This window comes from Streptomyces sp. NPDC001204, assembly GCF_053598035.1.
Genome location: NZ_JBSFJL010000035.1, coordinates 26,013 through 83,683, shown reverse-complemented (window position 1 = coordinate 83,683; position 57,671 = coordinate 26,013). Strand labels below are relative to the sequence as shown.

Here is a 57,671-nt window from a genome sequence, read left to right as displayed (position 1 = left end):
GCAGCCTGCCCCAGTGGATGGTCCTGTCCCAGTCGTACATCGCGGTCAGGGAGGCGATGTAGGCGAAGGGCAGCGCGAAGATCGAGTGCTCGATCATCACCAGGCGCAGGAAGGCCTTGGTGCGTCCCGGCTGAGGGATCGCGGCAGACGCCGAGCTCACAGGCCGTACTCCTTCCAACGGCGGTCCACCAGGGCGGCCGTGTCGGGGTCCGAGAGGACCATCTCCGGCCACCCGCCGTCCCGCGTGTAGCCCTCCTCGGGCAGCTTCTTCGTCGCGTCGATGCCCGCCTTGCCGCCCCAGAACTGCTGGTAGGAGGCGTGGTCGAGGTGGTCGACGGGGCCTTCCACGACCGTGAGGTCGCGGGCGTAGTCCGTGTTGCCGAGGGCCCGCCAGGCGACCTCGTGCAGATCGTGCACGTCGCAGTCGGAGTCGACGACCACGATCAGCTTGGTCAGCGACATCATGTGTGCCCCCCAGATGGCGTGCATCACCTTCTGGGCGTGCTTGGGGTACTTCTTGTCGATCGAGACGATCGCGCAGTTGTGGAAGCCGCCCGCCTCGGGCAGGTGGTAGTCCACGATGTCCGGGACGATGATCTTCAGCAGGGGCAGGAAGAAGCGCTCGGTGGCACGGCCGAGCGGACCGTCCTCCGTCGGGGGGCGGCCCACGACGATCGACTGGAGCAGGGGCCGCTTGCGCATCGTCACGCAGTCGATGGTCAGCGCCGGGAAGGGCTCCTGCGGGGTGTAGAAGCCGGTGTGGTCGCCGAACGGCCCCTCGGGCAGCATCTCGCCCGGCTCCAGCCAGCCCTCCAGGACGACCTCGGCGTTCGCCGGGACCTGGAGCGGGACGGTCTTGCAGTCGACCATCTCGATCCGCCTGCCCGCGATGAACCCGGCGAACAGGTACTCGTCGATGTCGCCGGGAAGGGGCGCGGTCGACGCGTACGTCACGGCCGGGGGGCAGCCGAAGGCGATCGCCACCGGCAGCCGCTCCCCGCGCCGGGCGGCGACCTGGTAGTGGTTGCGGCTGTCCTTGTGGATCTGCCAGTGCATGCCGATGGTGCGCTTGTCGTGGCGCTGGAGGCGGTACAGCCCGAGGTTGCGGACGCCGCTCTCCGGGTCCTTGGTGTGAGTGAGTCCCAGGTTGAAGAAGGAGCCGCCGTCCTGGGGCCAGGTGAAGAGGGCAGGCAGGGCGTCGAGGTCGACGTCGTCGCCGTGCAGGACCACCTCCTGCACGGGGGCGTTGTCCGACTTCACCTTCTTCGGCGGCACGTGCGTCATCGCGCCGAGCTTGCCGAACGCCTCGCGCACGCCCACGAAGCCGTGCGGCAGCTCGGGCCGCAGCAGCCCGCCGATCCTGTCGGAGATCTCGCCGTACGACTTCAGGCCGAGGGCCTTCAGCAGCCGCCGGTCGGTCCCGAAGACGTTCATGGCCAGGGGCATCGCGGAGCCGCGCACGTTCTCGAAGAGCAGTGCGGGGCCGCCCGACTTCTGTACCCGGTCGACGATCTCACCGACCTCCAGATACGGGTCGACCTCGGCCTTGATGCGCTTGAGGTCTCCCTCGCGCTCCAGCGCCCTGAGCAGGGAACGAAGATCGTCGTACGCCATGGGGTCCAGTATCCCCGAGCGGCTACCCTGGCCCCGTCACGGGGCCGGTGCTGGGCCCCTCCACCGCTTTCCAGGGGGCTTTCCGACATGCTCAGGGTGCTGCTGTACTACGTCGTGCCGCTGGCGCTGATGATCTTCGCGTTCATCGACTGCCTGAACACCCCCGAGGACGAGGCGAAGCACCTTCCCAAGGTCGCCTGGGTCTTCATCATCCTGCTCTTCCCGATCGTCGGCTCGATCGTCTGGCTCGCCGCGGGCAAGGACCGCCGCCCTCCGGCGAACGGCCGCACGCCCTCGGAGTGGCACCGCAACCAGCGGCTCGACTACGTCGCCCCGGACGACAACCCCGCGTTCCTGAAGTCCCTCGCCGAGGAGAACAAGAAGGACGAGGACCTGCTCAAGAACTGGGAGGCCGATCTGCGCCGCCGCGAGGAGGAACTGCGCCGCAAGGAAAACGGCGAGGAGCCGCAGAGCAGCTGAGGCGCCGCCGGGGCGACGAGCCGTCCCAGTTCGCCAACTCTCCACATACGCCACACAGTTGACGGTCAATACCGGCTTGCACCCAGGACACGGTACGGAGTTAATGGTCCTCACTCAGTAACGGGGCACCAGCCGTACTCCAGGGGGACCGATGGACAGAGCCGAACCGCCGGGGCACTTCGACATCCCGCCGCCGCCCGCCGTCCCGCCCTCTCTGCGGGCCATCGAACTGCGGGTCGGCAAAAGGCTGCTGTGGGTGGGCGGAGCGGCCTATCCGCTGCGGAACATCACACGGGTGCACACCCTGACCATCACGCCCAGGCGCAAGGACGCCACGCTGCTCTTCCTCAAGCGCCTGGCGATCATCCTGTCGGTGGCGTTCGCCCTCACGATCCTGGGCGGCATCACGAGCATCGCCAGCCAGGACGCGGCCGGCGGGATCGTCATGTTCGTCTGGATCGGTGCCGCGGCCGCACTCGTCGTCAGCGCGGTGGAGCTGCTGTCCGTCCTGTCGGCGACCGACCAGTACGTCCTGGCCGTCGAGACGTCCGGCCCGTCCGTCGCGGTGGTGACCAGCGGCCAACGGGAGCAACTGGACGGGCTCGTCGGCAGCATCGTCCACGCGATCGAGAATCCCGAGACGGAGTTCCAGGTGCGGGTGGACAGCCTCATGGTCAATCCCAGGAGCTACTACTTCGGCGACAACGTGAACATGTTCGGCGGCACCGGCAACGTGGGGATCAGCACATGAGCGGGGACAACTACTACTTCGGCGACAACGTGAACATGCACGGGGGCCAGGGCAACACCGGCATCGTCAAGAACCAGGCGCCGCTCGCCGGCGCGACGGCCGCGTCCTCCGAACTCGAAACGGCGGTGCGGGAGCTGCTCCAGCACCTGGCGGAGCTGCGCGAGAGCGTGCCGTCGGCCAGCGCCCGGACCATCGACGACTCCGTACCGGACATCACCGCCGATCCCGCCGCGCCGCCGCAGGAGCGGCACCGGGCGCTGATGGCCGTCGCCGGCATCGCCGCGACGGTCGGGACCGTGGGCCGGCCTGTGGTCGAGGCGGTCAACCGCATCCTGGGGCTGCTGGGCGCGTAGCGCCCCGGAGCGCCGGTGTGCCGGCACACGTCCGCGGTCTCCCGGGGCGGCCGGCCCGAGGGACGGACCGGGGTGGTGCATGACGGACCAGAACGGTCCCGGCGGGCTCCGGGTCGGGCTCGCCGGTACGCTGCTCGCCGCCTGATCGGGGCCAGAGTGACCGTGACCGAGGCGCTGATGGGCCCGGCGGCCGGTTCCGGCGGCGGCGCGGCCGGTCCCGGGCCGGGCTCCTCGACCGCCGCGTCCGGCACGGACGCCGTGCCACCCGGCGGCCGGTTCCGGCGGTACATCGCCGCCCGCCTCCTCCACACCGGCGGACACACCGTCGCCCACCTCGCACGACCCCTCGCCCGGCCCGCCGGAGAAGCCGCGTACGTGGTCGGCGCCGCCGCCCGCGCCCCGGGTCCGGGCCCGTCGGCACGGCCCCCTCGTGCCCGTCGCCCGGCGGGGTCCCGGTCCACCGACGTGTAGCCGGTGCGCCGCGCTCCTCGGCAGCGAAGCGCGTCCAGGCTGACGGCGACCGCCGATTTCCTGTGCCTCGGTCCGCCGGACAGGCCTAGGTCCTGTCGTCAAATTCCCGCCTGCCCCGCGACGCCTGGCACGCACTCCCGCCACACCGGGCGAAAGCCCAAGTACGTCCAGTACGAGGACTTCCGCCCGGCACGCCGAGAGCACGCACCAGACGCCGCGGAGCCGCCCTTCGCGCGACGACGGGAATTTGACGACGGGACCTAGCGCAGCCGGGACGACGACAGGATCGACAGCAGGTGGGCCGGGACCATCACCCAGGTGATGGCGGCGAGGGCGATCAGCGCCCAGCGGGTGACGTCGGCGCCGCCGGTGACGGTGTCGCCGACGGCCGCGGCCAGCAGGAGCAGGGACGCCTCGATGCCGTTGGTCACCCGGTGGATCTTGAACGCGGCGGCCAGCCGGCGCACGGTGGCCACGCCCTGCGAGCGCGGCCGGGTCGACTCGTCGTCGGCGACGGCCAGTCCGCGCCGGGCCCGGGCCACGTCGACCAGGTCGGTGGAGGCCTTCAGCAGGACCACGCCGAGGGCGGTCGCCAGGCCCAGCGACACCCAGCCGCCGAAGCCGGACCGGGCCGCGTGGAAGCCGGCGCCCACCATCAGGGCGGCGTCCGCGAGGTAGGCGCCGAGCCGGTCGACGTAGATGCCGGCCGCGCTGTTCTGGCCCTTCCAGCGGGCGACCTCGCCGTCCACGCAGTCGAAGAGGAGGAACAGCTGCATCAGCACGACGGCCAGGACGGCCCCGGTCAGGCCCGGGATCAGCAGCGCGGCGCCGGAGGCCGTCCCGCACACCACCATGGTCCAGGTCAGCTGGTCCGGGGTCACCGGGGTGCGCACCAGCTGCCGGGTGAACCGCAGCGAGATCCTCCGCATGTACAGGCGGCCCGCCCAGTGCTCGCCGTTGCGGCTCGCCAGTTTCGCCTGCGGCTGGCAGACGTCCCGCAGCTCCTCCAGAACCGGAGCAGCGACCATGACCGTTCCCTCCCACCCACCGGGGCCAACTGCCGCGCGTGCGGCGATGATCGAGTCAGGGTACAGAGTGCGGCGCGCGCGGTTTCCGGGGGCGGGCGCCGGCCGTTGCCGTACGGCGCGCGCGTCAGCACAGTGAGGGCATGGATCAGGAACAGGCACGCTCATGGCTCGCCACCGCCCTCGCCGAGGCCCGCGCCGGGCTGGCGGAAGGGGGCATCCCCATCGGAGCCGCGCTCTACGGAGCCGACGGCACCCTGCTCGGCCGCGGCCGCAACCGTCGCGTCCAGGACGACGATCCCTCGATGCACGCGGAGACGGCCGCGTTCCGCGCCGCGGGACGGCAGCGCTCGTACCGCGGTACGACGATGGTGACGACCCTCTCGCCCTGCTGGTACTGCAGCGGCCTGGTCCGTCAGTTCGGCATCTCGCGGGTGGTGGTCGGTGAGGCGGCCACGTTCCGGGGCGGGCACGGCTGGCTCGCGGAGCACGGTGTGGAGATCGTGGTCCTGGACGACGCGGAGTGCGTCGCGTTGATGCGGGACTTCACCGGGAGGCATCCGGATCTGTGGAGCGAGGACATTGGCGAGTAACCACTTCGATCAGGTGTTCGAAGCGGGCCCGCCAGCGCGGCTCCGACTCCGTCTCGCCCCGGAACTCGTGGGTGAAGCGGAGCACGGAGCCGTCCGCGCCGTCGCGCTCCAGGTGGAAGCGGATGCGGCCGCCGCCCTCCACGGTGTACTCGGCGACCCGGTCCACGTCCCACGCGGTGATCCGCCCGCTGCCGAGACCGCGCAGGCTCACCGCGCCGCCGAGCCGGGGCTCCAGCTCGTCGGCGCCGGTGAACCAGCGCGCGAGGCCCTCCGGTGTGGTCAGCTCCGGCCAGACCTGCTCCATGGGTCTGGGGAGCCGCACCAGGAAGGTGAGGAGGTGCGTGTTCCCGTGGATCCGGCTGGTGCCCTGTTCGATGGAACCGGTCATGACACCAGTGTCGCCGAGGGGCCGGTCAGACGCCCGAGTACGAGTGCTTGCCGCTGACGAAGATGTTCACGCCGTAGTAGTTGAAGAGCCAGCAGCCGAACGCGATCAGCGCGATGTAGGCGGCCTTGCGGCCCTTCCAGCCGGCCGTGGAGCGGGCGTGCAGGTAGCAGGCGTAGGCGACCCAGGTGATGAAGGACCAGGTCTCCTTGGGGTCCCAGCCCCAGTAGCGGCCCCAGGCGGACTCGGCCCAGATCGCGCCCGCGATGATCGTGAACGTCCACAGCGGGAAGACGGCGGCGTTGATGCGGTAGGAGAACTTGTCCAGGGACGCCGAGGCCGGCAGCCGCTCCAGGACGGAGGTCGCGAAGCGGCCGGGCTTCCCGCCGGAGGCCAGCTTGTTCTCGTAGGAGTCCTTGAACAGGTACAGCAGGGTGCCGACCGCGCCGACGTAGAAGACCGCGCCGCAGAAGATCGCGGTGGAGACGTGGATGTACAGCCAGTACGAGTGCAGGGCCGGGACCAGCTGGTCGCTCGCCGTGTAGAGCACGGTGACCGCGAGGCCGAGGTCGAGCAGGACGGTGGTGGTCAGGAACAGGCCGAGCCAGCGCACGTTCTTCTTCAGCGCGAGCAGCAGCAGGTAGACGCCGACCGCGACCGTGGAGAAGGTGATGTTGAACTCGTACATGTTGCCCCACGGCGCCCGCTGCACGGAGGCCGCGCGGGCGATCACGCCACCGAGCGCGAGGAGGAAGCCGAGGACGCTGAGGGACACCGCGATCCGGCCGTACAGGTCGCCCTTCTCGTCCCCGCCGTGCGCGCCGGGCCCGTCGGGCACGTCGCGGGCGCCGGCGGCGGACCGTACGACCACCTTGGGGCGCTCCAGCACGGCGGTGCCCCCGGCGGACTTCACGGTCACCGCCGGGCCCTGCGCCTTGGCCGCGCCGTCCTTGGCGGTCAGCGCGGCGGCCGTGCGCGCCACCTTGCTGCGGCTGCCGAAGAGCCACTCGGTGATGTACGCGAAGAAGGCCAGGGTGTAGACGGCCATCGCGGAGTAGATCAGCGTGTTGCTGATGTTGGCCAGGTTCTCGTTGGTCGCCGTGGCGAGCTCTGTTGCGGCGGCGAGAGTCACTTCTCCTCAGCCCCTTCGGCGGGTACGGGGGTGCCGGCGTCCGGCTCCCGGTCGGGGTCGGCGTCGGCCTGCGCGGGCGCCTTGTCGTGGACGAGGACGGCCAGGTCGCCGAGCTCCTCGGGGAGTTTCGCGGACTCGCTGCGGCCCAGGCCCGCCATCTCGACGACGGTCACGCCGTCAGCGCCCCGCACGGCGCGCACCCAGACGCGGCGGCGCTGGATGAACAGGGAGCCGGCCAGTCCGGCGATGGCGGCGAGCGCGCCGGTGAGCGCCCAGCCGGTGCCGGGCTGCTGCACGATCTGGAAGCCGGCCCACTCCTTGATGTCCTTGTCGAAGGTGATGGAGCCGGCGCCGTTCGGCAGCGTCATGGTCTCGCCGGGCAGCAGCCGGGCGGCCACGGGGTTGCCCTTGGCGTCCTTGAACTGCTTGAGGTTCGGGTTCTTGGTGTCGAGCTGGTAGACGTTCTGCGGGACACCCGCGTCGACGCCCAGGTCGCCGTGGTAGCCGGTCAGCGCGAGGACGGGGAAGTCCAGCGCCGGGAACTGGGAGAACATCGTGCCCTTGCCGGCACCGGCGAAGGTCGGCACGAAGAACGCGGAGAAGCCGAGCTGCTCAGTCTTGCCCTGGGCGTTCTTGTAGCCGTCGAGCACCTTGATCGCGCCCTGCGAGGTGACGTTGGAGTCCACCGGCAGCAGCGGCACGGCCTGGTGGTAGACCACGTGGCCCTTGCCGTCCCGGACGGTGACGGTGGGGGCGTAGCCGTGGCTGACGAGGTAGACCCGGGCGTCGTCGACGCTCAGCGGGTGGTTGGGCGAGACGCCGGCCTTCTGCTCCTTGCCGTGGGCGCCCACGCTGTAGGTGATGTCCGCCCGGTACACGCGCGGCGTGCCCTTCTGCGGGCCGGTGCGCTCGTAGGTGCCGGTGAACTTCTTCAGGTTGAAGCTGAAGGGCACCAGGTCGTCGTCGTTGAAGAGGTTGCCGGACTTGAAGTCGTCGTACTGGGTGAGGGTGTTGGCGAAGCCGTCGCCCTCGACGATCAGCTTGTTGCCCTCGGTCTTGTACAACTGGCCCCAGGCGAAGGCGATCAGCATCACGATCAGCGCGATGTGGAAGACGAGGTTGCCGGCCTCGCGCAGGTAGCCCTTCTCGGCGGCGACGGCGTCACCGTCGGAAAGGGCGCGGAAGCGGCGCTGCTTGAGGATCTTCAGCGCGGCCCCGCGGACCTCCTCGGGGGCGGCGGCGGTGCGCCAGGTGGTGTACGCGGGCAGCCGGTCCAGCCGCTTGGGGGCGCCCGGCGGGCGGCCGCGCAGCTGGCCCACGAACTGCCAGGTGCGGGGCACGATGCAGCCGATGAGGGAGACGAACAGCAGGATGTAGATCGCGGAGAACCACACCGAGCTGTAGACGTGGAACAGGCCGAGCTTGTCGTAGACGGGTGCGAGCGTCGTGTGCGCCTGCCTGAAGTTCTCGACCTTCAGCGCGTCGGTGCCGCTCTGCGGGATCAGCGAGCCGGGGACGGCGCCGAGGGAGAGCAGGAACAGCAGCATCAGCGCGACGCGCATGGAGGTGAGCTGCCGCCAGAACCAGCGGGCCCAGCCGACGGTCTCCCGCCAGGTCCAGGCGAGCCGGCCGGCCAGTCCGGGCGCCCGGTTGCCGCCGAAGGAGCCGGGGACGGACGTCTCGGCGGGGGCGGTGGACAGCTGGGACCCGGCGGCGCCGAGGTCGTCGTCGCCGGGCGGCACCACCACCGGGGTCTCGTCGTCCGTCGTACTGGTTGGCGTCTTGCTCATGGATCAGATCCCCACAGTGAAGCCGGTGGACCACGTCTGCATTTCCTGCACCAGCCGGTCCCAGGCGCCGGTCAGCAGCAGAACGCCGGTCACGATCATCATCGTGCCGCCGACGCGCATCACCCAGACATAGTGGCGCTTGACCCAGCCGAAGGCTCCCAGCGCCTTGCGGAAGGCGATCGCGGTGAGCACGAACGGGATGCCGAGGCCCGCGCAGTAGGCGACGGTCAGCAGGGCGCCGCGCCCGGCGCTGGCCTGGGCGGAGGAGAGCGCCACCACGGAGGCGAGGGTCGGGCCGATGCACGGGGTCCAGCCGACTCCGAACAGGGCCCCGAGCACGGGTGCGCCCAGCAGGCCCGTGGTGGGGCGCATGTGGAAGCGGAACTCACGCTGGGTCAGCCAGGGCATCAGGCCCATGAAGAAGACGCCCATGAGGATCATGAGCACGCCCAGCACCTTGGACAGGGCGCCCTTGTAGTCCTGGAGGGTCTGCCCGAAGAACCCGAACAGCGCCCCGCCGGAGACGAAGACCACGGTGAAGCCGAGCACGAAGAGGGCGGCGCCGACGGCCATCCGCCCGCGCCGGGCCTCGGCCAGGTCCGTGCCGGTGACCCCGGTCACATAGGAGAGGTAACCGGGGACGAGCGGCAGGACACAGGGGGAGAAGAACGAGACGAGTCCGCCGAGTACGGCGACGGGCAGCGCGAGCAGGAGGGCTCCGCTGAACACCGTCTGATTGGGATCAGTGGCTGCGGCCAGTAGCACGACGGCTCACTTCTCCGCGACGACCGGGTCGAGCATCTTGCGCAGCTTGTCCTCGCTGAGTGCCTGGAGGGCGCGCGCGGCGATCTTCCCGTCCCGGTCGACGATGATCGTGGTGGGGATCATCTGCGGGTTCAGGGTGCCCTTCTGGAAGCGGAGCATGAGCTTGCCGGTCGGGTCGTACAGGCTCGGGTACGACACGTCGAACTGCTTCTCGAACGCCAGGGCCGGCTGGGTGCTGGTGTCGCGCGTGTTGATGCCGACGAACTGCACGCCCTTGCCGGCGGTGTCCTTGGCCACCTTCGCCAGGTTGGGCGCCTCGGCGCGGCACGGCGAGCACCAGGAGCCCCAGACGTTCAGGACGACGACCTTGCCCTTGTAGGCGCCCATGTCGAGCTGCTTGCCCTCGAGGGTCTTGCCGGACAGGTCGGGGGCGGGCTTGCGGTCGCCCTTCGGCACGGTCGCGATGCCGTCGGCGCCGGTGATGAAGTTGGTGTTGCCCGAGCCTCCGGAGGTGCCGCCGGAGCCGCAGGCGGACAGGGCGAATGCCAGTGCGGCGCCCCCGGCGGCGAGCAGGGCGGCGCGGCCACGGACACGGCTCGAACGCGTGCGGTGCGGACGGGGCGTGCGGTTCGCCCGGTTCGAGCACTGGGGGGCACGACTGACGGCACTCATGTGAAAAGTTTCGCATGCCCCTTCCGGGGATCTTGCGCACCCCCCTCACGGCCGGAAAAGTGCATTTCAGGCCGCCTTCGAGGGGCCGTCCGCGCTCGGCGCGCCGGCGCCTGCGGCGTCCCCGAGGAACTCCTTCCAGCCACCGGCCGGCCGCTGCCCGACGTCGAGGGTGCGCAGCTTGGCCAGCACTTCCGGCTTCTGCACGTCCATCCAGTCGACGAACTGCCGGAAGGAGACCATGCGCACGTCGGCGCCCTTCTCCTTCTCCCGCGCGATGTGCTTGAAGGCCTCCTCGACGGAGTCCATGTAGATGCCGCCGTTCCACTGTTCGAAGTGGTTGCCTATGAAGTAAGGCGCCCGGTTTGTCTCGTATGCCCGCCTGAAGCCCTGGATGTAGGCCTGCGTGGACTGCCTGCGCCAGCCAGGGTGGTTGTGGGCGGGAGCGTTGGTGGAGTTGACGGACTGGTTCGCGAGCATGTTGTAGTCCATCGAGAGGACCTCGAACCGGCGTCCGGGGAACGGTATCTGCTGCAACGGCAGGTCCCAGATGCCCAGCCGCTTGTCCGGCCAGACCTGGCGGCCGCCGGGCGAGGAGGCGTCGTAGCGCCAGCCGAGCTCGCGCGCGGTGGGCAGCAGCTGGTTCTGGCCGAGCAGGCAGGGGGTGCGGCCGCCGACGAGTTCCTTGTCGTAGTCGAAGGGCAGGGCGGGCAGATCGGTCCAGCCGGTGTTGGTCCGCCACTCCTTCACGAACGCCTTGGCCTGGTCGATCTCGCTGCGCCACTGCTTGGGCGTCCAGCCCCCGACCGAGCCGTGGCCGGAGCAGAAGTGGCCGTTGAAGTGGGTGCCGATCTCGTGGCCCTCGAGCCAGGCGCGGCGGACGTTGGTGAGCGTGGCCTTGACGTGGTCGTCGGTCAGATAGCCGATGTCGGAGGCGCCGCGCGGATTGTTCGGCGGGTCGTACAGACGCTTCTTCGACTCCGGCAGCAGGTAGAGCCCGGACAGGAAGAAGGTCATGTGGGCCTCGTGCTGCCTGGCCAGGTCCAGGAAGCGCGGGAACAGCCCGTTGCCCACTTCGCCGGCCCCGTCCCAGGAGAAGACGACGAACTGCGGCGGGGTCTCGCCCGGCTCCAGCGGGACCGGCGCGGCCGGCTGGTGCGGCTGCTTGCCGGTGAACGAGGTCGAGCCGTCGCCGATGAGGCGCGCGGGGGCTGTCGTACGCGCACGCGGGCTGGGCGTGCGCGCGCTGGGGGAAGCTCCGGTGCGGCCCGGGTCCGAGGACTTGACGCTGCCGCAGCCCGTGAGCCCGACGGCGGCCGCGGCCCCCGCGCCGAGTCCGAGTAGTCCCCTTCGGGAGAAGGTGCGCATGAGATCCCCGATTCGTCACTGCCGCTGGTGGTCACTCACTCAGAGGCGGCGACGAACACGGGGGTTCCGCGAGCCGATATGAATTCCACAACAAACACAAAGGACGGGAAGGGCACGGGCGGGGACCACAGGGTCCCCGCCCGTGCCCTTCCCGTCCTTACGCGCGCTTCTTCACGCGCCGAACGCCTTGCCCTGCCCCTTCACCGGCTTGGCGCCCGCGAGGAGATGGGCCGGCACCAGATCGCGGGCCGGCTCGGTGTAGCCGACGGAGACGATCCGGTCGCCCCGGTAGGTGAACGTCGTCAGCGAGGCGAGCGTGCACTGCCGCTTGCGCGGGTCGTGCCACAGCCGGCGCCGCTCGACGTAGGAGCGCACGATCCAGATCGGCAGCTGGTGGCTGACGAGTACCGCCTCGTGTCCGCGCGCCTTGTCCTTCGCCGCGTTCAGCGCGCCCATCATGCGCACCACCTGGTCGATGTACGGCTCGCCCCAGGACGGCTTGAACGGGTTGACCACGTGCTTCCAGTTGGCGGGCCGGCGCAGCGCGCCGTCGCCCACGCCGAAGGTCTTGCCCTGGAAGACGTTGGCCGCCTCGATCAGCCGCTCGTCGGTGGCGAGGTCGAGTCCGTGCGCCTTCGCTATCGGCGTCGCCGTCTCCTGCGCCCGCTCCAGCGGGGAGGCGACGACGTAGGTGATGTCGCGGGGGGCGAGGTGCTCGGCGACCCGCTCGGCCATCTTCCGCCCGAGCTCGGACAGGTGGTAGCCGGGCAGCCGCCCGTACAGGATCCCGTCCGGGTTCTCGACCTCGCCGTGCCGCATGAGGTGGACGACGGTGATGTCGTCCCGGCCGTTCTTCTCGGGGGCGTCGCTCATGCCGTCGCCTCCGCCACCGCACGGGCCGCCGCCGGAAGGGCGTCGGCGATCCGCTGGAGTGCCGTCTCGTCGTGCGCGGTGGAGACGAACCAGGACTCGAAGGACGAGGGCGGCAGGTAGACGCCGTTCGCCAGCATCGCGTGGAAGAACGCGGTGAAGCGGTACGACTCCTGCGCCTTGGCGTCCTCGTAGTCGCGCACCGGGCGGTCCGTGAAGAACACGGAGAACATGTTGGAGGCGTTCTGCAGGGTGTGCGCCACACCCTCCTTGGTCAGCGCCTCGGAGACCATGGCCTGGATCTGCTGCGAGACGGAGTCGACCTTGGTGTACGCCGCGTCGTCGAGCAGGCGCAGCTGGGCGAGCCCGGCGGCGGTGGCGATGGGGTTCCCGGAGAGGGTGCCGGCCTGGTAGACGGGCCCGGCGGGGGCGAGGTGCGCCATGACGTCGGCGCGCCCGCCGAACGCGGCGGCCGGGAATCCGCCGCCCATCACCTTGCCGAAGGTCATCAGGTCGGGCTCGACCCCGTCGACGCCGAACCACCCGGCCCGGCTGGTGCGGAAGCCCGTCATGACCTCGTCGGAGATGTACAGGGCGCCGTTCTCGCCGCAGAGGTCCTTGAGTCCCTGGTTGAACCCGGGCAGCGGCGGCACCACGCCCATGTTGCCCGGCGAGGCCTCGGTGATCACACAGGCGATCTCGCCCGGGTGCGCGGCGAAGGCGGCGCGCACGGCGTCGAGGTCGTTGTACGGCAGCACGATCGTGTCGCCGGCCTGGGCGCCGGTGACGCCGGGGGTGTCGGGAAGGGCGAAGGTGGCGACCCCCGACCCGGCCGCGGCGAGGAGGGAGTCGACGTGCCCGTGGTAGCACCCGGCGAACTTGATCACCTTGGACCGCCGGGTGAACCCGCGGGCGAGCCGGATCGCGGACATGGTGGCCTCGGTCCCGCTGGAGACCAGCCGCACCCGCTCCAGCGGGCCGACCCGGTTCACCATCTCCTCGGCGAGGGCGACCTCGCCCTCACCGGGCGTCCCGAAGGACGTGCCGTGCGCGACCGCCTCCTGCACGGCGGCGATCACCTCGGGGTGCGCGTGCCCGAGGATCATCGGACCCCAGGAGCACACGAGGTCGACGTACTCCCGCCCGTCGGCGTCCTTCAGGTAGGGTCCGCTGCCGGAGACCATGAACCGGGGCGTGCCGCCCACGGCGCGGAAGGCGCGCACCGGCGAGTTCACGCCGCCGGGCGTGACGGCCGCCGCACGGTCGAACAGCGCCTGCGAGACAGGGGCTTCGTAGGGATATGGCAGTTCGCTCATGACCTGCGACTTCTCCGACTTCTCGGGGGTTCTCCGAATACGGTGGGCAGTGACCTGTTCAGGGTAGGCCAGTGACGGCGGCGGACCCGGGGCGGAGCGGCCGGGTCCGGCCGGATCCGACTGCGCCGAGCGGCGGATTCGAGGATTCGGAGCGGCCCATCTGCGAAACTGGGCTCCGCGTACGTATGAACAAGCGAAGGGTCGTGTCGGGGACCGCCCGATCCCGTGGTCAGAAGTTTCGGCGCACGTTTCGGCGGGCGGCCGCGGGGGAGGTCACTGACACGATGATCGGGTTGCGCGGCGGGGGCCACGCGTCCTAGAAAAGCAGTCGGGTGGAGATATGCATCGCGGTGGCGGACTGGGCGAGGGGACTGACGGCCTGGGTCCTCGACGTGCCCGGCGGGGAAGGCACCGGCGCGACGCTGAGGAAGCGAGCGAAGCCCGCCAGGCACGGGATGTACCGAGTGAGTCCGAGCGGACCGACCGGCGAGGCGAGGGCCGGGCCGAGCTGCTGGGAGCAGGGAGCAGGAATGGTGGTCGGGTGGGGGTGACGTACAAGTACTTCGGCGCGCCCGACGGCGCGACGGCGGCCCGCGTCCCGATCTCGATGCGCCCCGAGGAACTCGGCGGCGACGAGCTCGGCATGGGCGGCATGTTCACCAAGATCAAGCCGGAGACGATGGCCGCCATGGTGCTGACCGGCATCGAGGGCGTGCCCCTGCACAAGGTGCCGCCGCTCGAACTGGTCGTCCTGCACCCCGACTACGCGGTCGTGAAGCTCCCGACGACCGCGGTCGACCCCCTGCGCGACATCGGCGAGGAAGCGGTCGGCGCGGCCGCCTTCATCTGGTCCACGGTCCCGGACCGCGGCGGTCCGCGGGACGCGTTCAACGTGTACCAGCTGCTGCACGAGTGGCAGGACTTCTCGCACCGCTTGCACGAGGCGGGGCATCAGCCGTATTGCCTGGTGTGGCCCTGAGCCGGGGTTTCGCAGGGCTCGGGCGCACGCGTCCGGAGGGTACGCATGCGATCGGCGCGCGCAGCCGCGACCGGTCGCCCGGTTCGGACGCGGCCGCGAACGTCGTCCCTCATGCCGTACCAGGTACTCCGCACTAGTGCCGTGGCAGGCAAAGTTTGCCCGTCAAGGAGCGGCGTCCGGTGCGTGCTCCCGGTGTGCCGGCCGGAAGTCCTCGTACTGGATGTACTTGGGCTTTCGGGCGGTGCGGCGAGAGTGCGTGCCGGGCGTCGCGACGGGGCGAACGTTGCCTGTCGGGGCACTAGGTGGCGGAGCCACGGCGGTCGGAACCACGGCCGCCCGCGCCGGAAGAGCCACGACCGCCCGTGCTGGAGGAGCCGCGTGTGGCTCCTCCGGACGCCGGGCGGCGGCCCGGGACACGGGCCGACTTGCCGGAGGCGGCGCCGGTCGCGGACCGGCGGTCGGAACCGCGGCCGCCCGTGCCGGCACCGGCAGCACCGCCCTTGGCCCCGCCGGATCCCGACCGGCCGGCGGCACCGGTCCCGCCTGCTCCCGCCCGGCTCACCGCACCGGCCGCACCTGATCCCGACCGGCGGGCGGAACCGCGGCCGCCGGAGGCGGAGGTGCCGGCAGCCGTACCGGCGGCTGCCGTCCCGGCGGGGGCACGGCGGTTGCGGGCGCCCGGGTCGGTGGCGGCGCCGGTCGCCGGGCCGGTTCCGCCGCTGTTGCGGCGTCGGCGGCCGGAGCGCCGGCCGGGCTCGGTGCCGGTCTTGCGGGCCGGGCGGGACGCCGTCGGTGGCGTGGGCTGGGGTACCTCGATGGTGACGGCCACGCCGGAGGGCTCGCGGGCCCCGGTGAGGGTGGCGAGTTCCTCGTCGTCCGACTTGACGCTCGCCGTCCGGGGACGGATGCCCGCGTCCGACATGAGCCGGGTGACGTCCCGCCTCTGGTCGGGCAGGACCAGCGTGACCACGCTGCCGGAGCCGCCGGCGCGAGCCGTGCGGCCGCCCCGGTGGAGGTAGTCCTTGTGGTCGGTGGGGGGATCGACGTTCACCACGAGGTCGAGGTCGTCGACGTGTATGCCCCGGGCCGCGACGTTCGTCGCCACCAACGCGGTGACCTGGCCGTTCTTGAACTGTTCCAGGGTGCGGTTGCGCTGCGGCTGCGAGCGGCCCCCGTGCAGCGCCGCCGCGCGGACACCGACGGCGAGGAGACGCTTGGCGAGCCGGTCGGCGGACCTCTTGGTGTCGAGGAAGAGGATGACGCGGCCGTCACGCGCCGCGATGCGCGTGGTGACCGCCTTCTTGTCGGTCTCGTCCTGGACGTGGAGCACGTGGTGCTCCATGGTGGTCACCGCTCCCGCGGACGGGTCCACGGAGTGCACCACCGGGTCGGTCAGGAACCGCTGCACCAGGCGGTCGATGTTGCGGTCCAGGGTGGCCGAGAAGAGCATGCGCTGTCCGTCGGGCCGCACCTGCTGGATCACCTTGGTGATCTGCGGCAGGAAGCCCATGTCGGTCATCTGGTCGGCTTCGTCCAGCACCGTGATGCGTACGCCGTCGAGCACGCAGTCCCCGCGTTCCACGAGGTCGTTGAGCCTGCCGGGGGTCGCCACGAGTACCTCGGCGCCGCGCCGGAGCGCACCGGCCTGCTTGGTGATGGACAGCCCGCCGACCACGGTGGCCAGCCGGAGGTTCACCGCCGTCGCGTACGGGGTCAGCGCGTCCGCCACCTGCTGGGCGAGTTCACGGGTGGGCACCAGCACGAGGGCGAGGGGCGCCTTGGGCTCCGCGCGCAGTCCGGCCGTGCGGGCCAGGAGCGCCAGCCCGAACGCGAGGGTCTTGCCGGAGCCGGTGCGACCCCGTCCCAGCAGGTCACGACCGGCAAGGGAGTTGGGGAGCGTGGCGGCCTGGATGGGGAAGGGCGCGGTCACGCCCTGCGCGGTGAGGGTGTTCAGCAGCCCCGCGGGCATGTCCAGACCGGCGAAGTCCTCGACGGGGGGAAGAGCGGGCGTCGTACTTTCCGGCAGCCGGAATTCCCTCGGCGACGACGGCGACGAGGACGACGGGCGGGACGAGGCGCGCCGGTTGTTCGGCTTCTGGGGTCTGCGTGACATGCGGTGGGTGGTCTGCCTTCCTCGAAACAGCACAAACCGGGGTCCGCACCATGTCGGTGCCGACCCCGGTGAGCAGATACGCGCCCGGCGATCAGGCGGGGACGATGTTCTCCGCCTGCGGGCCCTTCTGGCCCTGCGTGACGTCGAAGGAGACCCGCTGGCCCTCCTGGAGCTCACGGAAGCCCTGGGTCGCGATGTTCGAGTAGTGGGCGAAGACGTCCGGGCCGCCGCCGTCCTGCTGAATGAAGCCGAAACCCTTTTCGGCGTTGAACCACTTCACGGTTCCCTGTGCCATGACTTTCTCCTTCTGTAGGCAGAGGCCCCATCCGGAGATGCCGGAAAACAAATAATGCGCCTGTAGGAGAAACATTCCCGTCAGGCGCACATAGGTTCATGGGTACCACAACTGCAACGCCAACACTTTAGCACAGTCCGGCGCGTCGGTGCCGGATCGGCAAGGCACGCCGAAGGGGTGCCGGGGTGTGGTGCGGGCAGGAGACGGTTGACGGGTCCGGGTGTGCGCCCCCTTGTGACGCCGCGCGCCCGCCCGTGAACCGATGATTCGCCCAAGGCACAACCGGTAAAGCTCCGGGATACGCATGACCCGTGTACCGGGCGCATGCGCTTCGTACGCTGGTTCACAGGTGGGCGCCGTCCGGTACGACGGCCGCACGCGGGGGAAGGGACGTGGCAGTGGTCAACGGGGAGATGACGGGCGCGTCGCCCTTGGGGCGGGTACGCGTTCTGTCGGCGCGCGGGTCCGTGCACGGGGCCGGGGTTCTGGTACGGCCGGGCACCGTGCTGACCTGCGCGCACGTGGTGACGTCGGCCCTCGGGGCGGCAGGCGGGCAGGCCGGGGGCGCGCCTCGGGGGTCCGTCGTCGTGGACGCTCCGGGGCGGCCGGACGTCGAGGCCGGTGAGGCCGCCGTCGTGCCGGACGGCTGGTTTCCCGGTCCGCTGGCCGGCGGGTCGGACGGGGATCTCGCCGTCCTGAGCACCGACTGGTCGCCGCCCGCCGACGTGCTTCCGGCGCGGCTCGGCCCGTGCGGGGAGCCCGACCGGCGAGAGGTCGGCGTGTACGGCCACCCGGCCGGGGCGCCCGACGGCCTGTGGTCCTCCGCCCGTCTGACCGGGCGTGGCGGGCCGCACCGGGACTGGGTCCAGCTGGAGGGACTCGGCACGACGGGCGTCCCGGTGGAACGCGGGTTCAGCGGAGCCGGCGTGTGGGATCCGGCGGCGCGGCGGGTCGTCGGCCTGGTCACCGCCGCCTACACCGACCGGCGGGCCAAGGTGGCCTGGATGCTCCCGCTGGAGTCGGCGGCCCGCCTGTGGCCGGCGCTCGCCCCGGCCCTCGTGCCGCCCCGGCCGCCCGCACCGCGGAGGTCCCCCGAACCGCCGTCCGACAGGAGCCAGTTCGCCCTGGCCGACGCCCTGCTGAACGTGCCTCAGGTCGAGGACGACGACGCGGCGGCGCTGCGCCGCCTGCTGCCGGCCCCCATCCGCCGCGCCGTCCGCACCAGCCCGCGCCCCCGGCTCCAGCTCTTCTACGTCGTCCAGGCCTGCGCCGACCACCGCGACGGCAGGCAGGCCCTGATCGACGCCCTGCGGCTGCTGGACGACGACTCGGCGCCCGCGGGGGCCGTGCTGGAACTCATCGACGAACTGTGGCCCACCACCGCGGGGGGCGAGGCTCCGTGACGCTCACCAAGGGGGCCTGGGGGCCGCCCAAAGTGCTGCTCGACGCGCTGGACGCCGTCCCGTGCTTCGAGGAGTCCGGACTGCTGCAGGAGTGCGCCCGCCAGGTGGGCCGCGCGCTGGGGGTCACGATCGCCCTGCCCGACAGCAGCCGGCGGCGGTTCTCGCTGCTGGTCCTGCTCAGGGAGGTGATGCCGTATCCGGACGGCATCCAGGTTCTGGGCAGCGTGGTCTCGACGCTGGAGGGCGAGACCCGGCACATGGGCCGGGTGCGCACCGCCATCGCGCTCGCGGAGGTGCCGCTCTTCCCGCCGCAGAGCTGGGAACGGCTGATGTCGCTGCTCGGCGGTCTGGAGGTGCTGGACGTCCCGGGCGTCTTCCGGGAGGCCCTCGGGCGCCCGGATCCGCTGCCGGTCCACTGCGCGGAGCCGTGGTCGGCGGTGCTGCACGCGGCGACGTTCAACGCCCGCCCCGGCGAACCGCTGCCCTGCGTCCTGCTGGTCGAGCACCTCGCGCACTACGCCAAGGGCCAACAGCAGCAGGACCTGTTCGAGTGGGTGGAGGAGCACCTGATCCGCCCCGACATGTATCCCGGTGCGCCGGCCGCGCACCCGGTCGGGGCCGGCACGCAGACCACGGCCGCCTCCCCCGCCCCGGCCAGGGCGAGTGCCGCCGCGGTGCCCGTCGCCGCCCGGGTCGGCGGCGATCTGCCGGCCTCCGGCGCGGGCAGCGCCCCCGTGGCCACGCACGTGACCACCCGCCCCGCCGGCGTGCCGGCCGCCGCCTCCGTCCCGCTGCCGGAGGACGACGCCGCGGACGCCGTCTGGGCGCCCGGCGCCTGCCTGCTGGTCCGGCTGCGCCCCCTGCCCGACCCCGATCACAGCGGGGAGCGGCTCCTGTCGTACTGGTGGCAGATCGACGGACCGGAGCCGTACCCGGTGCGCGGCGGGGACGTGCGCGTCGATCTGGCCGATCTGCCCGAGCGGGTGAAGACGCTGGTGGAGGAGGCGGAGACGGGCTGGGCCTACTTCTGGAAGGAGGACCTGACCCTGGAGTTCCTGCTGCCCAGGGACCTGCTGGACCTGCCGGTCGAGAGATGGGCGAAACAGGGCTTCCACGGCGCGGACGGCGCCCTGGGAGAGGACCACCCGGTGGTACTGCGCAGCCTCGAAAGGATGGAACGCGCGGACACGCATGGACGCTGGGCCAAACGCTGGGACGCCCTGGTGACCGCCTGCGGAGGGCCCGTCCACTGGTTCCCCGACGAGGGCCGCGCCCATCTGCTCACCGAGCCGCAGCCGGTGATGGTGGTCCTCAGCGAACCGCCCGGGGGCGGCGGCGACGGGGGCCCCGGGGTCGATGAGCTGGGTGAGTCCCTGCGGGCGGGTGTGCCGATCGTCGTCTGGGACCGGCGCGGGGGAGTCGATCCAGCCTTTCGGGACGAATTGCGGGAACTCTCCTCCCGCAAGGGCATACACCGACTACCCGACGCTCTCAGGTCGTTGCGCATAGAGGCCGGGGGCGAGGATCCTGCTGGGGGCGGCTCCTCTACGCTCGGTCGCCACGCAGCTTTGCTCTGGGACGACCCGTACCGCCTACCGAGCGGTCGGTCAGACGCGGCGGATTCATCCGCGCAGGGGGGAGGGTAGGACGAGATGCTTCCCGAGGACGGCGCATCCGGGGGGACGCGTCCGAACGGCGACCGGGTGGCGGGGGGTTCACCGCGGCCGCACGCGAACGGCACCGCGGGCTCCATGCCCGACGGTGCGGTGCGGGGCGCCGCCGACCAGCGGTGGTGGATCTACCGCGGTACGGGTCAGCCCCTGTACGACACAAGCCTCGACGAACTCCTGCCGCCCCCGCCGCCCTGGCGCCGGTTCACCGGCGGTCCCGTGGTCGACCCGCCCCCGGCGGACGACGAGGAGATCGAGCGCCGGCTGGGCCGCGTCTCGGCGTTATCCACGGGTTCCGACCAGCTCAGGCGCGAGGCCGACATGGTCAACGCGGCCCTGCTGCTGCGCCGGCCGCTGCTCGTCACCGGCCGTCCCGGCACGGGGAAGTCGTCCCTCGCCTACCGCATCAGCCGGGAGCTGAAGCTGGGCCGCGTACTGCGCTGGCACATCACCAGCCGCACCACGCTGCGCTCCGGGCTCTACGAGTACGACGCGATCGGCCGGGTCCAGGACTCGGCGGCGTTACGCGCCGCGCACCGGCCGTACGACACGGACGGCGCGACCGCCGCGGACGGCGCGGGCCACGGCGCTGCGCAGGGCCGCACGCCGGGCGAGGAAGGCCTTCCCGGGATCGGCGACTACCTCCAACTCGGCCCGCTCGGAACGGCGTTGCTCCCCTACGAGCTGCCCCGGGTGCTCTTGATCGACGAGTTGGACAAGAGCGACCAGGATCTGGCCAACGACCTGCTCGGCGTCTTCGAGGAAGGCCAGTACCCCGTCACCGAACTGGTCCGGGCCCGGCGCCTGCACCCCAGGGTGACGGTGATGACCGACGATCCGCACCGCAGCGCCGAGATCGCCGACGGCGTCGTCAAGTGCCGGGCGTTCCCGATCGTGGTGATCACCTCCAACGGCGAGCGCGAGTTCCCGCCCGCCTTCCTCCGCCGCTGTCTGCGGCTCCGGATGCCGGACCCGGACCGTTCGCAGCTGGTCGACATGATCACGGCCCATCTGAGGGAGGCGGCGCAGGGGTCGGCGAACTCCGCCCGGGCGGGCGAGCTGGTCGACCGGTTCCTGCGCAACAGCCGGGAGCGGGGCGGTCTCGCCGTCGACCAGCTGCTCAACGCCGTGTTCCTGGCCACCTCGGGCCGTTTCCCCGGCGAGGACGAGGAGTCGCTGGAACACCTCGTGGACGCGCTGTGGCACCGGCTCGACGGAGCGGGGGCGGAAACGAGGGCCGGATGACGGCGTCCCCCGGAACCCCCGCCCCACCCGACCGGCCGGAGGGGGGAAGCCGGGCTGCCCTGGACCGCGAGCTGCCGACCTGGACGGAACTGGCCGACGCGTTGTACCTGGCGGCCTGTCAGGACGCGGCCGTACCGCTCTTCGACGTGCCCGGCCGCGAGGCGCGGGAGCGCGGCGAGCGGTCCCGCCGGGAGAACCGTCCCAGCGAACGGCCGCCCCCGTGGGACCGCCACGGCTCCCCCGGGCCCGTCGCCTCCCGCCCGCCCGGGGACCCCGGCGGCGACCCGGCCGCGGGATCCGCCACGCCCGAGGACCGGGACGGCACGCCCCCGGACCCCGAGGGCGGCACGGGCGACCGTCACCCGGCCGGCGAGACCCCGGCTCCGGGCGACTCCCGCACCCCTGACGACGACTCCCGCACCGCCGACCACGATTCCCGCCCGCCCGGCGACGATTCCCGCCCGCCCGAGGCGCAGGACGACGGCCACGGCCTCGGGTCCGACGACGAACTGCTCCTGCTGGAAGAGGGGCTGACCACCCTGACGGACGCGGCCCGCCCGCTCTTCGCCGCGCTCCCCGCGGCGAGGCCGGCCGGTCCGCGGACCCGCCCCGCACCGCACTCGGACGAGTGGCCCACCGAGCAGGCCGGCTGGCCCGCGTCCCCCCGGCTGGCCGACTCCCTGGCCCTGGGCCGATCGCTGCGCCCGCTGCGCCTGTTCCTCGCCTCGCCCCACGAGCTGGAGCTGGACGAGGAGGCGACCGCCGAGCAGGCGGCGCTGGCCGGGGTGTGGACGCCGGTGTGCCGGCCGGTCCCGGAGCGGCGGCTGGACCTGCTGCTGCTGGTGGACGACAGTCCCTCGATGGCCCTGTGGTCGCACACGGCACGGCAGATCGCCGAGCTGATGGAGCAGACGGCGGCCTTCCGCACCGTACGGCGGGTCCGCTGGGACCCGGACGGCGGCGACGCGGCGACGGCGGGCCTCACGGCGGCCGGACTCCACTCCGGCGACCGGCAGTTGGTGCTGGCGGTCACCGACGGCGGCCACAGCGCCTGGCGCACCGGCCGGGCGGCCGCGCTGCTGAACCGGCTGGGCCGGCACTCCCCCGTCGCCGTACTGAGCCTGCTGCCCCAGCACCTGTGGGACCTGACGCTGCCCACGGTCACCAGGACCCGGCTGCGGGCACCCGCCCCCGCCGCGCCCAACCGCTCCTACGAAGCGGAGTGGAAGCACCCGCACGCGGACCCGCTGGGCCCCGAGCCGGAGTTCGCACCGCACCCCGGCCTGGGGACCGCGATCCCGGTGCCGGTCGTCGAGCTGCGGCCGGCGTCGCTGGCCCGCTGGGCCCGGCTGGTGGCCGCGGCGGGCAGCGGCGAATGGCACGGGCTGGCCGCGCTGTGGACCGCGCCGGACCGGGACCTGCGCTCGGAGGTGATCGGCCCGGTCCCCGAGCGGCTCGCCACCATCGTGGCGGAGCCCGCGCACCCCGGACATCAGCGGACGGCGCCGCACCGCACGGACCCGCCCCGGCCCACGGAACCGCGGCGTGCCGGCGCGACCGCGGACGAGTCGCCCGCGGTCCGGCGGGCCAGGCGGGCCGCCACCACGGTGCGCCGGTTCCGCGCCACCGCCTCCCCGGCCGCGTACGCCCTCGCCCAGCGCCTGGCCGCGGCCCCCCTCAACCTCCCAGTGATGCGGCTGCTCCAACAGGCCCAGCCCGGCGCGAGATTCTGGAACCTGGCCGAAATCGTGCTGCTGGGCCTGGTGCGCCGCACCGACGACACCGCGGACGTCGAGGACCCCCACCGGGTGTCCTTCGACTTCGCGGAAGGTGTACGGGAGGAACTGCTCGCCCTCGGCAGCCGGGCCGGGACGATCCGGGCGCTGGACGAGGTCCGGCGCCATCTCGGACCGGTGCTGGAGGAAGTGTGGGGGGACGGCGCGAGCGCGCTGGTCGCCCCGGAGGGGGATCCGGCGGACCCCCCGATGACGGAGCAGACCCGCCCGTTCGTCAACCACCTGTACACGGCGCTGTGCGCGGTGTCCGGGCCCTACCTCGCTCGCGCCAACCACCTGGGCCGGCTGCTCCAGCGCACGGCCGTCCCCCACCAGGCCGGAAAGGCCGCCGCCGGCACAGCGCCCGCATCAGGGCACAAGCGGCCATCAGGGTATTCATCCGTAGAAATGCGATCAGAATTGAACATTGCGCCCACCGACGCGCTACATTACGGGCCGCGAACGCCTCAAGCCCCGCAACCGAACGCCCCGCAACCGGCGGGGAATTCACCCGCGGAACCGTCGTCCGCACCCGTTCCGCCCACCCAGCCCAGCTCCTCCCCCACCCCCTCCCCCGCGCCCGCGTCCGCGCCCGCGCGTCCACGACAAGGAGGCATCGCCGTGACTGCCGGTCTGCCCGTTGCCACGGGCCCGCGAAGCCCGCACGACCCGCCCCGCATCTGGGGGAACGTACCGCAGCGGAACCGGAACTTCACGGGGCGCGAGACGCTGCTCGAACGGCTCCAGGAACGGCTGAGCAGCGGTGTCACCGCGGTCCTGCCGGAGGCCCTGCACGGCATGGGCGGTGTCGGCAAGTCGCAGATCGCCATCGAGTACGTCTACCGGCACAGCCGGGACTACCGGCTCATCTGGTGGATCCCGTCCGAGCAGGAGAACCAGATCGTCCAGTCGCTGATCGAACTGGGCGAGCAGATGGGCCTCCAGGCGGGTTCCGAGATGAGCGCGGTGCCCGCGGTGCTCGACGCCCTGCGCCGGGGCGAGCCGTACCGCGACTGGCTGCTGGTGTTCGACAACGCGGAGAACCCCAAGGAGGCGCGCAAGTACTTCCCCAGCGACGGGCCCGGACGCATCGTCGTGACCTCGCGGAACTTCCAGTGGTCCACCGACGCCAGCTCGCTGGAGGTCGACGTGTTCGCACGCGACGAGAGCGTCGCCCTGCTGCGCCGCCGCAGCACCCAGCTGCCCGACGACGCCGTGGACCACCTCGCCGCCGCCCTCGGCGACCTGCCGCTCGCGGTGGAACAGGCCGCGGTGTGGCTGGCCGAGACCGGTATGCCGGTGCAGCAGTACCTCGAGGTCTACGAGCGCAACTTCACCGAGCTGATGCAGTCGGAGCCGCCCGGCGACTACCCGCTGTCGGTGGCGGCCGCCTGGAACGTCTCCCTCGGCCGGCTGCGCGAGACCCGCCCCGACGCCCTCCAGCTCCTCCAGGTCTGCGCCTTCTTCGCTCCCGAGCCCATCGAGTGGGACCTGTTCTCCGCGGTGCGCGGCGTCTCCGTCCCGCAGGAACTCCAGGCCGCCCTGGACGACCCGGTCAAACTGGGCCGGGCGGTCCGCGAGATCGGCCGGTACGCGCTGGCGCGGATCGACCACCGGCAGAACACGGTTCAGCTGCACCGACTGGTCCAGCGCGTGCTCGTCGAGCAGATGAACACGCAGGAGCGCGCGACGATGCGGCACGCGGCCCACCAGCTGCTGGCGCACGCCGACCCCAGGAACCCGCAGCGTGCCAGCTACTGGCCGCGTTACTCCGCTCTCCTCACCCACGTGCGGGCGTCCAACGCCGTGGAGTGCGAGGAGCCGTGGACCCGCCGCCTGGTCCTGAACGAGGTGTGGTTCCTGCGCGCCCGCGGCGACCACGCGGCGGCCCTCGAACTGGGCGAGCGAGCCGCGCGGATCTGGCGCGGAACCCTGGGCGAGGACCACGAGGAGGTCCTCGCCATCGACCAGCAGATCGCCGAGGCCCTGCGGGAGCAGGGCACCCATCTGCGGCGGGCGTACGAGTTGCAGGCCGGGCTGGTGGAGCGGTACCGCACGGCCCTCGGCGAGTCGCACGAAAACACGCTGCAGGCGCAGAGCTTCATGGCCATCCACCACCGCAATCGCGGAAACTTCAACGAGGCGCGGGAAATGGACCAGCGCGTCTTCGAGGCCAGTCTGCGGGAGTTCGGCGCGGACGACCCGGCCACCCTCCTCGCCGCCCACAACTACGCGGTGAGCCTGCGCCTGGCCGGCGACTCGGAAGCGGCCCGGAAACTCGACTACGACACCTGGCAGCGCCGGATCGAGGCCCTGGGCGAGGACCACATGTACACCTTGTCCACCCGCGAGATTCATCTGCTCGACCTCCAGGAGGTCGGCCGGTACGAGGATGCGCTGGAGGGTTACGAGCTGCTGGCGGCGGAGATCACCGAGAAGCTGGGCGAGCGGCACCCCTTCACCGCGCAGGTGAACCGCCACCTCTGTGTGACCCGCCGCAAGAAGGGCGATCACGAGGGTGCCTACGCGCTGTCCCGCCAGTACCTCGAACTGCTCGCCGAGATGCCCGGCACCGACAGCCGCCCCTACCTGCTGGCCGCGGCCAGCCACGCCAACGACCTCCGGCAGATCGGCAAGCTGCAGGAGGCGCGTGCGCTGAGCGAGCAGGTGCTGGAGAAACACCGCAGCAGGTACGGCCGGGAGCACCCGCACAGCTACGCCTGCGCCATGAACCTCGCGGTCACCCTCAGGCTGCTCCAGCAGCCCGAGGCCGCGCTGGAACTGGACGACGAGGCGGTGGAGGGCCTGACCCGTGTGCTCGGCGCAGAGCACCCCCGGACGCTGCTGGCCCGGATGAACCTGGCCAGCGACCACTTTGCCCTGGGGCGTCCCGAGGAGGCGCACGCCCTGGACGAGGCCGTGGTGGAGGCGTCGGCGCGGCTGCGCGTGAGCCACCCGGCGAACCTGGCCATGGAACTCAACCTGAGCTACGACCTGAAGGCGCTGCGGCGGACGGAGGAGAGCGAGCGGCTGTACGCGCGGGCCCTGGAGCGGTACCGCACAGTCCTGGGCCCCTCCCACCCCGCGACGCTCGACGCCGAGAAGGGCCTCAGGGCCAACGCCGACATCGACCTGCTGCTGCTCTAGGTGCATTCGGCCGGGAGGTTGGTGACACGCCTCCCGGCCGAGTACATCCGGACCACCGCGGTGCAGGCGGCCGTCGCGGAGGTCGTCCTGCCGCGGCCGTCATCCGCTGTCCGCGGCGAGCGCCGCCCCGGCGGGGGCCGGCCGGGCCGGGCCCGGATCCGCCGCGGCGAGCCATGCGGCGAGTTCGTCGGCGGACACGGCGCTCCCGGCGGCAGCAACGGCCCGGTGGGCGCCGACCACCACCTCGGGCCGGCTCAGCAGCAGGGCCGCCCCCGGCGTGCCGGCGTGCTCGGGGAGCGCCAGGGCGGCTCCGATCCACGCCTCGGCGTCGTGCGGAATCCGCGCGGTCCACTCCGCGTAGCCGAGCGCGGCCGCGCCGGTGTCGCCTGCGATCACCGCGTACTCGGCCCGGCGCTCCGGGTCAGCGTGCTTCTCCTCCCGCCGACGCCGGCGCGCGAACAGTTCCGGCGCCGACAGGCGGTACCGGACCAGCGGTCCGAACATGTCGAGTCGGATCAGGTCGTGCCGCGGCCGCAGGACCGGTGCCGGAAGCCCGGGCGCCTGCCGCCCGGCCGCCCAGGCTGCGGCCAGCCGCTGGGCCGCGGGCCGGGGGATTTCCAGGTGCCGGGCCCGCCACACGGCACGTCGGAGCGCGCAGTAGTGCCGGGCCAGTTCCCCCGGCCGGACCGGCACCTCGTCCTCCCGCCAGCGGCCGGCGATCGCCGCCATCCCGTCCACGACGATCCGCCCCGCCTCGGTCAGCGGGACGTCGTCCCTCAGTCCGGCGAGCGCCTCCCGCACCTGCTCCCTCAGCACGGCGAACTCGAAGGCGGCACGTTCCGCCTCGGTCCCGCTCACATGGGCCCGGTGGGTGCGCCAGAACCGGGCAACCCCGAAGAACGCGAACACCCCGTGCAGCAGGCCGAGCAGCGGCCGGGGGTCGCTGCGCCACGGCGCGTAGTAGAGCCGGTCCGCCCCGTCGCGTACCAGGGGCACCAGGCTGAGCAGGGCGTTGAGCTGCTGGTGCCGGGACTCGTGGACCAGCACCGAAGCGGTCTGGGTCGCGTCGTACGGCAGCGACAGGGTGACCGCGCCGAAGGCGTCCAGCGAGGAGGCGCTGGCCACCAGTCCGCCCCGCGCCGTCTGGAACGACCGCGGCACCAGCATGCGGACCAGCGCCCGCAGCGCGACCGCGTCCCGCGGGCACTCCTCGTCCAGCAGGGCGTAGGCGTCGGCGAGCCGGCTCTCCCACAGCCGTAAGCGGCGCTCACCGGATCTGCCCGGCGACCTCGGGTACCGCGTGAAGTCCCGGTACGGCGTCACCGTGTCCAGCCACGGCGTGGCGGCGGCCCCGCCGGCGACATCACCGGCCTCCCGGCCGGGCACCACCCGTAGCGGACGCCACCCCGGCAGCGGCTCGGTCAGGGTGCCGGGCAGCCGCACTCGCGTGAGTTCCCCGGACACGACGACGCCCCGGCCCTCCACCCGCACCTCCGCCTCGGACCACCGGCGGCGGGACACCGGTCCCGCCACGCCCGCGCCGGGCAACCAGACCATGCCGCGGTGGGCGGGCACCCGCAGTACGGCGGGCACCCCGGCGCGGGCGGCCGCGGCCGCGGCCAGCGCCTGGAACTGACCGAGATCGGCCCACAGTGGAGCCGAGGACGGTGGCGCGGCATCCGTGGCGCGGATCCGCCGCAGCAGACGCAGGGCCCAGGCCATGACGGTCGGATCGCCGAGCACGGTCTCGACCGCGCCGGGGTCCTGTCGCTGCGCCGCGCACAGCAGTTCCCAGGCCGCCCGCGCCGACGGAACGTCCCCGGGGTGCCGGGCGCGCGAGGCCGCCATGTCGGCACGATCCAGCAACACCCGGAGGATCAGCAGTAGTTGGCTACGCTGCGCGGAACACAGCAGGTTCAGGTCCGCGTGGTTCGCGTCGCCCGCCGCTATTGCCCTGAGCGACTCCTCGGAGATCCGCAGGGCGTCCAGCGGCGCAGCGGTCACTGCCGCCACGGATCCGGCCGGCGCCCGCGGAGGAATTTCATCTCCTCGCTGTTGGACTCTCCCGCGATTCCGAAGGCCAGGCTCGCCCGGTACTCCGCCCTGCTCAACGCGCTTCGCAGCGCCGGATCGCCACGGGAATGCAGCTCCGCCAAAGAGATCCCGGACAGATCGACGAGGTCGGAACAGAAGTCCTTCGCAGACTCTGCCATACCGTGGTTCCCCCTGACGTGGTGGTTTGGCGGCTCGGGGTGCGCTTCCATGGTGGCTGCAATGGCCCGCCAGTGGAAGACGGCCGCAGGTCATACAGCGTGGGGCCGTGCGCGGGGCCGGACGAGGCATCAGGAGGGGGCGGACATGACGCGGTTGCTGCGGTTCCCGGCACCGGACGGTGACGGTTTCCTGGTCGTGGAGGTGGCGGAGGACGAACCGGGCGTGGTCGAGGTCTCCCGCGCGGGCGACGCGGTGGCCGACGCCACGGCGTCGTTCGAGGAGGGCGTCGACCGGATCCGGAACGCGGCCGCGGCCGCGCTGCGACGGCTGCGGGACATGCCGAGCCCGCCCAGCGAGGTCGGCCTGGAGTTCGGGGTGCGGTTCAACGCCGAGCTGGGCGCGGTCATCGCCAAGTCGGAGGCGGAGGCGCATCTGAAGGTGACGATGACGTGGCGCTCGGACACGGCCGGTGACTGAACCGGTTTCCCTCCGGCAGCGGCCCTACGTACTGTAGGGGGTCGGCTCGCCATTCAACCACCGACGGGGGACCCATGCAGGAGGCACGTGGTACGGGGCGGCCCGGTGCTTCGCCCGGGGAGGACGCGCAGGGCGGGCTCGGTCCGACCGTCGTCCTGCTCGTCGTCAGCCTCACCGTCGCCGCTGTCGGGGTCTATCTGCTGTGCGGCTTCGGGCTGCACAGCCTCAACCCGCGGCCGCGGCTGTTCCGGGCCGGTTTCGCCACCGCCGGGGTGATCGTCGCCACGGTGGCGGCCGGCGCGGCGGTGGGCAACCTGGCCTGGCTGCTGACGGCGTCCCGCAGACGCGCGGCCGCTCCCGCCGAGGGCCGGCGCGCGCCCGCCTCGCTTCCCACCGAGTAGGCCCCGGGCCCGCCCCGTCCCGCCCCGAGCATTCGTTCCCTTTCCTTACCTTTTCCGGACGCTCGGCGGACAAGGGTCCGACGTATCCCCGTTAACCTACAGACCGTAGGGTCGGCGCCATCGGCCGTACGAGCGCCCGCCCTCCGGCTGTCCCTTTCGTTCCCGCCGGTTCCGTCCCCGCCGGCTTCCCCGGCCCGCTCCGAGGTGACGTGTCACCCATGCCCGCACAGCAGTCGCTCCTCGTCCCCGCCCAGCGTGACGCCGGCGCCTCCCCGTCTTCCCCGCCGGGCCTGCGGCTACGGGCGCGGGCCGCGGCGGCCACCGTCTGGTACCTGCGGCTGCTCGCGGTGCTCAACATCGTCGCCGTGCTCTCCCTGCCGTTCCGCGAGGAGGTCCACGAACACAACGGCGGTGAGTTCTTCACGCCGTACCTGGCCACCGCCGGCCTGGTCTCGGCGGTGCTCGCGCTGTTCCTGGCCGTGGTGATGCGGCGCCGCAAACGGGCGGCCTGGGTGTTCAACCTGCTGCTCGCCGGGCCCCTGTTCGCGCTCTACGTCCTCGCGCTGACCCAGGACCGGTACCAGGACCACGTCTTCAACTGGGTGTCCGCCGCGCTCACCGGTCTCTTCGTGGCCGCGCTGCTGATCGGCAGGCGCGAGTTCCACGCCGTCGGCGACCGCTCCAACCCGAGGCTCGCCCTCGCCGTCGGCGCCTGCGGCATCCTGGTCAGCGCGGGCCTCGGCACCTGGCTGGTGGACGCCACCAACAGGGCGCACGGCGGCGCCTCCCTGACCGAGCGGATCGGCTACGTCCTGCTGCGCGGCGTCAGCGTCGGCCCGCTCGCCGACCGCGTCCCGGCCGTGCACGCGCCCCACTGGGTCGACATCACCATCAACCTCTCGATGGCGGCGACGTCCCTCCTCGTCCTGTACGCCTGCTTCCGCTCCCCCCGCGGCCGTGCCCTGCTCGGCGAGGAGGACGAGAAGCGGCTGCGCGCGCTGCTCGGCGGACACGGTGAGCGGGACTCCCTCGGTTACTTCGCGCTCCGCCGCGACAAGGCCGCGATCTTCTCCCCCACCGGCAAGGCCGCCGTCACCTACCGCGTCGTCGGCGGGGTCAGCCTCGCCTCCGGCGACCCCATCGGCGACCCGGAGGCATGGCCCGGCGCCATCGACGCCTGGCTGGCCGAGGCCCGTCGGCACGCCTGGACGCCCGCCGTGATGGGCGCGAGCGAGGAGGCCGGCACGGTCTACGCCCGGCACGGCCTGGACGCCCTCGAACTGGGCGACGAGGCCGTCGTCGACGTCGCCGACTTCGGGCTGGAGGGGCGTGCCATGCGCGTCGTACGGCAGGCCCACAACCGGGTCCGCAGGGCCGGCTACACCGTGTGCGTCCGCCGGCACGAGGACATCCCCGACGAGGAGATGGAGCTGCTCGTCGAGCGCGCCGACGGCTGGCGCGACGGCGCCACCGAGCGCGGCTTCTCCATGGCGCTGGGACGGCTGGGCGATCCGGCCGACGGCCGCTGCGTGATGCTGGAGTGCCGGGACGCCGACGGTGTGCCGCGGGCGCTGCTGAGCTTCGTCCCGTGGGGCGAGCACGGGCTGTCGCTGGACCTGATGCGCCGCGACCGCGACGGCGAGAACGGCCTGATGGAGTTCATGGTGGTCGAACTTCTGCTGCGCGCTGAGGAGTTCGGGGTGCGGCGGGTGTCGCTGAACTTCGCCATGTTCCGCTCGGTCTTCGAACGCGGGGCGCGGCTGGGCGCCGGGCCGGTGCTGCGGCTGTGGCGCTCGGTCCTCACCTTCTTCTCCCGCTGGTGGCAGATCGAGTCGCTGTACCGGGCCAACGCCAAGTACCGGCCGGTCTGGGAGCCCCGCTTCCTGCTGTTCGCCAAGAGCAGCGACATCCCGCGCATCGGGATCGCCAGCGCCCGCGCCGAGGGCTTCCTGACCGCGCCCGCCCTGCCGTCCCTCGCCCGCCGCAAGGAGTCCCGGCCGGCCGGGGAGTACACCGACACGTCCTCCTAGAGGGCGGGTTCCGTCGCCGTCCCGGCCCGGGGCGGTGTCCCCTCTCAGGTGCCGCGGCCCGGGTCCCGGCCCGGACCGCGGGATCCGGTCACCGTTCCGCCCGTGTCGTGGTGGCCCCGTTCCGCGCCCGCGGTGAACCCGATCACCGATCCGCCGCCCTCGCGGCGGAAGGCGAACGGCGCGCCGCCGTGGGCCAGGGCCACCTCGCGGACGATGGACAGGCCAAGGCCGGAACCGGGCAGGGAGCGGGCGTCGGCGGCGCGGTAGAAGCGATCGAAGACGCGTATCAGGTCGCCCGCGGCGATACCGGGCCCGCGGTCGAGGACCTCGACGCGGACCATGCCCGGCCGGGCGGGCCCGGCGACGGCGATCTCGATCGGCGCCCTGCCGCCGCGGTCGAACTTGGTGGCGTTCTCCACGAGGTTGGAGATGGCCCGCTGGAGCATGCCCGGCCGGCCCTGGATCGTGGTGTCGCCGCTGGAGCGGACCACGATGTCGCGTCCGCTGCGCCGGCGCGCCAGTCCCGCGACGTCCTCGGCGATGTCGGCGACGTCGACCCGCTGCACGGGTTCGGAGTCGGACTGCCCGGCCGCGAGGTCGACCAGTTCGTTGACCAGGTCGGTCAGCTCGCGGGCCTCCTGGGTCAGGTCGGCGACGAGTTCCTCGCGGGTGGCGGGCGGCAGTTCGTCGATGCGGCGCAGCAGGGAGATGTTCGTGCGCAGGGAGGTCAGCGGTGTACGCAGTTCGTGGCCCGCGTCCTGGACCAGGCGGCGCTGGTCCTCCTCGGACTGGGCGAGCCGGCCCAGCATGCGGTCGAAGGAGCGGCCGAGGCGGCCCACCTCGTCGTAGCCGGTGACGGGCACCGCGACGCCGAGCCGCCGGGTGCGGGCGACGCCCTCGGCGGCGGAGGTGAGGATCACCAGCCGGCGCGTGATGCGGCGGGCCAGCCACCAGCCGCACAGGCCGGCGGCGATCACCACGGCGCCCATCAGGATCAGCGTGCGCTGCTGGAGCGCGCGCAGCAGGTCCTCGGTGTCGCTGAACTCCTGGGCGACCTGCACGGCGCCGTGGCCCTTGCCGAGGGCGACGGTCGCGATCCGGTAGACCTCGCCCTTGACGTGCACGTCCTTGTACTCGACGGCCTTGCCGGCCTTCGCGGCGGCGGCGACGCCCTTGTCCTCGGCGGTCACGGGCAGCGGCGGCGTGCCGTGGTCGACGATCTCGCCGTGCGCGCCGAGCACCTGCACGTTGGTGCGGTTGGGCCGGACCAGTTCGTGCCCGGGACGGGAGGAGGTGAAGTCCGCGGGCGTCAGCTGGTAGCGCCGCACCTCGTCCCGTACGTCCTGTACGACCTGGGTGAACACCGACTGCTGGTCCACCCGCACCAGCCGGGCGGCGGAGTTGTACGACAGGATGCCGACGAGGACGGTGACGGCGGCGGTCACCACGGCGAAGGACACCGCGAACGTGGTCCGCAGCGACGACAGCCGGGGCCGCGGTCTGTCCAGCAGCCGCGCGAGGCGGCCCACTCAGTCCTCCCGGAGCACGTAGCCCACGCCTCGGACGGTGTGGATCAGCTGCGGCGCGTTCGGCTCGTCGAGCTTGCGGCGCAGGTAGCCGACGTAGACGGCGAGGTTCTTGGAACCGGGGCCGAAGTCGTAGCCCCAGATCCGGTCGTAGATGGTGGAGTGGTCCAGCACGATCCCCGCGTTGCGGACGAGCAGTTCGAGGAGTTCGAACTCGGTGCGGGTCAGCTCCAGCTCGCGCGTGCCCCGCCACACCCGGCGGGCCTGGAGGTCCATGCGGATCCCGGCCGCCTCGATCTGCCGCTCGGGCACCTGCGGCTCCTTCGCCGGTACGTCCCCCGCGCCGCCCGCGCCGACGCCGACCGGGCTGGTGCGGCGCAGCAGGGCGCGCAGCCGGGCGAAGACCTCCTCGACGTCGAACGGCTTGACGACGTAGTCGTCGGCACCGGCGTCCAGGCCGGCGATCCGGTCGGCGGTCTCCACCAGGGCGGTGAGCATGAGGATCGGGGTGCGGTCGCCCTCGGCGCGCAGCACCCGGCAGACCTGGAGCCCGTCGATGCCCGGCATCATCACGTCGAGGACGAGGACGTCCGGCGGGCTCTTGTGGGCCTGGGCGAGTGCCTCGACGCCGTCGGCGACCGCCGTCACGTCGTAGCCCTCCAGTGTCAGGGCACGCTCCAGGGCGTGACGGATGGCACGGTCGTCTTCGGCGAGGAGCAGAGTCTGAGGCACCCGTCCAGTCTGCCAAGGCCGCAGGCCCGCGACCGAGACGAATGGGCCTACGATCACCCTTTTTACCCGCCTCTCACCGACTCGGAGGCAACGCGGCGGGTCGCCTACCGTCCTCTCACCATCGACGGCGGCGCCCGCCCTCCCGCGGCCCTCCCGAGCAGCGGATACGCGTCACCTCCGCAGCGCCGCCAGCTGCTCCTCGAACGGCACCACCGTGAACCCGCCGGCCTGCGCGGGCGCGGCCTGCTCCGGCACGGCGGCCCGCTCCGGCCGCCGCCCCGCCGACAGCCCCGTCATCAGCGCCGCCAGTTCCCGCGCGGCCCGCGCGATCCGCTCGGGCAGGCCCTCGGCGCCCCAGTCCTCCGAGGCGGCGTAGACGCCGGTGGGGACGACGACGGCCTTCAGGTAGGCGAAGAGCGGGCGCAGCGCGTGGTCGAGGACCAGGGAGTGCCGGGCGGTGCCGCCGGTCGCGGCGATCAGCACCGGCTTGCCGGCCAGCGCGCCCTCGTCGCGTACCCCGAGCACGTCGAAGAAGGACTTGAACAGTCCGCTGCAGGAGGCGGAGAACACCGGCGTGACGACGATCAGCCCGTCGGCCTCAGCGACCGCGTCCAGCGCGTCCGCCAGGGCCGGGCCGGGGAAGCCGCCCGTGAAGTTGTGCGCGATCTCCACGGCCAGGTCCCGCAGTTCGATCACCCGCGTGTCCAGCGCCCCGGCGTGCTCGGCGGTCGCGGCCGCCAGCCGGTCGGCCAGCAGCCGTGTGGAGGACGGGACGCTCAGCCCCGCCGAGACGACGACGAGCTTCATACGGTGCTCACCTCTTCCTCGTCGCCGGACCGGCTCGCGGCCAGCAGGGAGCCATGGTCCGGCGCGTCCGGCACGTCCGCCGGGCGGCCCTTGGCGAACTCCTCGCGCAGCACCGGCACGACCTCCTCGCCGAGCATGTCGATCTGCTCCAGCACGGTCTTCAGGGGCAGGCCCGCGTGGTCCATCAGGAACAGCTGGCGCTGGTAGTCGCCGGCGTACTCGCGGAAGGACAGCGTCTTCTCGATGACCTGCTGCGGGGAGCCGACGGTCAGCGGGGTCTGGGCGGTGAAGTCCTCCAGGGAGGGCCCGTGGCCGTAGACCGGCGCGTTGTCGAAGTAGGGACGGAACTCGCGTACCGCGTCCTGGGAGTTCTTCCGCATGAACACCTGGCCGCCGAGCCCGACGATCGCCTGCTCGGGCGTGCCGTGCCCGTAGTGGGCGTACCGGCTCCGGTACAGCTCGACCATCCTCTTGGTGTGGTCGGCCGGCCAGAAGATGTTGTTGTGGAAGAAGCCGTCGCCGTAGTACGCGGCCTGCTCGGCGATCTCCGGGGAGCGGATGGAGCCGTGCCAGACGAAGGGCGGTACGCCGTCCAGCGGGCGGGGCGTGGAGGTGAAGCCCTGCAACGGCGTGCGGAACTTGCCCTCCCAGTCGACGACGTCCTCGCGCCACAGGCGGTGCAGCAGGGCGTAGTTCTCGACGGCGAGGTTGATGCCCTGCCGGATGTCCTTCCCGAACCAGGGGTAGACCGGCCCGGTGTTGCCGCGCCCCATCATCAGGTCCACCCGCCCGTCGGCGAGGTGCTGGAGCATCGCGAAGTCCTCGGCGATCTTCACCGGGTCGTTGGTGGTGATCAGGGTGGTGGAGGTGGAGAGGATCAGCCGCTCCGTCCGCGCCGCTATGTAGCCGAGCATGGTGGTCGGGGACGACGGCACGAACGGCGGATTGTGGTGCTCACCGGTCGCGAAGACGTCCAGGCCGGCCTCCTCGGCCTTCAGCGCGATGGCGACCATGGCCTTGATCCGCTCGCGCTCGGTAGGCGTACGCCCCGTGGTGGGGTCCGGCGTGACGTCGCCGACGCTGAAGATCCCGAACTGCATGGCCACTCACCCTCCAAGTTGTTGACGGTTCAACTATACCTGCCCAACCGTCCCCGTCCCGGAAGTATTCCGCCCCGCCCGCAGACGACGACCGAGGTGCGCCGGACGCTGTCCCGGCACACCTCGGTCGCTCCACGGCCCGCTACCCGAGCGGGAAGGACGTCACGACCCAGACCACCCCCACGAGGGCGGCGAAGACCCCGACCAGCCGGATGGTTCCGGGGGTGGCCTGTCCCGGGTTCATGAACGAGGTGAAGAAGGCGTGGATCCGGGTCGCGATCCCCCCGAGGTCCGCGATGAGGCAGACCCCGAAGGCGATCAGGGCGATCCCGATGATCAGACTGAACACGTGCGGACCTCTCCGGCTGTCATCGGGTGAACCATCTGCCGCTCCACGTCCTGTTCACACCGGCGTATCCCTCGTACTCAACACCCAGGCCGATGCCCAGCTCAAGCGAGGTCACCTGCTCCCCCCGGGAGTTGTACGTGCCGATGGCGGTCTCGTGGTTGACCGTGCCGCCGAGGCCGCTGAAGAAGGACGCTCCCACGTCGCGGCCGTTCCCGGCGAACTGGCCGATGTCGTCCGCGTTGCTGTGGAGCGTGGAGACGTCACCGCTGAATCCGAAGCCGAACCCGCCGACGCTGGCGGACCTCGTCCACCCGACGTCCACGTGACCGTCCGGCCTCTTCGTCATCACGAGGCAGCCGGAGATCTCACCGGTGACGAAGAAACCTCCTCCCACGCTGGCGCACGAACCTCTGGAGTCGTCCATTCCGAGGGCGCCGAACGCCGCCCCCAGGAGCCTCTCCTTGAAGCCGCCGGGCGTCGTGGCGAACGAGTCCGCCGCCCGCTGGTACCACTTCTTCCGGGATTCGGGCTTGGGGCTGGGCGGGGCGGACTTCAGCCAGCCCTTGGGAGCCGACTTCGAGGGCGTGAGATTGCGGCGGCCCGGTGTACCGCCGAGGCCGGTGGGCTTGGTCTTGCCCTTGACGAGCACGGGACGTGATCCGCACCGGCAGGCCCGGACCGGGCCCTCGGAGCCGCTCGACTTCGAAGCGCTGCTCCGGACGTTTCCGGGCCCGCACTTCTCCCAGCCGTCACGGCACTGCGTGCCGTCGGGGTTCATCCTGATGGCCCCGGACGGGTCGCTGTAGGTGACGGGGTTCCCGCCGGCGTAGCCGTAGCCGTTGAGGCTCTGCGGGTCGCCGGTGTCCAGGACGGGGTCGACGGAGAGGAACCGGCCGGTGGCGGGGTCGTGTTCCCGGGCGCCGAGGTGGGTCAGGCCGGTGACCTGGGTGTCGTCGGTGCCGCCGACGAAGCCCTTGGTGCCGGGCCAGGAGTCCGGCCCGGTGCCGCGGGTGCCGCCGAAGGGCAGGGTGCGGCGCTGGGTGAGCTTCTGGGTACCGGCCTCGATCGCGAGCTGGGCGGTGCCGTGATGGTCGGCGAGGGTGAAGGAGACGCTGCCGTCGTCGCTCTTGACGGCCTGGTTGCCGTCGCCGAGGTCGTAGTAGCGGGTGGCCGTGGGCGTGGTGGAGCCCTTGCCCAGGGTGATCTCGGTGGCGCCGAGGTAGAGGGTGGTACCGGTGGGGGTGCGGCCGATCAGGCGGTTGCCCTCACTGTCGTAGAGATACTCGGTGACCTTGCCGCTGCCGCCCGCGACGGGTTCGGTCACCTTCGCCAGGTGGCCCTCCGCGTCCCATTCCAGGCTCTGTGTGGCGCCGCCCACGGTGCGGCCGGTGGTGTTGCCGGTCTCGTCGTAGCCGTAGGAGTCCTTCACCGTCCCCGTGGGACCGGTGCTGGTCACGGAGTTCAGCGTGTGCGGCTGGTCCTTGCCCGCGTCGGGGTAGGCGTAGGCGCGCTTGACGTCCTTGGCCGCGTTCCCCGTGGGGTCGTGGAGGGTTTCCGTCGAACGGTTGTTCGCCAGGTCATAGGTGTAGGAGTGCCAGTACGGGGCCGGGCCGCCGAGCACGCCGCCGCTGGGTGCGGTGGCGCAGCCCGTGGTGTTCTGGGTCCAGGCCTCGGTCAGGCGGCGCACGTGGTCGTAGGTGAAGCACTGGTTGTCGGTGCCGGAGCGGGAGACGTCCGAGACGGACAGGACGTTGCCCGCCTCGTCGTAGCGGTAGGTGCTGTTCTGGTCGACCCCGGCGATGTCCTGGCGGTCCACGCGGGAGGTGGCCAGACGCCGGGTGCCCCACTCGTAGGTGTTGGTGGCCCAGGTGGTCTTGCCGCCGCTGGTGTTGGAGATCGCGTACTGGAGGGGCTTGCCGGTGAGGCTGTAGCTGGTCTCCGCCTTGAAGCCGTCGCCCAGCAGGGAGATGGGCCGCAGCGTCTCCGGATCGTACGTGAACGCCTGGCTGCCGCCCGGGAGCGAGCCCGCCGCGGAGAAGCTCACACCGCCGACCAGCCCGGAGGTCAGGTAGGAGGTGCCGCTCTGGTAGGTGCCCTTCAGGGCGCCCTCCCGCTCGGGGATGACCACCGCGGTCCTGACCGGCCGGTAGAGGCGGTCGTACTGGGTGACCTTGGTGGTGTACGCGGCTCCGTCGACGTAGCGCGTGGACTCGGCGAGCTGCCCCTTCGCGCCGCTGACGGTGTCGTAGGTCCAGCCGGCGCGCAGGGTGCCCGTCGCCGAACCCTCGCGCAGTTCGGTCTTGCGGCCGAGGTCGTCGTAGCCGTTCCACAGGACCGGGGTGCCCGGGCGGGCGTCCTTGGTGGTGACCAGCTGGCCGCGGTCGTCGTACTTGTTGGTGGTGGTGCCCTTGTCGGGGTCCGTCGCCGTCAGCTGGCGGCCCATCGGGTCGTAGGTGTACGACCAGTTGTTGCCCGCCGGGTCGGTGAGCCTCAGCAGCTCGCCGCGCGGGGTGTAGGTGTACTTGGTGGTCTCGTAGGCCGCCTCCGCGCTGCGGGCGACATGCTGGCGCAGTTCGGTGGTCCGGCCGCGGGCGTCGGTGACGGTGGTGGTGGCGGTGCCGCCGACCGGCGGGATCACCGTGGTCCGGTCACCGCCGTAGATCGTCCGCGTGGTGCCCAGCACGGTGCCGCCGTCGCCGTTCCCGGCGATCTGCCTCGATTCCGTCTGGCGGCCCAGACCGTCGTAGGTGTACCGGTTCTGGGTCTCCACCCCCAGCGCGTCCTCGGGCTTGAACAGCGTGGTGGAGGGGGCGCCGGTGGCGTAGTAGGTGGCGAACTCCTTCGCGGTCAGGCCGCGTTCGTCGTAGAAGGTGTCGGCCAGCAGACGGCCGCCGTCCGGGCCGGGCTCCTGGGTCTGGCGGGTGCGCAGGAAGCCGTCGTAGAGGGTGTAGGAGGTGCGCTGGGCGCCGTTGTTGCCCAGCGTCCTGGTGCCCACGGCGACCGGCCGGCCGTCGGTGACGGTGTAGGTGTACTGGTAGGTCGGGGTCTGACCGGTGAGCCGGTCGGCCAGCCACACCTTGGCCGTGCGGCCCAGGGCGTCGTAGGCGTAGTCGACGGCGTTGCTGTTGGTGTCGGCCTCCTTCACCGGCACCCCGCGCAGGATGTCCTGGGTGGTGGTCGTCGTCTGGGCGGTGGTCGCGTTGCCCGCCTTGGCCGGGGGCGTGGTCACCTTCACCGTGGTGGCGAAACCGGTCGCGGGACCGTATTCGGTCGTGGTGGTACGGCCGTCCTTGCGCGCTGTGCGCGTGACCGTCCCCGTCGCCGTGGCGGTCACGTCGGCGGTCAGGTCGGTGCCGGTCAGCTCCCGGCCGTAGGAGTCGTACGTGGTGCCGGACTCCAGGTAGAGGGCGGTGGTGCCGTTGTAGTCCTTCAGCGCCGCGCTCGCCGTCGCGTCGCCCTTGGTGGGAGCCGCGTCGTAGGCGCCGCCGTCGTAGGCGGTGCGGACGTCGGAGATCACATCGGCGGGACGGCTGACACTGGCGGTACAGGCCTTCGCCACCGTCTCCACCCGCGAGGGCAGGTTGAGGATGTTGTCGGTGGTGTTGGTGGCGTAGGTGGTGCGGGTGCAGGTGTCGTCGGTCGCGGTGCTCGTGTCGCCGCGGTCCTCGACCTGGGTGACGCGCCCGGCCACCGTGTCGAACTCGTTGGTGGTCTCGGTGGTGCGCCACTTCGTGCCCGCGCCGTCGTCCAGCGACGTCCACGACGTGCTGCTCCTGGTACCGGTGAAGTTGGCGGTGACAGTGCCCCAGCTGCGGGTCTTCTTCGCCGTCTGGTGGTGCCAGGGCCGGTCCACCGTCTTCTCCAGGACCTTGCCACCGGGTCCGGAGTAGCGCACGGACTTGTAGGCGAAGCCGGCCGCCGACTCGTGGTCGGTGATCGGATCGCCCTCACCGGCGCCCAAGGTCGCACTCACCGGCTTCGTGCCGCCACTTGCGTCCTTGCGGTCGCCGTCCATGCCCCGCAGGAAGTACGTGTCCTCCTGCGACCTCATCGCCGACGCGCCGCCCTGGCCACCGGTCTGCACCCGGACCTGACCGTAACCACGCCACTGCGACCAGGTCTTGAACTTCTCCTTCGTCAGCCCGTCGTCATCGTCGTAGTGCCAGGCCGCACCACCCAGATACTGGAACGTGCTGACCTCGTCCGGCGCCCCACCCGTGCGGTCGGTCGCCGTCACGGACGTGACCACGTACTTGTTGAACCACTGCTGCTCCGGATCGGCCGACGAACTGCCGCCGAGGTACTGCGGGAAGCAGCGCGTGGTGTTCGACTGCGGTGTCGGCAGCGCGGCGAAGTCGCAGGCCGGAGCCGAGTAGTTGACGTCGATCTGGCCGCCGTACTCATCGGCGACCGTGGACAGCCGGGCCTTGATGAACGGCGGGTAGCCGTCACCGGTCCTGTCCAGGCGGTTGGCCAGTTGGGTGTAGGCGAAGGTGGTCTTCGGCAGGGTGACCGCCGGGGTCGCGGTGTGGCCCGTGCGCTGGATCGAGTCGAGCAGCAACTGGTAGTCGGTGTCGGCCATGCCCCAGCGGTGGGTCAGCTTCCAGGAGTCGACGGGCTGGTAGGCGCTGCCGTCGAAGACCTGGGTGGTGATCTCGCTGAGCCGCTTGCGGGTGAAGAACACCGGGAAGAGACGGCCCTTGTCGCAGTCCTTGCCCGCCTCGCAGTTCAGGTCCCACGGCGTGTCGTACCAGTACGCCGCGTCCTTGCCGATGTCGGTGCAGGTGGTGGAGGAGTCGGGCAGGCAGCGCTCGGCGTCGGTGAAGCTGACCTTGGCCAGCGCCTTCGTGCCGTACATCGAGGAGGACTTCAGACCGTACTCGATCCGGTCCAGCGTGCCGCCGCGGACATAGGGGGTGTTGTCCTTGGCCTTCAGGTTGCGGCCGTAGGAGTTGGTCTCCTGGTTGTAGTAGTAGGCGATGGCGTTGCCGTGCACGTCGACGGCGTAGTCCAGGTTCCACCGCCAGGCCTGCTGGCACCAGGAGTCGGCGAACGCCGCGGCATGGCAGGGCTCACCGGAGTCGTTGCCGAACACCGGAACCGTCCAGGCGGAGTTCGTCACCGGCTTGCCGGCCGCCCAGCCCGGCAGCCGGTTGTAGCCGAAGTAGTAGCGCGTGCCGTCCGGGTCGGTCAGCCGCCAGTACTCCCCGTCGTTGTCCCCGTTGCCGCGGTCGCCGGAGGTCAGCCGGTCGATCCTGGTTCCGTCGTCGTCCTTCAGCTTCCACGAGTCGGTGCCGGTGGGAACCAGCTCGCCGCCCTTGCCGTTGAACGTGATGAACGCGTTGTCGTACGCCCAGCACAGGTCACCGGGCTTGCTGCCGTCCGCGTTCTTCACCCCGTCGTCGGCACACGGCTTGTACCGCCGCTCGATGGAACCGGGCCACAGGCTGAAGCCGTCACCCACCCACGACGCCTGGTTGTTCGTGGCACCGGTGCGCCCGTCGACGGAGCCCGAGGAGTACGACAGACCGACACTCGGAGCCAGTTCGCCCGGCACGTCCGGCACCGGAATGTCGTACGACCAGGAGAAGTCACCCGTGTTCAGACTGGTGCTCCAGGTCGCCGAGGGCGACAGCGGCGTCGCGGTGTAGTCGCCGTTCGCACTCTGCGCCTCCGCCACCGCCGCGAGCACCGTCGGAGCGGCCGCACCGAGCGTCACACCCCGCGCGGTCAGCGTCTGCTTCTCGGCGTCGTTGACGGTCTCCACCGGCACGCTCGTACGGCAGCGGGCCTCCTCCGGAGTCGTCAGCGCACACGCGGGCAGCTCCACCAGAGTCAGCCGGGAGGCATAGCCGCCACCGAACGCCCCCGCGAAACCGGAGTAGTCGAGCCGGGCGCGCAGCCTGCCGGGCTGGGACTGCTTCCGGTCGCCGCCGGACCGCAGGGTGAACAGCACGCCGTCGACCCCGGCGTCCTCGGCCGCCCTGCGGCTGAGAACACGGGCCTCGACCTCACCCCGGGCGGAGTTCTTGCCCGCCCCCGGCGGGACGTCCAGCGACAGCGGGAATCCCTTGGCCCGCGGCGCCTCGGACGCGGCGCTCCCGCTTCCCGCCACGGGCAGCTCCACCAACGCGCTCGCCGCCGCCGGCCAGACCGCGTCGGGCACCCTGCCCGGAGTGCGCGGCCCCTTCGTCAGGGTGCGCGGTTCGACACTGCCGGCCGAGCCGGGAACCGGCCGCTCGGACGACGGCAGCGCGGGGCGGCCCTTCCCGTTCTCCGCCGCGGCGGCGGACTGTACCGTCAGTCCCTGCACGAGCGTCCCGACCATGACCGCGGCCGCGGTCAGCGCGGTACCTCGTCGCAGCATGCCGAGCCACTTGCTCGATCTGCCGTTCATCCTCTACTTCGCCCTTCACTGCGAGCCCCGCCCCGTGCGCGCGGCACAGGGTGGGGCGAAAGCTGGATGCTGGATGCCGGTTGCCAAGCCGGGGAGGACCGTGGCCGGCCGCCGAGGAAGCAGGCCGGCCACGGAGAGGGTCACTCGCCGCCGGGAACCTCGGTGGCCATGCCGAACTGGCCGGTGGCCAGCTGCCTGACCTGCGCCTCGGTCAACGTGCCTTGGAAGGCCCACACGTCGGACACCGAACCGGGCCAGTACGCCCCCCAGGTGCCCGGCCCGGTCAGCTCCCGGCCCAGCTGCAACGGGCGTGTCGCGGAAAACGACAGCACGTCGTCCGCCCAGGAGACCCGGTCCGTGCAGGCGGAGCCGTCCGCTGTGCCGTCGCCGTCGGCGCACCCCACCTCTTCGAGCTCACCGTTCACATAGAGCTGAAGCTGCTTGGTGAAGCCGTCGTAGACCAGGGCCAGGTGGGTCCAGTCGGTCGGGCTGAAGAACTGGCCGTTGTCGACCTGGGCGACCGCGGCGCCGGTGCCGTCGGCCGACGCCACGGCGATCCGCCATCGGCCCGGATCCCGGTCCGGATCGGCACTCGGCTCGTAGCGCACCGCGAACGCGTCCTGTGTCGCCCCCGGCATGCTGAGCAGGGCGACGCCCTTGGCCGGGACGGCCGCCGCCTGGGCCCAGGCGGTGACGGTGAAGCTGGCGCCGGTGTCCACGGGCACGGCGGACGTCACCCCGTAACCGTTGACGCCGTCGAGGCTCACGCCGCCGTCGACCCAGCCGAAGTCGAGCTGCGCACCGCCGTACAGCGTCATGCCGTTGCCCGACGCGGACTTGTCCGGCGTCACCAGCGGGGAGCCCGACGCCGTCTCGAACGTCCAGCGCCCCTTGACCAGCGGACGCTGCCGGAACAGCTGCTGGGCCTCGTCATCGGTGACCGGCCGGTCGAAGAGACGTACGTCGTCGATCTCCCCGGCGAAGTAGTCGACGTACTTGCCCGTCCAGACGGTGCGGCCGACCTGCACCGGCCCCTGCGCCTCCCAGGTTTTGGGCGCGGCGGAGCTGCCCTGCAACTGCCCGTTGACGTACAGGCGGATCTGCTGGGCGTCCACGTCGTGCACCGCCATCAGATGGGTCCACGCACCGGGCTGCGCCGGCTGGTTGGCCCGCACCCGCTGATCGCGGATGTTGCCCGACTCCACGTCCTCCAGCGAGGTGCGCAGGCTCCACGTGTTCACCTCCCCCTCGTAGGAGAGGTAGAACGGGCTGTAGTAGGTGCCGCTCTGGCTGAGCACCGTGCGATTGCCGCTGGTGCCTCCCGCGGGCAGCTTCGCCCAGGCGGAAACGGAGTACGAGCGGGCCGTGTTGAGCACGGGCAGGTCCGTGGCCGCGTAGCCGCTGGTCCCGTCCACCTTCAGGGCGTTGCCCGCGACTCCCTTCACGCCCAGGTTCGCGCCGCCGTGCAGGGTCAGCGGCTGCCGGGCGGCCGTTCCCGCCGCTTCCTGGGCGGTCGCCTCCTCGTCCAGCGGGAAGACCGCACGGGCCGGACGGCCGGTCGTGAGTTCCTGGTCCTGGTACAGCCGCCCGGCCTCGGCCGCGCTGACGGCCCGGTCGAAGATCCGCAGATCGTCGACGGTGCCCGGGAAGAAGGACTTGTGGACACCGCTGTAGATGCCGGCGCCCAGCTGGAGCCCGCGGCGGGCCTCCCAGGCGGTGGTGTACGCGGTGGCACCGGCCTGCGTGCCGTTCACATAGAGCCGCAGCTGCTTGGCCTTGCCGTCGTACACGCCCACCAGATGGGTCCATGCGCCCGCCTTGGCGTCCCCGGGCGCGGCGGCCATGGCCCGGGCGATGGAAGCCCCTGCGGTGTCGGAGGTGTACTGGTTGAACACCCACCGGTCGTAGGACTGGGAGTAGTACAGCTCGAAGCCCGGAGAGTGGTTGCCCGGCTGGGCGGCGATGATCGCCGCTGACGTCGGCATCCGGTCGAGCCGCGCCCAGGCCGCCACGGAGAAGCTGTCCGAGGTGTCCACCACGGTGAGGTCGGAGTCCGCGTACCCGGACGTGCCGTCGAAGTGCAGACCGGTGCCCTTCCTGCCCGCGGCGCCCAGCGCGGCGCCGCCGTGCAGCCGCACGGTCCGCGGCGTGGTCGTGGACGCGGCCGTGGTGGCCCCTGCGTCCTCGTCCATCTGCCACGTCGCCCGCTCGGGTTGTCCGGCCTTGACGCGGAACTGGTAGGTGCGGACCTCACCGGCGTTTCCGGCCTGGTCGAAGGCCTGCGCGGTGACGAAGTTCAGTCCCGGCCTGGCCGGCAGCATGCGGATGCTCTTCGCGGCGCCCGCGGACGTGGTGACCGTGTTCTTCGAGGTGGGGTCGCCGTTGACGCCGTACCAGTACTTGGTCACATCACTGTCGGCGGCCTTGAGCTCGAAGGTGCCGTACTTGCCCATCCCGTCGTACCACGGGTCCTCGGGGTCCTCCGGGTTCGAGGCCGGGTAGTCCCCCGAGCTGATCGACGGCGCCTTCGGCACCTTCGTGTCGTAGAAGAAGTAGCAGGCCGTCGGGTCGCCCGAGGACGACCACGGCGAGTACTGCGCCCCGTCGTAGCTGCGTGCCTGCCAGTAGATCTGCTTGTTCTGCGGCACATTGGCCGGCAGGCTGATCGAGAAGCTGGACCCGGACTTCTTGTACGAGGTGAGCGCCGGCTTCCACCGCGCGATCACGCCCTTGCCGTCCCCGGTGTCCCACGACGCCTGGAACTCGACCGCGACGGTGTCGCCGTCCGGGTCGGTAATACTGTTCGCGTAGATCTTGCCCAGTGTGCGCACCCGCGCCGCGTCCGCGGGCTTCTTGCAGGTGCCGCCGTACTCCATCGTCAGCTGCGACATCTTGATCTGCGGCGGCGGCCGGTTGTACTGCACCCGCAGGTAGGCCTTGTCCGAGAACCGCTTCCAGGCGTAGCCGTCGGTCTCGCTGGCCGCCTGGAGCCCGAACGTCATCGTGGCGCTCTTGTTGTTCGCGGCCGTCTGCACCGCCGACTTCACATCGAACTCGGCGTCCTTGGCCGCGCAGCCCGTGTAGCCGTAGGCGAACGACTTCGACGCCAGCTGCTTGATCCAGAAACCGGAGGCGTTCTGGCTGTTCCACGTGGTCGAGGACGAGATGTCCTTGGTCTGCCACAACTCCACGCTGCGCGCGGTGCACGACGCCGACCACGTGTTGCGGACCACGAACTCCGCCGACAGGACCGACTTCCCCGCGAACGTCGAGGTCGGAATCCGGTAGAACAGGCGCTTGGTGTCGTGCGGAGCGCAGTAGTCCCAGTTGCAGTAGCCCAGACCGGCGTCCGAGGCACCGTTGAACTTCCACTGCGGCGAGGACGCCCAGTACTTCGACGCCATCGTCCACGCCGACGCCTTCGGCGTGTACCACTGCGGATCGATGTAGACGGGGTAGGTCGTGTCCGCGCCCTTCAGCACGTCCGCGTCCGGGGTCAGCACCAGCTCGTCCTGCCCGGCCGTCACATCCACACCCACCGGCGCGAGCTTGCCCGACTCGCCCGCACCCGGCTCACCACTCGCCTCATCCGCCGCCGTGGCCTGCGCTGTGGCCTGCGTCGTGGCCTGCGCCGTGGCCTGCGCCGTGGCCTGCGCGCCGAGCGTGGCGACACGAGACTGCGCCGGGCCGGCAGGCTGCTCGCCCGCGCTGGAGTCCCACATCATCGGCTTCGGCGCCTCGAACACCGCGCCCGCCGCGCCCCTGTCGACGGCCTCCAGACCGCCCCCGGCGCTCTCCCGCACGTCCAGGCCCGACGCCGACAGCTTCAGCCGCAGCTCGGCCAGCTCCTCACTCGCCGCCGCCTTCGCCGACTTCACCACCAGCAGCTGCGTGAAACCGTCCTCCTGCGCGGTCATCCGCAGATCCACATCCGGCAGCACCGACGGATACGTCGCCACCGCCCCCTCCAGCTGGGGCTTGGGCAGCGCGGCCGGCCACGACAGGCTCAGCTCACGCCCCGCCCGCCGCATCCGCACCAACGGCACCGACCCGCCACCGGCGGAGAACTCCACGTCCACCGTCGCAGCCCTCGGCGCGACCATGCCCTCACCGGCCGCCACCAGACTCGTGTCGACCCGCTTCCAGCCGCCCGGGCCACGGGCCCACACCGGACGCAGATACTCCCGCACCTCCAGATGCCCCTCCGGCGTGGCGAACACCTCACGGCTCTCCCCACGCCGAGCGGAGATCTCCACCGGCTTCCCCGTCCGCCCGGCCTGCGCCAAAGCGTCCGCCTCCGACACACCACCCCCGGCAGGAGCGGCATCCGCGCTCCGCGGCGCGGCCGGCACAGCCGCCGCGGCCTCACCGCCTCCCAAGGCCGGAATCACTCCCACGGCCAACGTCACGCTCAGCAGCGCTCCGACGGCCCTGCCCCCGCCCCGCAATCCAGTCCACATCCCCGCTACATCCCACCCATGGCGCTCTCACAGTTGACTTCCGTATCTAAAACGGGCAGGCAAAGGGAGCGTCAACAGGAAGGAAAGGGACAACAGTTGCCCAAGGTCAACAACCGGATGTGATCAACCGTACGTTTACCGGCGACAGCACAAGACCAGCCATTTCGGTGGCTTGTTCATGACTATTCTGATTGGTTCCCGCCATACCCGGGCAACCGAAGCCACCAGCCGACACGTGTCACGTTGTGTGACCGAAAACGGTCGGCCGGACCGCCCTCTTCCCGGCAGAGGCTTCGTGCGAGGCTGCCCTCATGCTGATCCTCCGTTCCGCCGCCCTCTTCGTCGTCGCCGCGCTGTTCGAGATCGGCGGCGCCTGGCTCGTCTGGCAGGGCGTGCGCGAGCACCGCGGCTGGATGTGGGCAGCCGGCGGCGTGCTCGCGCTCGGCGCGTACGGCTTCGTCGCCACCTTCCAGCCCGACGCCCACTTCGGCCGCGTCCTCGCCGCCTACGGCGGGATCTTCGTCGCCGGTTCGATCCTGTGGGGCATGGCCGCCGACGGCTACCGGCCCGACCGCTGGGACGTGACCGGCGTGCTGGTCTGCCTCGCGGGCATGGCCGTGATCATGTGGGCACCACGGAACGGCGGCTGACGCTCCCCTACGCTGGAGACGACGACCGCGCAGACACGCACCCGACACCCGTCCCGAGGAGCAAGCCCATGGCCACCGCCGCCCCGTCCGCCGCCTCCCGCATCGCCGTCGTGACCGGTGCGAGCAGCGGCATCGGCGCCGCCACGGCACGGCAGCTCGCCGCGGCCGGCTACCGGGTCGTCCTGACCGCCCGCCGCAAGGACCGTATCGAGGCGCTGGCCGAGGAGATCGGCGCGGCCGGCCACTCCGCCACCGCCTACCAGCTGGACGTCACCGACCGCGCGGCGGTGGACGAGTTCGCCTCGGCCTTCAAGGCCATCGGCGTCCTGGTCAACAACGCCGGCGGGGCACTGGGCGCCGACCCCGTCGCCACCGGCGACCCGGCCGACTGGCGCACGATGTACGAGACGAACGTCCTCGGCACCCTCAACCTCACCCAGGCCCTCCTGCCCAAGCTGGAGGCCAGTGGCGACGGCACGGTGGTCGTGGTCTCCTCCACCGCCGGTCACGGCACCTACGAGGGCGGCGGCGGCTACGTCGCCGCCAAGCACGGCGCCCACGTCCTCGCCGAGACCCTCCGCCTGGAGATCGTCGGCAGGCCGGTCCGGGTCATCGAGATCGCCCCCGGCATGGTCAGGACGGAGGAGTTCGCCCTCACCCGCTTCGGCGGCGACCGGGAGAAGGCCGCCAGGGTCTACGACGGCGTGGCCGAGCCCCTGACGGCCGACGACGTGGCCGACACCATCACCTGGGCGGTCACCCGCCCCAGCCACGTCAACATCGACCTCCTGGTCGTCCGCCCCCGCGCCCAGGCGTCGAACACCAAGGTCCACCGGGAGCTGTGATGACCGACGACCCCGACCGGGAGCCGGAGCGCGCGCGCCTCGCCCTGGAGAAGAAGCGCGAACGGTACGTCTGGTACTACCTCGGCTACTTCCTCTTCGGCATCCACGTCGTCGCCTTCGTGATGATCTACGCGGTCCGCCACGCCAAGTAGCCGTCCGGCCCGGGCGTACGGCCGCGCCCGCGGGCCTCAGCCCTTCACGCAGACGACCTGCCGCAGCTTCGCCACGACCTCCACGAGGTCCCGCTGCTGGTCGATGACCTGCTCGATCGGCTTGTAGGCGCCCGGGATCTCGTCGACGACGCCCGAGTCCTTGCGGCACTCCACGCCCCGCGTCTGCTCCTCCAGGTCCCTGGTGGAGAAGCGCCGCTTGGCGGCGTTGCGGCTCATGCGCCGGCCGGCGCCGTGCGACGCGGAGTTGAAGGACTCCTCGTTCCCGAGGCCCTTGACGATGTACGAGCCGGTGCCCATGGAGCCCGGGATGATGCCGTACTCCCCCGCCCGGGCGCTGATCGCTCCCTTGCGGGTGACGAGGAGGTCCATGCCCTCGTAGCGCTCGCGGTTCACGTAGTTGTGGTGGCAGCTCACCTCGGGCTCGAAGGTCACCCCAGCCTTCTTGAACTCCCGGCGGATCACGTCCTTCAGGAGCGCCATCATGATCGCGCGGTTGTACCTCGCGTACTCCTGGGCCCAGTACAGGTCGTGCTCGTACGCCGTCATCTGCGGTGTGTCCGCCACGAAGACGGCGAGGTCGCGGTCGACCAGCCCCTGGTTGTACGAGAGCTTCTGCGCGACGCCGATGTGATGCTCGGCGAGTTCCTTGCCGATGTTGCGGGAGCCGGAGTGCAGCATGAGCCACACCGACTGGGACTCGTCGACGCAGACCTCCACGAAGTGGTTTCCGCTGCCCAGCGTTCCCATCTGCTTCGTGGCGCGCTCCTGACGGAATCTGACCGCCTCCGCCACCCCGTCGAAACGCCCCCAGAACCCGTCCCACCCCGCGGTGGCCAGACCGTGGAACCGTCCCGGATCGAGGGGATCGTCATGCATTCCCCGTCCCACCGGAATCGCCTGCTCGATCTTGGAGCGGAGGCGGGACAGGTCGCCCGGGAGATCGCCGGCCCTCAGCGAGGTCTTCACGGCCGACATTCCGCAGCCGATGTCCACGCCCACCGCCGCCGGGCAGACCGCGCCCCGCATCGCGATGACCGAGCCGACCGTCGCGCCCTTGCCGTAGTGCACGTCCGGCATGACGGCGAGGCCCTTGATCCAGGGGAGGGTCGCGACGTTACGGAGCTGCTGCATCGCCACGTCCTCGACCGTCGCCGGGTCGGCCCACATGCGGATCGGGACCTTCGCGCCCGGCATCTCCACATACGACATATCGCCCTCATTCCCCCGGAAACACAACAGAAGCATGGAAACGCAATACCGGCGCCAAGGTCGGCGAAACAGGACAACGGACCGGCGTCCACGGCAGTGCGTGCGATACACATTGTCTCCAGGGAACGCCCCCGCCCGGCAAGCGAATAACCAGCGGGGCCATCGAAAGCGAGAGGAGCCTGACCGTGCTGCGGAAGGCGTACGTACCCGGCGCGGCCACGCTCCTCGCGGCGCTGCTGCTGGGCGGCTGCACCGGTGGTTCGTCCAGTGACGGCGGGACGGACAACGCCAACCCCGGCGGCTCCGACGCGACGACGGCGGCGGCCCAGCCGGGCAGGTACCGGACGCTTCCGGAGGCCTGCCGCGCGGTCGGCCACAACACCCTCGACTCACTGCTCCCCGGCATCAAGCAGATCATGGACGTGGACCAGCGGGACAAGGCCTACGAGGGCCAGGCGACGCTCACGTACGACACCGACCGCAAGGTCGGATGCCGATGGAAGGTGGAGTCCTCGGACGCCACCGACCATCTCTACATCGACTTCGAGCGGGTCGTCTCCTACGACAACACCGTCAGCGACGACAGTCAGGCGCAGTCGGTCTTCGCCGCCAAACGGGCCGCCGCGCACCTTCCCGAGCCGACCGCCACCGATGGCTCGGCCTCCACGACCGAGTCCAAGGCCGCCTCCGGCGCGGGCTCCGCAGCCCCTTCCGGTTCCGGTTCCGGCAGCACCCCGCCGTCGTCGTCGTCCCCGTCGCCCTCGGCGTCCTCGGCGTCCTCCTCGTCATCGCCCTCCCCCGACTCCTCCTCGTCCGCCTCCGGCGACACCGCTTCGGCCGACCTCCAGCCCCGGCTCCTGAGCGATCTCGGCGACGAGGCGTTCCTCGACGACGCGCTCGGCAGCTCCGGCTCGACCGCCCAGCAGCGCACCGTGACTGTGGCATTCCGCACGTCCAACGTGGTCGTGACCATCGTGTACGAGGAGCAGCCGGCGGCCGTCGGCGTCGTCCCGGACAGCAAGGAAATGCAGGACAAGGCAAGGAAACTGGCCGCTCGGCTGGCCGATTCACTGGGTGGTTGACGACTCCCGCGCGGCACCCGGTGCCGCCGCGCTCAGTACGACAAGTGGGACCGCACGGCTGTCTCACCGCGTACGGTGGCCCCTCGGACCCGAACCGACCGCAGGAACCACGAGCGTCATGAGCGAAGGAACCATGCAGCGAGCAGCCCAGCGAGAAGTGGGGGTACCTCCCACGCCGTTCAGGCAGTGGGGGCAAGCCCCGCGCACCCCGCGAGCGAAGCGTCCGAACCGCGCCCTCGTCTGCGCGATCGCCGTGCCCGTGATGCTGCTCGCCGCGGCCTGCTCCTCCTCGGACTCCGGCTCCGGCGAGGGTGCCAAGCAGACCGCGCCGGGCGACGTGAAGGGCTCCGCGAGCGCGAGCCCGTCGCCGACGGTGCAGGCGGCGGCGTACGCGAAGCTGCCCCAGCCGTGCAAGATCCTGTCGGACAAGACACTCGGCGAACTGGTCCCGAAGGGCAAGAAGTCGGGCAAGGAGAGCGCCTCCAGCGACCTCTCCACACGTGCCGGCTGCTCCTGGAACAGCCTGGACAACAACGGCGTGAAGGGCTCTCAGTTCCGCTGGCTCAACGTGTCGCTGCTGCGTTTCGAGTCCGATGTCACCCGTGGCTCCGGCGAGAAGCAGGCGCAGGCGTTCTATGAGCGCCAGGTGCAGGACGCCCGGAACGTGGAGAACGCGCAGAACGTGAAGTCGGAGCCGGTGTCCGGGACCGGCGACGAGGCCACGGTGGTGCGCTACGACCTGAAGAAGAAGGAAGGCGCCTTCAAGCAGCAGACGGTCGTGGCGCGGGCGGAGAACGTGGTCGTCACCCTCGACTACAACGGTGCCGGTCTGGCCGGTGACTCGACCCCGGACGCCGACGACCTGACGAAGGCCGCGGAGAAGGCCGCCAAGGAGGCGGTGACCGCGGTGGCGACGGCGAACGGCGCGTCCGGCGGCGGTGCGCCGAGCACCTCCGCTTCCTCCTCGGCGTCCGAGTCCCCCGCGAAGTCGCCGTCGACGTCGGCCTCACCGTCGAAGTCGGCGTCCAACGGCTGACCCACGGACGGCCCGCGGAAGCGGAGCAACCGGACCGGTCCCACGCCCCTCGCACAGATGTGCCACCCTGTTGCGCGCAACCAACACGCAAGGGGAGGGAGTTACGGGTGGCCACGCCACAGCTGACCCGGATGCACCGCGTTCTCATCGGCGTGGTCGTCACGGGTGCCGTGATCATCGCCGGTATCGGCTTCGCAGGTTCGTACGCGGCCGTCCGTGAACTCGCCATCAAGAAGGGCTTCGGGAACTTCAGTTATGTGTTCCCGATCGGCATCGACGCGGGCATCTGTGTGCTGCTCGCCCTGGATCTGCTCCTGACCTGGATCCGGATCCCCTTCCCGCTGCTGCGCCAGACCGCGTGGCTGCTGACGCTGGCCACGATCGCCTTCAACGGCGCCGCCGCCTGGCCGGACCCGCTGGGCGTGGGCATGCACGCGGTGATCCCGGTGCTGTTCGTGGTCGCCGTGGAGGCGGCCCGGCACGCGATCGGCCGGATCGCGGACATCACGGCGGACAAGCACATGGAGGGCGTCCGCCTGACCCGCTGGCTGCTCTCCCCCGTCCCCACCTTCCTGCTGTGGCGCCGTATGAAGCTGTGGGAGCTGCGCTCCTACGACCAGGTCATCAAGCTGGAACAGGAACGTCTCGTCTACCAGGCCCGGTTGCGCTCCCGCTTCGGCCGGGCCTGGCGCCGCAAGGCCCCGGTGGAGTCCCTGATGCCGCTGCGCCTCGCCCGGTACGGCGTCCCCCTGGGGGAGACGGCCCCGGCGGGCCTGGCGGCGGCGGGCATAGAACCGGCGCTGATCCCGCCGCGCCCGCAGGTCGAGACGGCCGTGGACGCTCGCGCCGCCGAGGCGCCACGGATGGGCGGCGAGGGAGCCGCCCAGTCCGTTGCGGCGCTGGCGGAGGCGCCTCCCGGCGGGCAGCGCCCCGAACTGGCCGGCCCCCACAACGGCGGGCAGCCGGCACCGGAACAGCAGGCCCCGGACGAAGCGAGTCCCTGGTTCTCCGCCCCCCAGCAGGTCGACTACCACGGCGGCTACGACCCGGCGTACGAGCCGGAGCCTCCGTACGAGGAACTCCCGTACGAGGAGTGGTACGAGGAACACCAGGGGTACCAGGAAGACCAGGGGTACCAGGAGCAGCAGGGCGAGGCCCCGCAGCCGCAGCAGCCCGAGCCCTCCCCCGAGGACACCGGCAGCTTCCCCATCCCGGCCGGCCCGAACCGCACCCGCCAGCTCGGCGAGGGCGGCGGCACCCCGCCCGCGGAGCCGGACGAGGAGGCCTACTACCAGGTCTTCCGTCAGTCGATCAACGGCAGCCTGCCCACCCCCCGCGAGTTCGCCGACGGGGTGGAGGCCACGTACGGGATCTCGCTGCCCGACAACGAGGCCAAGCACTTGGTGAGCCGCTTCTCCAACCGCTTCAACGCGGAGCTGGAGGAAGACCACATCGCCTGAGCCGTGAACCCCGGACGGCCCCTGAACCACGAAGAGGGGCCCTCGCACGAGGGCCCCTCTTCGTTGTCGTATCACCGCGTGTCGCTTCGCTGTTCCCGCTACTCCCCGAGCAGGGCCCGCACCCGCTCCTGGCCCACCGCGAGCAGCAGCGTGGGCAGGCGCGGCCCGGTGTCGCGGCCGACGAGCAGGTGGTAGAGCAGCGCGAAGAAGGTCCGCTGGGCGGTCTTGATCTCCGGCGGCAGCTCCTTGGGCGTGGCGTCGGCGGAGAACCCGGCCTGGACCTTGGGCACGCCGTAGACGAGGTGGGTGAGCCCGTCGAGCGACCAGTGGTCCCCGAGGCCGTCGAGCAGCAGCCGGATCGACTGCTGGGAGGGCTCGTCGAGGGACTTCAGCAGGTCGGTGTCGGGCTCCTCGCGGACGATGGTGCGCTGGTCGGCGGGGACGTGGTTGTTGATCCACGCCTCGGCCCTGTCGTACCGCGGGCGGGCCTCGTCGAGCGAGCCCAGCGGGTTGGCGGGGTCGAGTTCGGACAGGATGCGCAGCGCCTGGTCCTGGTGGCCGGCGGTGATGTCGGCGACGGACGCGAGCGTGCGGTACGGCAGCGGGCGCGGCGTCTTCGGCAGCTCGCCGGCGGCGGTGCCCACCGCGCGCGTGTACGCGGCGACGTCACCGGGCAGCGCCGAGCTGTCGGCGACCTTGGCGGCGAGCTTGTCCCACTCGTCGTACAGGCGCTGGATCTCCTGGTCGAAGGCGATCTTGAAGGACTGGTTCGGCCTGCGCCGGGCGTACAGCCACCGCAGGAGCTGCGGCTCCATGATCTTCAGCGCGTCGGCCGGGGTGGGGACGCCGCCGCGCGAGGACGACATCTTCGCCATGCCGGAGATGCCCACGAAGGCGTACATCGGGCCGATCGGCTGCTTGCCACCGAAGATCCCGACGATCTGCCCGCCGACCTGGAACGAGGACCCCGGCGAGGAGTGGTCAACACCGCTCGGCTCGAAGATCACGCCCTCGTACGCCCACCGCATCGGCCAGTCGACCTTCCAGACCAGCTTGCCGCGGTTGAACTCGCTGAGCCGGACCGTCTCCGAGAAACCGCACGCGGTGCAGGCGTAGGTCAGCTCGGTGGAGTCGTCGTCGTAGGCGGTGACGGTGGTGAGGTCCTTCTCGCAGTTGCCGCAGAACGGCTTGTACGGGAAGTAGCCGGCGGAGCCGGAGCTGCCGTCGTCCTCGGACGCGGCGCCCGAGCCCTCCTCGGCCTCCAGCTCGGCCTCGTCCACGGGCTTCTGCTGCTTCTTGGCCGCCTTGGGCTTGGTGCGGTACTGGGCGAGGATCGCGTCGATGTCGCCGCGGTGCCTCATCGCGTGCAGGATCTGCTCGCGGTACACGCCGGAGGTGTACTGCTCGGTCTGGCTGATGCCGTCGAACTCCACGCCCAGCTCGGCGAGCGAGGCGACCATGGCGGCCTTGAAGTGCTCGGCCCAGTTGGGGTGCGCCGAGCCCTTCGGGGCCGGGACGGAGGTCAGCGGCTTGCCGATGTGCTCGGCCCACGACTCGTCGACACCGGCGATCCCGGCCGGGACCTTGCGGTACCGGTCGTAGTCGTCCCAGGAGATCAGGTGCCGTACCGGATACCCGCGGCGGCGGATCTCGTCGGCGACGAGGTGCGGGGTCATGACCTCGCGCAGGTTGCCCAGGTGGATGGGGCCGGACGGCGACAGCCCGGACGCGACGACGACCGGTTTGCCCGGGGCCCGACGCTCCGACTCCTCGATGACGTCGTCCGCGAAACGGGAGACCCAGTCGGCGGTCTCGGTGCTCTGAGCCACGATCGGCACGTCCTCTTTCCCTGAAGTTTCTCTGAAGGTTCTCCGTGGGCAGCCGCTACGGTCGCACGGCTGACCGCTCCATTGTCCCAGGCGGGTCGGCATCCGCGAAAACACCTTTTCAACGCGTTGGACGGGCGCGGGCGGCCCGGGGTTCGCCCGTCGGCCGGAAAATTCGCTTTACCCCACATGGGATACTGGGCCTGTCTATCCATCCGCACGAGGAGAACGGCACCCTTTCCTATGGCCCCGGTCACGTCCCTCACCGCTTCCGTCCACCAGCGCCTCGCGTCCGCCCTCTCGGCCACCCTGCCGGAGACCGCCGCCGCGGACCCGCTGCTGCGACGCAGCGACCGGGCGGACTTCCAGGCCAACGGCATCCTTGCGCTGGCCAAGCAGGCCAGGACGAACCCGCGGGAGCTGGCGGCGCAGGTCGTCGGGCACGTGGTCACCGGTGATGTGATCAAGGACGTCGAGGTCTCCGGACCCGGCTTCCTCAACATCACGGTCACCGACCGGGCGATCACGGAGAACCTCGCGGCGCGGGCGGCCGACTCCGAGGGCCGGCTGGGTGTGCCGTACGCGGAGCAGCCGGGCACGACGGTGATCGACTACGCCCAGCCGAACGTGGCGAAGGAGATGCACGTCGGCCACCTGCGGTCCGCGGTGATCGGCGACTCCGTCGTCCAGCTCCTGGAGTTCACCGGCGAGAACGTGGTCCGCCGGCACCACATCGGCGACTGGGGCACCCAGTTCGGCATGCTCATCCAGTACCTGGACGAGCACCCGCACGAGCTGGACCACAAGGCGTCCGAGGTGACCGGCGAGGAGGCGATGTCGAACCTCGACCGCCTCTACAAGGCCGCGCGCAAGCTGTTCGACTCCGACGAGGAGTTCAAGACGCGGGCCCGGCGCCGGGTGGTGGACCTCCAGGCCGGCGACGCGCACACGGTGGCCATGTGGCAGAAGTTCGTGGACGAGTCGAAGATCTACTTCTTCTCCGTCTTCGAGAAGCTGGACATGGATGTCCGGGACCCGGACATCGTCGGCGAGTCCGGCTACAACGACATGCTCGCCGAGACCTGCCGCCTGCTGGAGGAGTCCGGCGTGGCGGTCCGCTCGGAGGGCGCCCTGTGCGTCTTCTTCGACGACGTCAAGGGCCCGGACGGCAACCCGGTCCCGCTGATCGTCCAGAAGTCCGACGGCGGCTACGGCTACGCGGCCACCGACCTGTCGGCGATCAGGGACAGGGTCTTCAACCTCAAGGCGAACACCCTGCTGTACGTCGTGGACGCCCGGCAGTCCCTGCACTTCAAGATGGTCTTCGAGACCGCGCGGCGGGCCGGCTGGCTGAACGGCGACGTGACGGCGTACCAGTTGGCGTTCGGCACGGTGCTCGGCAAGGACGGCAAGCCGTTCAAGACCCGTGAGGGCGAGACGGTCCGCCTGGTCGACCTGCTCGACGAGGCGATCGAGCGTGCCTCGGCGGTCGTCCGGGAGAAGGCGCAGGACCTCTCGGAGGAGGAGATCGCCGAGCGGGGTGCCCAAGTGGGCATCGGCGCGGTGAAGTACGCGGACCTGTCGACCTCGGCGAGCCGGGACTACAAGTTCGACCTGGACCAGATGGTCTCGCTGAACGGCGACACGTCGGTCTACCTCCAGTACGCCTACGCCCGGATCCAGTCGATCCTCCGCAAGGCCGGAGAGGTACGGCCCTGCGCCCACCCGGAGCTGGAACTGTCCGCGGTGGAGCGGACGTTGGGCCTGCACGCCGACGCCTTCGCGGAGACGGTGCGGGAGGCCGCCACCGAGTACGCCCCGCACAAGCTGACCGCGTACCTGTACCAGCTGGCGTCCCTGTACACGTCCTTCTACGACAAGTGCCCGGTGCTGAAGGCGGAGACGCCGGAGCAGGTGGAGAACCGCCTGTTCCTGTGCGACGTCACGGCGCGCACCCTGCACCAGGGCATGGCCCTGCTGGGCATCCGGACGCCCGAGCGCCTCTGAGCCTCTGACGGATCCGCCCGGTCCGTCGCCGCAGGCCCCGCCCCGTCCTCGACGGGTCGGGGCCTGCGCGCGTTTGCGACGGCCGTCCGGGCGTCTCCTCCACCTCCTCCGGCGTGCACGGGTCGCCGGGATCGCCTTCCGCCCGCCGCACAAGATCGAAGTGCGGCGGGCACCGGGCGCGCCGACGATGACGAAGGAGCGGAGCGCGGAACTTCCCACAGTTCGGGCACTCCGCCGCGTCATGCGTCTGCGTCTTGCTTCACAGAAGGAGGAATCCATGACGGCAACGACGGAGAGCCCCACGCGGGAGAAGACGGGCGCCGGCCAGGAGGAAGAGGAGTCCGTCATCGGACCGCTTCTGCTGGCCGCGCTGCTCGCCCGGCGTGAGGAACGCGGGGAGGACCCGGTCATCGACCACCCTCTCCTCCTCGCCGCGCTCATGCGCCGCCGCGAGGAGGGCGGGGAGTCGATGATCCAGAACCCCCTGCTGCTCGCCGCCCTGATGCGCCGCCGGGAGGAACGCGAGGAGCCCATCATCGAACACCCCCTCCTCCTCGCCATGCTCATGCGCCGCCGCGAGGAACGCGGGGAGTCGATGATCCAGAACCCCCTGCTGCTCGCCGCCCTGATGCGCCGCCGGGAGGAACGCGAGGAGCCCATCATCGAACACCCCCTCCTCCT

The 57,671-nt window shown here is 71.5% G+C and carries 45 protein-coding genes (1 of these 45 only partly in view); 21 read left to right on the top strand and 24 right to left on the bottom strand.

Features of this window, described 5'->3' with window-relative positions; all coding sequences use genetic code 11:
• Together mqnP and ACWC91_RS34390 are read right to left on the bottom strand one after the other, a co-directional pair.
• On the bottom strand, positions 1 to 160 hold the beginning of the coding sequence (mqnP, locus tag ACWC91_RS34395; RefSeq protein WP_450643973.1) for a menaquinone biosynthesis prenyltransferase MqnP. The gene continues 743 nt to the left of window position 1, outside the view; only the first 160 of its 903 coding nucleotides appear in the window; the start codon lies at positions 158 to 160; the stop codon falls past the left edge of the window.
• On the bottom strand, positions 157 to 1,614 hold the full coding sequence (locus ACWC91_RS34390) for a menaquinone biosynthesis decarboxylase (RefSeq protein ID WP_225078102.1): 1,458 nt from the start codon (positions 1,612 to 1,614) through the stop codon (positions 157 to 159). The genes mqnP and ACWC91_RS34390 overlap by 4 nt, the downstream gene beginning before the upstream one ends.
• An 87-nt stretch (positions 1,615 to 1,701) precedes the next feature.
• On the opposite strand from ACWC91_RS34390, the gene ACWC91_RS34385 reads away from it, so the two are divergent.
• The 4 genes from ACWC91_RS34385 (at position 1,702) to ACWC91_RS34370 (ending at position 3,669) form a co-directional block, all read left to right on the top strand.
• Positions 1,702 to 2,094, top strand: coding sequence for a PLD nuclease N-terminal domain-containing protein (locus ACWC91_RS34385; RefSeq protein ID WP_376505696.1), 393 nt, complete (start codon positions 1,702 to 1,704; stop codon positions 2,092 to 2,094).
• A 151-nt stretch (positions 2,095 to 2,245) separates the two neighbouring features.
• A complete protein-coding gene (locus tag ACWC91_RS34380) occupies positions 2,246 to 2,845 on the top strand; it encodes a DUF6232 family protein (RefSeq protein WP_450643974.1) in 600 nt (199 codons plus the stop codon).
• Positions 2,842 to 3,198, top strand: coding sequence for a hypothetical protein (locus tag ACWC91_RS34375; protein ID WP_225078105.1), 357 nt, complete (start codon positions 2,842 to 2,844; stop codon positions 3,196 to 3,198). The genes ACWC91_RS34380 and ACWC91_RS34375 overlap by 4 nt, the downstream gene beginning before the upstream one ends.
• A gap of 156 nt (positions 3,199 to 3,354) precedes the next feature.
• Complete coding sequence (locus ACWC91_RS34370; protein ID WP_450643975.1) at positions 3,355 to 3,669, top strand: hypothetical protein; 315 nt, start codon at positions 3,355 to 3,357, stop codon at positions 3,667 to 3,669.
• A gap of 260 nt (positions 3,670 to 3,929) precedes the next feature.
• On the opposite strand, the gene ACWC91_RS34365 is transcribed toward ACWC91_RS34370, so the two are convergent.
• Positions 3,930 to 4,697: a CDP-alcohol phosphatidyltransferase family protein gene (locus ACWC91_RS34365; protein WP_225078106.1), complete on the bottom strand. Its 768-nt coding sequence runs from the start codon at positions 4,695 to 4,697 to the stop codon at positions 3,930 to 3,932.
• Between the two features lie 140 nt (positions 4,698 to 4,837).
• On the opposite strand from ACWC91_RS34365, the gene ACWC91_RS34360 reads away from it, so the two are divergent.
• Complete coding sequence (locus tag ACWC91_RS34360; protein ID WP_225078107.1) at positions 4,838 to 5,287, top strand: nucleoside deaminase; 450 nt, start codon at positions 4,838 to 4,840, stop codon at positions 5,285 to 5,287.
• Here the strand turns inward: ACWC91_RS34360 and ACWC91_RS34355 are convergent.
• The 8 genes from ACWC91_RS34355 to hemL form a co-directional block, all read right to left on the bottom strand.
• Entirely contained in the window at positions 5,241 to 5,675 is a 435-nt protein-coding gene (locus ACWC91_RS34355) for an SRPBCC domain-containing protein (RefSeq protein ID WP_225078108.1), read from the bottom strand. The genes ACWC91_RS34360 and ACWC91_RS34355 overlap by 47 nt on opposite strands.
• Before the next feature lie 25 nt (positions 5,676 to 5,700).
• Positions 5,701 to 6,804: a c-type cytochrome biogenesis protein CcsB gene (ccsB, locus tag ACWC91_RS34350; RefSeq protein WP_225078109.1), complete on the bottom strand. Its 1,104-nt coding sequence runs from the start codon at positions 6,802 to 6,804 to the stop codon at positions 5,701 to 5,703.
• Positions 6,801 to 8,594 carry a cytochrome c biogenesis protein ResB gene (gene resB, locus ACWC91_RS34345; protein WP_450643976.1) on the bottom strand — a complete coding sequence of 598 codons (1,794 nt, stop codon included), beginning with the start codon at positions 8,592 to 8,594 and terminating at the stop codon, positions 6,801 to 6,803. Before resB ends, ccsB begins: the two co-directional genes overlap by 4 nt.
• A gap of 3 nt (positions 8,595 to 8,597) precedes the next feature.
• Entirely contained in the window at positions 8,598 to 9,359 is a 762-nt protein-coding gene (locus ACWC91_RS34340; RefSeq protein WP_281156494.1) for a cytochrome c biogenesis CcdA family protein, read from the bottom strand.
• Between the two features lie 6 nt (positions 9,360 to 9,365).
• Positions 9,366 to 10,031 carry a TlpA family protein disulfide reductase gene (locus ACWC91_RS34335; protein WP_225078112.1) on the bottom strand — a complete coding sequence of 222 codons (666 nt, stop codon included), beginning with the start codon at positions 10,029 to 10,031 and terminating at the stop codon, positions 9,366 to 9,368.
• Positions 10,032 to 10,097: 66 nt separating this feature from the next.
• The gene (locus ACWC91_RS34330; RefSeq protein WP_225078113.1) at positions 10,098 to 11,396 is read right to left on the bottom strand and encodes a polysaccharide deacetylase family protein; all 1,299 of its coding nucleotides are present in this window, start codon (positions 11,394 to 11,396) and stop codon (positions 10,098 to 10,100) included.
• Between the two features lie 171 nt (positions 11,397 to 11,567).
• A complete protein-coding gene (locus ACWC91_RS34325; protein ID WP_225078114.1) occupies positions 11,568 to 12,269 on the bottom strand; it encodes a histidine phosphatase family protein in 702 nt (233 codons plus the stop codon).
• Positions 12,266 to 13,582, bottom strand: coding sequence for a glutamate-1-semialdehyde 2,1-aminomutase (gene hemL / locus ACWC91_RS34320; RefSeq protein WP_450644977.1), 1,317 nt, complete (start codon positions 13,580 to 13,582; stop codon positions 12,266 to 12,268). Before hemL ends, ACWC91_RS34325 begins: the two co-directional genes overlap by 4 nt.
• 340 nt (positions 13,583 to 13,922) lie before the next feature.
• Between hemL and ACWC91_RS34315 the strand changes: the two genes are divergently transcribed.
• Complete coding sequence (locus ACWC91_RS34315; RefSeq protein WP_225078116.1) at positions 13,923 to 14,561, top strand: hypothetical protein; 639 nt, start codon at positions 13,923 to 13,925, stop codon at positions 14,559 to 14,561.
• Between the two features lie 298 nt (positions 14,562 to 14,859).
• Here the strand turns inward: ACWC91_RS34315 and ACWC91_RS34310 are convergent, their stop codons facing one another.
• Positions 14,860 to 16,674: a DEAD/DEAH box helicase gene (locus ACWC91_RS34310; RefSeq protein WP_225078117.1), complete on the bottom strand. Its 1,815-nt coding sequence runs from the start codon at positions 16,672 to 16,674 to the stop codon at positions 14,860 to 14,862.
• Positions 16,675 to 16,765: 91 nt separating this feature from the next.
• A complete protein-coding gene (locus ACWC91_RS34305; protein ID WP_023544341.1) occupies positions 16,766 to 16,969 on the bottom strand; it encodes a cold-shock protein in 204 nt (67 codons plus the stop codon).
• 392 nt (positions 16,970 to 17,361) lie between these two features.
• Between ACWC91_RS34305 and ACWC91_RS34300 the strand changes: the two genes are divergently transcribed.
• From ACWC91_RS34300 to fxsT, 4 genes are all read left to right on the top strand, one after another.
• Positions 17,362 to 18,372 (top strand): effector-associated domain 2-containing protein, encoded by a 1,011-nt coding sequence (locus ACWC91_RS34300; protein WP_376504728.1) that lies wholly within the window; start codon positions 17,362 to 17,364, stop codon positions 18,370 to 18,372.
• Entirely contained in the window at positions 18,369 to 20,018 is a 1,650-nt protein-coding gene (locus ACWC91_RS34295) for a VMAP-C domain-containing protein (protein ID WP_450643948.1), read from the top strand. Before ACWC91_RS34300 ends, ACWC91_RS34295 begins: the two co-directional genes overlap by 4 nt.
• A 105-nt stretch (positions 20,019 to 20,123) precedes the next feature.
• Positions 20,124 to 21,287 (top strand): AAA family ATPase, encoded by a 1,164-nt coding sequence (locus ACWC91_RS34290; RefSeq protein ID WP_225078120.1) that lies wholly within the window; start codon positions 20,124 to 20,126, stop codon positions 21,285 to 21,287.
• Complete coding sequence (gene fxsT, locus ACWC91_RS34285; protein WP_450643947.1) at positions 21,284 to 26,209, top strand: FxSxx-COOH system tetratricopeptide repeat protein; 4,926 nt, start codon at positions 21,284 to 21,286, stop codon at positions 26,207 to 26,209. Before ACWC91_RS34290 ends, fxsT begins: the two co-directional genes overlap by 4 nt.
• Positions 26,210 to 26,308: 99 nt before the next feature.
• Here fxsT and ACWC91_RS34280 read toward each other — a convergent pair whose 3' ends face one another.
• Both ACWC91_RS34280 and ACWC91_RS34275 read right to left on the bottom strand, forming a co-directional pair.
• The gene (locus ACWC91_RS34280) at positions 26,309 to 28,213 is read right to left on the bottom strand and encodes an HEXXH motif domain-containing protein (RefSeq protein ID WP_225078122.1); all 1,905 of its coding nucleotides are present in this window, start codon (positions 28,211 to 28,213) and stop codon (positions 26,309 to 26,311) included.
• Entirely contained in the window at positions 28,210 to 28,422 is a 213-nt protein-coding gene (locus tag ACWC91_RS34275) for a hypothetical protein (RefSeq protein ID WP_225078123.1), read from the bottom strand. The genes ACWC91_RS34280 and ACWC91_RS34275 overlap by 4 nt, the downstream gene beginning before the upstream one ends.
• A gap of 145 nt (positions 28,423 to 28,567) precedes the next feature.
• On the opposite strand from ACWC91_RS34275, the gene ACWC91_RS34270 reads away from it, so the two are divergent.
• The 3 genes from ACWC91_RS34270 to ACWC91_RS34260 all read left to right on the top strand — a co-directional run bounded on the left by ACWC91_RS34270 (position 28,568) and on the right by ACWC91_RS34260 (position 31,331).
• Positions 28,568 to 28,900, top strand: a complete 333-nt coding sequence (locus tag ACWC91_RS34270) for a CU044_2847 family protein (RefSeq protein ID WP_225078124.1) — start codon at positions 28,568 to 28,570, stop codon at positions 28,898 to 28,900.
• A gap of 74 nt (positions 28,901 to 28,974) precedes the next feature.
• Positions 28,975 to 29,301, top strand: a complete 327-nt coding sequence (locus tag ACWC91_RS34265; protein WP_225078125.1) for a hypothetical protein — start codon at positions 28,975 to 28,977, stop codon at positions 29,299 to 29,301.
• A gap of 218 nt (positions 29,302 to 29,519) precedes the next feature.
• Complete coding sequence (locus ACWC91_RS34260) at positions 29,520 to 31,331, top strand: phosphatidylglycerol lysyltransferase domain-containing protein (protein ID WP_450726177.1); 1,812 nt, start codon at positions 29,520 to 29,522, stop codon at positions 31,329 to 31,331.
• Between the two features lie 44 nt (positions 31,332 to 31,375).
• On the opposite strand, the gene ACWC91_RS34255 is transcribed toward ACWC91_RS34260, so the two are convergent.
• The 7 genes from ACWC91_RS34255 to ACWC91_RS34225 all read right to left on the bottom strand — a co-directional run bounded on the left by ACWC91_RS34255 (position 31,376) and on the right by ACWC91_RS34225 (position 46,498).
• The gene (locus tag ACWC91_RS34255) at positions 31,376 to 32,860 is read right to left on the bottom strand and encodes a sensor histidine kinase (protein ID WP_376504713.1); all 1,485 of its coding nucleotides are present in this window, start codon (positions 32,858 to 32,860) and stop codon (positions 31,376 to 31,378) included.
• Positions 32,861 to 33,577 carry a response regulator transcription factor gene (locus ACWC91_RS34250; RefSeq protein ID WP_263638281.1) on the bottom strand — a complete coding sequence of 239 codons (717 nt, stop codon included), beginning with the start codon at positions 33,575 to 33,577 and terminating at the stop codon, positions 32,861 to 32,863. It lies immediately after the preceding gene.
• A 183-nt stretch (positions 33,578 to 33,760) separates the two neighbouring features.
• Complete coding sequence (locus tag ACWC91_RS34245; RefSeq protein WP_225078130.1) at positions 33,761 to 34,396, bottom strand: CE1759 family FMN reductase; 636 nt, start codon at positions 34,394 to 34,396, stop codon at positions 33,761 to 33,763.
• Positions 34,393 to 35,496, bottom strand: a complete 1,104-nt coding sequence (locus tag ACWC91_RS34240; protein ID WP_281155510.1) for an LLM class flavin-dependent oxidoreductase — start codon at positions 35,494 to 35,496, stop codon at positions 34,393 to 34,395. The genes ACWC91_RS34245 and ACWC91_RS34240 overlap by 4 nt, the downstream gene beginning before the upstream one ends.
• A 142-nt stretch (positions 35,497 to 35,638) precedes the next feature.
• On the bottom strand, positions 35,639 to 35,845 hold the full coding sequence (locus ACWC91_RS34235; RefSeq protein WP_225078132.1) for a hypothetical protein: 207 nt from the start codon (positions 35,843 to 35,845) through the stop codon (positions 35,639 to 35,641).
• 19 nt (positions 35,846 to 35,864) lie between these two features.
• Entirely contained in the window at positions 35,865 to 42,242 is a 6,378-nt protein-coding gene (locus ACWC91_RS34230; protein WP_450643369.1) for an RHS repeat-associated core domain-containing protein, read from the bottom strand.
• Positions 42,243 to 42,382: 140 nt separating this feature from the next.
• Complete coding sequence (locus ACWC91_RS34225; RefSeq protein ID WP_450726175.1) at positions 42,383 to 46,498, bottom strand: LamG-like jellyroll fold domain-containing protein; 4,116 nt, start codon at positions 46,496 to 46,498, stop codon at positions 42,383 to 42,385.
• Between the two features lie 515 nt (positions 46,499 to 47,013).
• On the opposite strand from ACWC91_RS34225, the gene ACWC91_RS34220 reads away from it, so the two are divergent.
• The 3 genes from ACWC91_RS34220 (at position 47,014) to ACWC91_RS34210 (ending at position 48,349) form a co-directional block, all read left to right on the top strand.
• On the top strand, positions 47,014 to 47,352 hold the full coding sequence (locus ACWC91_RS34220; RefSeq protein WP_141359526.1) for a YnfA family protein: 339 nt from the start codon (positions 47,014 to 47,016) through the stop codon (positions 47,350 to 47,352).
• Between the two features lie 68 nt (positions 47,353 to 47,420).
• A complete protein-coding gene (locus ACWC91_RS34215) occupies positions 47,421 to 48,197 on the top strand; it encodes an SDR family NAD(P)-dependent oxidoreductase (protein WP_225078135.1) in 777 nt (258 codons plus the stop codon).
• On the top strand, positions 48,197 to 48,349 hold the full coding sequence (locus ACWC91_RS34210) for a hypothetical protein (RefSeq protein ID WP_225078136.1): 153 nt from the start codon (positions 48,197 to 48,199) through the stop codon (positions 48,347 to 48,349). The genes ACWC91_RS34215 and ACWC91_RS34210 overlap by 1 nt, the downstream gene beginning before the upstream one ends.
• 36 nt (positions 48,350 to 48,385) lie before the next feature.
• Here the strand turns inward: ACWC91_RS34210 and ACWC91_RS34205 are convergent, their stop codons facing one another.
• A complete protein-coding gene (locus tag ACWC91_RS34205; RefSeq protein WP_225078137.1) occupies positions 48,386 to 49,579 on the bottom strand; it encodes an RtcB family protein in 1,194 nt (397 codons plus the stop codon).
• A gap of 185 nt (positions 49,580 to 49,764) precedes the next feature.
• Here ACWC91_RS34205 and ACWC91_RS34200 point away from each other — a divergent pair, with 185 nt between their 5' ends.
• The 3 genes from ACWC91_RS34200 to ACWC91_RS34190 all read left to right on the top strand — a co-directional run bounded on the left by ACWC91_RS34200 (position 49,765) and on the right by ACWC91_RS34190 (position 53,157).
• On the top strand, positions 49,765 to 50,661 hold the full coding sequence (locus tag ACWC91_RS34200) for a DUF3558 domain-containing protein (protein WP_450643364.1): 897 nt from the start codon (positions 49,765 to 49,767) through the stop codon (positions 50,659 to 50,661).
• A 118-nt stretch (positions 50,662 to 50,779) separates the two neighbouring features.
• Positions 50,780 to 51,697: a DUF3558 family protein gene (locus tag ACWC91_RS34195; RefSeq protein ID WP_450643363.1), complete on the top strand. Its 918-nt coding sequence runs from the start codon at positions 50,780 to 50,782 to the stop codon at positions 51,695 to 51,697.
• A gap of 131 nt (positions 51,698 to 51,828) precedes the next feature.
• A complete protein-coding gene (locus tag ACWC91_RS34190; RefSeq protein ID WP_225078173.1) occupies positions 51,829 to 53,157 on the top strand; it encodes a DUF2637 domain-containing protein in 1,329 nt (442 codons plus the stop codon).
• Positions 53,158 to 53,255: 98 nt separating this feature from the next.
• Here ACWC91_RS34190 and lysS read toward each other — a convergent pair whose 3' ends face one another.
• Positions 53,256 to 54,995, bottom strand: a complete 1,740-nt coding sequence (gene lysS, locus ACWC91_RS34185) for a lysine--tRNA ligase (RefSeq protein WP_225078140.1) — start codon at positions 54,993 to 54,995, stop codon at positions 53,256 to 53,258.
• 231 nt (positions 54,996 to 55,226) lie between these two features.
• Between lysS and argS the strand changes: the two genes are divergently transcribed.
• Entirely contained in the window at positions 55,227 to 56,990 is a 1,764-nt protein-coding gene (gene argS, locus ACWC91_RS34180; RefSeq protein WP_225078141.1) for an arginine--tRNA ligase, read from the top strand.
• Positions 56,991 to 57,267: 277 nt separating this feature from the next.
• A partial coding sequence (locus tag ACWC91_RS34175; protein ID WP_450726173.1) for a hypothetical protein occupies positions 57,268 to 57,671 on the top strand: 404 nt, incomplete at its 3' end.

Coding starts and splice junctions, on each gene's coding strand:
- ACWC91_RS34385 (WP_376505696.1), top strand. CDS start 1,702: ATGCTCAGGGTGCTGCTGTACTACGTCGTGCCGCTGGCGCTGATGATC.
- ACWC91_RS34265 (WP_225078125.1), top strand. CDS start 28,975: ATGCAGGAGGCACGTGGTACGGGGCGGCCCGGTGCTTCGCCCGGGGAG.
- ACWC91_RS34360 (WP_225078107.1), top strand. CDS start 4,838: ATGGATCAGGAACAGGCACGCTCATGGCTCGCCACCGCCCTCGCCGAG.
- hemL (WP_450644977.1), bottom strand. CDS start 13,582: ATGAGCGAACTGCCATATCCCTACGAAGCCCCTGTCTCGCAGGCGCTG.
- resB (WP_450643976.1), bottom strand. CDS start 8,594: ATGAGCAAGACGCCAACCAGTACGACGGACGACGAGACCCCGGTGGTG.
- ACWC91_RS34230 (WP_450643369.1), bottom strand. CDS start 42,242: ATGAACGGCAGATCGAGCAAGTGGCTCGGCATGCTGCGACGAGGTACC.
- ACWC91_RS34310 (WP_225078117.1), bottom strand. CDS start 16,674: ATGTCACGCAGACCCCAGAAGCCGAACAACCGGCGCGCCTCGTCCCGC.
- ACWC91_RS34305 (WP_023544341.1), bottom strand. CDS start 16,969: ATGGCACAGGGAACCGTGAAGTGGTTCAACGCCGAAAAGGGTTTCGGC.
- ACWC91_RS34315 (WP_225078116.1), top strand. CDS start 13,923: ATGCATCGCGGTGGCGGACTGGGCGAGGGGACTGACGGCCTGGGTCCT.
- argS (WP_225078141.1), top strand. CDS start 55,227: ATGGCCCCGGTCACGTCCCTCACCGCTTCCGTCCACCAGCGCCTCGCG.
- ACWC91_RS34290 (WP_225078120.1), top strand. CDS start 20,124: ATGCCCGACGGTGCGGTGCGGGGCGCCGCCGACCAGCGGTGGTGGATC.
- ACWC91_RS34205 (WP_225078137.1), bottom strand. CDS start 49,579: ATGTCGTATGTGGAGATGCCGGGCGCGAAGGTCCCGATCCGCATGTGG.
- ACWC91_RS34390 (WP_225078102.1), bottom strand. CDS start 1,614: ATGGCGTACGACGATCTTCGTTCCCTGCTCAGGGCGCTGGAGCGCGAG.
- ACWC91_RS34380 (WP_450643974.1), top strand. CDS start 2,246: ATGGACAGAGCCGAACCGCCGGGGCACTTCGACATCCCGCCGCCGCCC.
- fxsT (WP_450643947.1), top strand. CDS start 21,284: ATGACGGCGTCCCCCGGAACCCCCGCCCCACCCGACCGGCCGGAGGGG.
- ACWC91_RS34325 (WP_225078114.1), bottom strand. CDS start 12,269: ATGAGCGACGCCCCCGAGAAGAACGGCCGGGACGACATCACCGTCGTC.
- ACWC91_RS34190 (WP_225078173.1), top strand. CDS start 51,829: ATGCACCGCGTTCTCATCGGCGTGGTCGTCACGGGTGCCGTGATCATC.
- ACWC91_RS34365 (WP_225078106.1), bottom strand. CDS start 4,697: ATGGTCGCTGCTCCGGTTCTGGAGGAGCTGCGGGACGTCTGCCAGCCG.
- ACWC91_RS34195 (WP_450643363.1), top strand. CDS start 50,780: ATGAGCGAAGGAACCATGCAGCGAGCAGCCCAGCGAGAAGTGGGGGTA.
- ACWC91_RS34240 (WP_281155510.1), bottom strand. CDS start 35,496: ATGCAGTTCGGGATCTTCAGCGTCGGCGACGTCACGCCGGACCCCACC.
- ACWC91_RS34355 (WP_225078108.1), bottom strand. CDS start 5,675: ATGACCGGTTCCATCGAACAGGGCACCAGCCGGATCCACGGGAACACG.
- ACWC91_RS34215 (WP_225078135.1), top strand. CDS start 47,421: ATGGCCACCGCCGCCCCGTCCGCCGCCTCCCGCATCGCCGTCGTGACC.
- ACWC91_RS34270 (WP_225078124.1), top strand. CDS start 28,568: ATGACGCGGTTGCTGCGGTTCCCGGCACCGGACGGTGACGGTTTCCTG.
- ACWC91_RS34330 (WP_225078113.1), bottom strand. CDS start 11,396: ATGCGCACCTTCTCCCGAAGGGGACTACTCGGACTCGGCGCGGGGGCC.
- ACWC91_RS34220 (WP_141359526.1), top strand. CDS start 47,014: ATGCTGATCCTCCGTTCCGCCGCCCTCTTCGTCGTCGCCGCGCTGTTC.
- ACWC91_RS34375 (WP_225078105.1), top strand. CDS start 2,842: ATGAGCGGGGACAACTACTACTTCGGCGACAACGTGAACATGCACGGG.
- ACWC91_RS34335 (WP_225078112.1), bottom strand. CDS start 10,031: ATGAGTGCCGTCAGTCGTGCCCCCCAGTGCTCGAACCGGGCGAACCGC.
- ACWC91_RS34260 (WP_450726177.1), top strand. CDS start 29,520: ATGCCCGCACAGCAGTCGCTCCTCGTCCCCGCCCAGCGTGACGCCGGC.
- ACWC91_RS34245 (WP_225078130.1), bottom strand. CDS start 34,396: ATGAAGCTCGTCGTCGTCTCGGCGGGGCTGAGCGTCCCGTCCTCCACA.
- ACWC91_RS34275 (WP_225078123.1), bottom strand. CDS start 28,422: ATGGCAGAGTCTGCGAAGGACTTCTGTTCCGACCTCGTCGATCTGTCC.
- ACWC91_RS34210 (WP_225078136.1), top strand. CDS start 48,197: ATGACCGACGACCCCGACCGGGAGCCGGAGCGCGCGCGCCTCGCCCTG.